Source organism: Otariodibacter sp., from assembly GCF_029256985.1.
Classification (GTDB): Bacteria; Pseudomonadota; Gammaproteobacteria; order Enterobacterales; family Pasteurellaceae; genus Otariodibacter.
This window is the reverse complement of the sequence record NZ_JARIDQ010000075.1, coordinates 1-52,609: the sequence shown is the minus strand read 5'-3', so window position 1 is coordinate 52,609 and position 52,609 is coordinate 1. Positions and strand designations below refer to the sequence as shown.

The following is a 52,609-nucleotide window of genomic DNA, read 5'->3' as shown; positions in this document are numbered from 1 at the left end:
CTGCAAATTATAGATGGGCTGATTTATTTCAGCCCTTTTCTTTAGACATTACTCTTAAATTAATCCTAATGATAAGCTGATTTTTCTATGAAATTGTACTTCAATTCATTAAAGGGCAGATCATTTTCCCTTTCAATGCTAAAATTAGCACCATTATTTTCTAAAAAGTATGATCGCAAAAATGAAGCAAATGGAAACTCTCAATCCAATTTCTCTCCCTCTTGATCGTTCAGTATTGATCGAAGCATCAGCTGGTACAGGTAAAACCTATACAATGGCTAATTTGTACTTGCGTTTAGTGTTGGGTATAGATTGTGAGCCTTTGCAAGTAGAGCAAATTTTAGTGGTGACTTTCACTGTTGCAGCGACAAAGGAATTGAGAGATCGTATTCGGACGAAATTATTCAAAGTGGCACGTTATTTTGAGCATTTGAGAAGAAAAGAAAAAGATCCTTCGTATATTCCGCCTCCTGATTTAGCCGAAATTGAACGCGAATTTGAAAATGATCTATTCGTACAAGAAGTTTATCAACGAGTCAAAGATAATTTAGAACACGCTTTGTTACGTTTAAAATTAGCTGAACGTGATATGGATTTGGCGAGTATTTTTACTATTGATAGCTTTTGCCAGAAAATGTTATTTCAGTTTGCATTTGATTCAGGTGTGCGATTTGATGTGAATTTGAAAGTAGATGAAAGTGAATTGTTGGCAAGATTAAGTGAAGAAACTTGGCGAGAGCTTTTTTATTCAGCTAGTAAAGAAGATGCTGCGTGGATCTTAACAAGCTTATCTAATCCAAGTAAGGCATTAAATGCAGTAAGATACCTTTTGTCAAAGGAATTACCGCCACTTACTCCTGAACAAGAGAAGTGGGTTGATATGGATTATCGACAACAAGTAGTGGAGCATCAGCAGTTTTTTGAAAAAGTAAAGACTTATTGGCGAGATAATTTTGAGGAAATAGTCAGACCTATTCAGGAAGTTTTTACTCAACAAAATGCAAATCCTAAAATAAAAATATTGAATGCAGGTAGATATACTGAAAGTAAAATTAACAACGATGCTCTACCTAAAATAAATAGTTGGGTTAATTCCGCTAATACTGACTTTCCTAAAGATGAGTTAGAGTATTTTCGCCAATCACATTTAGAGAAAAAAACAAATAAAGGGAAAGAAACGCCCCGTAGTGAGCATTTTGTAAAGATTGATAGCTTTTTTGATGAATACACTCAAAATATTTCTAATCTTAAAAATGATATTAAAAGTAAACTGACCTATCGTTATTTAATGCACCTTCGCCAAAAATTAGCCGATTATAAAGAGCATCATTCTGAAAGATCTTTTTCTGATATGCAGATGTCTTTTTACAATGCGCTTGTTGGTAAAAATGGGAAAGTATTGGCTGAGAAAATTCGTCAGCAATATAAATTTGCAATGATTGATGAATCGCAAGATACCGATCAAATTCAGTACGAAATTTTTAAACGAATTTTTATAGACGAGCAAGAAAACCAAGGGTTTATTATGATTGGTGATCCTAAGCAGTCGATCTATAAATTCCGTGGCGCCGATATTTTTTCCTATTTAGATGCCTCTCAAAAAGTGTCAGGGACTTTTACGCTATCACAAAATTGGCGTTCTTTACCTAATGTGGTCGAGTTTATTAATAAGCTTTTCTCTTTTCCTGATACAGCAGAAGCGAGTCCTTTTTTGTATGAAAATATTGGCTTTCATCCAACTGCATTTAAAAAAACAGAAACTAGAGTAGTAAAAAAATTATCTAAGCAGAATGAACAAAAAGATCAAAAGAAAGGAGAGCAGAAGAAGGAAGAGCTACAAACAAAAGTGGTACAAGAAAAATCAGGAAATAAATTATTTAGGCATAATGAACAAAAATATGAGGTTGTGTCACAACCAGAGATAAATATTTATTTACTTCGAGAGGCTTATGAGAGAGGACATTATCAATCGGATCTTGCTGCTCAACATTGTGCTGATCAAATTCAACGGCAATTATATAATATAGAGCAAGGTGATTTATTTGTTTTAGAAGAGAAAGAAGAATTTGATTTAGACGGTAAAGTGAAAATTATTTTGGTGCCAAGAAAACTTGCACCAAAAGATATCGCAATTTTGGTGCGATCTCACGATGAAGCAAGAAAAGTAAAACAGGCATTATCTGAGCGAGATATTCAGTCAGTGTTTTTATCGGAAAAGGAAAGCGTTTATCAAACCCAAGAGGCATTGGATATTGCTGCAATCTTAACTGCCTGTTTAAATCCTTACCAACAAAGAGCGATTTTGGCAGCTATTGGTTCAGAATTATGGGGGCTAACGGCAGATCAGATCTATAAAATTAAAAATAATGAAGAAGATTGGGAAAAGTATGTTGAGCTATTTAGTTACTCTCGTCGTATTTGGCAGATGCAGGGTATTTTGCCAATGCTACATTACCTATTTTTAAGCGAAGATATTATAAAAAGAATAAATCAATCGGATAATGCCGATCGTCGAGTGACTAATATTTTGCATTTAGCTGAATTGCTACAAGAGCAAATGGAAGTGACGGAAAATGAATCAGCATTATTACGTTGGTTCTATCAACAAATTGAGCAACCAACGGGAAGTGATGAGCAGATTTTACGTTTAGAAAGTGAAGAAAATCTGATTAAAATTATTACGATTCATAAGTCTAAAGGGTTGGAGTATCCCTTTGTTTGGTTACCGTTTATAGGTAAGAAAAGCAAAGGTTTTTCAGGCAATGGAATGGCTGTTTATCGCCGAGAAGATAATCAAATTGCGTGGGATTTATTGGGGAATGATGAAGAAATTAAAGCATTGCAAAATAAAGCTGAATACGCAGAAGATTTACGTCTGTTATATGTAGCTTTGACACGAGCGAAGTACCAACTGCATATGATTCTACCACAAAAATGGTCGGGAAATTGGAATGCAATGCACTATTTATTGACTAATGGATTGCCTGATAAGGGTACCGAAACAGAGGTTTGTTTAACGAAAAAAGGTATAGATTGCCATAAAGTTTTATTGGATTCAGAGCCAGATACAACCAAGTTTTCGCCTTTATCTGCTCAAGCGATTGAGATTCCAAAAGTTAAAATGTTTGAGCATAAAATTAAGCAAACTCATCAAGTAACTAGTTTTTCTGCATTACATTCACAGCATAGTTATTTATTGCAAAAAAATGAGACAATCTTACCGCTTGCAACGGGTGATAAGGCTGTGGATCATGATAAAACGGCTCAAGAAAACGTTGAAGTTGAGCAAGATGATGACGAGTTGATTGAATATACTCCTTATCGTTTCCCACATAGTACAAAAGTGGGGAATATATTGCACCGCTTTTTTGAGTTAAGTGATTTCACTCAACCGATTGATGAAGAGAAAGTACTTTCAGTGTGTGAGCAACTTGGTTTATCTGAAGAGTGGGTTGAGCCGACGATTTCGTGGTTTAATGCAATATTGGCGACACCTTTTGGTGAGCAACCATTTTCATTAAATCAGGTTGGCCCACCTAAGCGTTTAAATGAATGGCAATTCTATTTACGCTTGAGTAATGAAAAAGCATTATCTAAGCTAAATGGTCTATTGAAAAAATACAGTCCCCTCGCTAAAAATGCACCTGATTTGCAACTCTTCCAATTAGAAGGTTTTGTGCGTGGTTTCGTGGATTGCTTTATTGAAGTGGACGGTAAATTTTATATCATTGACTATAAATCAAACTATTTAGGCCGTTTGCCACAAGATTATCAATTAGAAAATATTGAAAAAAAGATGATTCAATATCGTTATGATTTACAATATATACTTTATACCTTGGCAGCTCATCGTTATTTAAAATCTCGGTTAGGGGATAACTATCACTATGCACAAAATTTTGGTGGGGTGGCTTATCTCTTTTTAAGAGGAATGGATGGTACACCGCAAAGTGGGGTGTTTTTTGAGAAACCAAGTGAGAATTTAATTGAAGAAATGGATGCGTTATTCGCATAAACTCACTCATTATTATTAAGAATAAGATTAAGATAACTATGATGAAAGATACTTTATTTTCTGCACCAATTGAAAAATTAGGTGATTTTACTTTTGATGAATCCGTAGCGGAAGTTTTTCCCGATATGATTCAACGTTCTGTACCGGGCTATTCCAATATTATTACCGCTATTGGTATGTTAGCAGGACGTTTTGTAACAGATAATTCTAACGTATATGATTTAGGTTGCTCTCGTGGGGCGGGAATTTTATCCATTCGTCGTAATATTGAGGGTAAAACTGCCCATATTATTGGGGTAGATAATTCTGAGCCAATGGTTGAGCGTTGTCGCCACCATTTAAGTGCTTATCATTCGGATATTCCCGTTGATGTATTGTGTGAAGATATCCGCAATATTGATATCCAAAATGCCTCAATGGTGGTGCTGAATTTTACCTTACAATTTTTACCACCCGAAGATCGATTAGCTTTATTAACTAAGATCTATCAAGGAATGAATCCTAATGGTGTATTGGTATTATCTGAAAAATTTACCTTTAGTGATAATCAGATGAACGAATTACTGATCGACTTGCACCATACTTTTAAACGAGCGAATGGGTATAGTGAATTGGAAGTGAGCCAAAAACGTAATGCATTAGAAAATGTGATGCGAACAGATACGATTCAAACTCACAAGGAACGTCTTAAACAAGCGGGATTTGAGAAAACGGAATTATGGTTTCAATGCTTTAATTTTGGATCAATGGTTGCAGTAAAATAGCGTAAGCGGTCACTTAAACAACATTTTTTGCAAATAATTCACAAGATCTGACCGCTTGTTTTCAGCGTATTTATTTATTTTGTGGTACTATTTGCGTAATTTTCACTATGAGATAAGAATAGATGGCAAGTAAATCAAAATATCAGGACAAACAGGTTGAAGCACTATTAAGTGATTTAATTATTACGCTAGAAAAGCATAAAGCCCCTGTTGATTTATCCCTAATGGCATTAGGCAATATGGTGACTAATATTTTAGTCACCAATATTAAAAATCCGCAACAACAAGAAGTATTAAGTGACGCTTTTTGTAGTGCATTAAAAAATTCGTTAAAGTCAGCAAAATAAAATGCTTAGTTTAATCCAACGCCTTTTACCTAAAAATTCATTGCAATACCGAGAGGAAACCTCTCGTCGTATTGTTTGGGGGCATTGGTTTGCACTATTTAATATTGTTATTGCATTATCGCTATCTTCTCGATATGCCTTTAATGCCGATTGGCCGAATACGCTACTTGGAAAACTTTATTTTTTCTTGAGTCTATTCGGTCATTTTAGTTTTGTTGTTTTTGCCTTTTATCTGTTATTACTATTCCCTCTAAGTTTTGTTATTGGTAATACAAGGACATTTAGAGGGCTTTCGGTCGTTGTAGCGACTATCGGTATGACAATGTTATTGGTTGATACCGAAGTCTTTAAGCAGTTCTATTTGCATCTTTCACCGCTTGTGTGGGATTTACTGGTTAATCCAGATGAAAGTGAGCTTTCTCGCCAATGGCAATTATTATTTGTGCCTATGCCGTTGATATTGTTAGCCGAAATGCTTTATTCACGATGGTGTTGGCAAAAGCTACGTAGTTTTAATCGTCAAAAATGGGGAAAATACGTTGCTACTTTCTTCTTACTTGCCTTTATGGGTACTCATTTATTTTATGCCTTTGCCGATATGTCGTTGTACCGTCCAGTAACTGCACAACGAGCGAATTACCCTCTTTCTTACCCAATGACAGCTCGTAGTTTCTTAGAAAAACATGGATTGATAGACAGAGAAAGTTTTGATCAGACTATTGAAGAAAATGGGCGATTAGATGGGTTCTTCCTTAATTATCCAAAAGCTCATCTACATTTTGATAATAAACCAGATAATATTAATCTATTATTTATCAATTTATCTGGTTTAACGGATAGTGTGATTACACCAGAATTGATGCCGAATCTATCGGAATTAAGTACTCATTCTAGACGTTTCACTCAGCATTATACTGCGGGTGATACTGAAATGGCAGGTGTGGCAAGTTTGTTTTATAGCTTGAGTGGTAAGTATGTAGATGCAATTCTTACTAAGAAATCTCCACCTGTTCTAATTTCTCGATTACAGAATTTAGATTATCAGTTTGGACTTTTTTCGCATAATAGTTTTGCTAATCCAATTTATCAGGCATTGTTTGAAAATTTTGCTTTACCACAAGCCAAAGATAGTGTTGATGCGTTGCGTCAGTGGAATTTATGGTTAGAAACGGAAAAAACATCGGCGCCTTTCTTTAGCTATTTAGATCTGGCTATTGGTGATATTCATAATGAAAAACATGTTAAATTTGTGGATTCTCAATTGCGATTTATTTGGGATCGTCTTACTGCTAAAGGACTCGATAAGAATACCTTTATTTTGCTCACATCAGATATTGGACAACAATCTACTACAGATAATAGTTTTGATGCTCAGAGTACAAAAGTACCGATGTTGATGTTCTGGCAAGGTGATAGTGGCATTTATAATGGTATGTCAAGTCACTTAGACATAGCACCAACTTTACTCTCTCATTTCTTTGGTATGACCTCACCTTTAACATTATATTCTCAAGGGATTGATTTGACTAAAGAAAATGAACGCAAATGGTTGCTTAGTGCGAGCTATAATTGGGATGTAGCAATTATGCCGAATGGTGAACAGTATCAAATCAATAAAAAAGGTGATTTTCGACATTATAATGAGAATGGTATTAAGGATGCAGATGTTCGCCCTCCTCTAGCATTATTCTTTCAATTAATTCATCAAAGTAACCAGTTTGTTGAAAAATAATGATCATTATATGTATTGGCAAAAAATATAATGGTACTTTACAATTTGTAACGTTTTATTATTCTAATATTTAAAGATAAATAGGAGAAAATATTAAAATGGAGAGGCACATCAATCCAATAACATTAAATGCTTGTAAGCTAATACCTTTTCATACTTTATCGAAAGGCATGATAATTTATGAACAAGGAGAAACAGCACAAGAATTTTATTTTATACATAAAGGATTGATTGGGTTATATCACACTTTAGATAATGGCAAAGAAAGTTTAGTTAGACTATACAAAGAAAATGAATATTTTGGTTATAGAACCTTATTTGGAGATAGTCAATATCACTGTAGTGCAAAAGTTCTTGTTGATGCAGAAATTACTCGGATAAAACCAACAAGTGTTAATCGTTTTTTTTTCGAAAATCCAAAAGTAAGTAAGAGATTATTACAGACATTGGCTAATGAGTTAAGGGAAGCAGAGCAGCGTTTAGCTAAAAGCTCTTATTTGAAAACTTCTGATAGAGTGATTCAAAGTATTGATTTTTTGACAAAAAATTATCCTTATTATAATTGGACCTATCGTGAAATTGGAGAATTCGCAGGGTGTGAAACAGAAACAGCAATCCGTATTACAAATGAGCTTAAACGCAAGAGTGCTTTACCTTTATCTTTCACATTGAGTAAGTCTAAGTAATCTTATTAAGTCTGAATATCTTTGCATTTCTGTAATAAATTTGATTTAATTCTTGTCTAAATTTTTTAATGGAATTTGATAATAATTTTCCTCATTTAATTAAGGATACCAAATGGGTATTTATGCGTATATTTGTTTTCTTTCTGCACTATCTATTTTGCTAGGTTTTATTACAAGTAAAATCAGTGATAAAGTACAATCTACCATTGCTATTACTGCATCAGCGATGGTTGGTTCTTTAGTATTATTATTTTTCGGTTGGTTGGGTTGGTTTAATATCAGCAGTATGGCAACAGAAGTGATGCAACAAGTTGATTTTACTAGCTTCTTATTAAATGGAATTTTGGGATTTTTACTTTTTGCAGGTTCGCTTGGGATTAAATTACCCGTATTAAAAGATCAAAAGTGGGAAATTACAATTTTCGCACTATTTTCTACAACGGCATCAACCTTTTTCGTCGGTGGCATCATTTATGCTATTGCAAATCTAATTGGATTACCCATCGACTTTATTTACTGTATTTTATTTGGTGCATTAATTTCCCCAACTGACCCTATTGCCGTTCTTGCGATTATCAAAAATTTAAGAGCACCCAAACGACTCTCAATGCAAGTAGAAGGTGAATCATTATTTAATGATGGGGTAGGTTTGGTTATTTTTACAACAATTTTTGCTGTTGCATTTGGTGGACAAGAGGCTACATTCTCTGGCATTCTAGGCTTATTCTTTCACGAAGCGATTGGCGGAATCTTATTAGGTTTTGTTCTAGGTTTTATTGCACACATTCTTATTTCATCAACAGATGATGGGAGTATGGAAATTCTACTAACTTTAACTATTCCTACTGCTGGCTTTATGTTAGCTAATAACGTATTACACGTTTCTGGTGCATTAGCGATGGTGGTATCGGGGATTATGATCGGTAACTGGACTCGTCATTCTGGATTCTCAGAACAAAGTCAACGTTATTTAGATCACTTTTGGGAAATGATTGATCACTTCCTAAATTTCTTACTATTCTTCCTAATTGGTTTTGCGTTACTGCTGGTTGATTTTAATATCTATGGTGTAGTATTAATGTTATTAGCTATTCCTGCTTGTTTATTCTCTCGTTACATAAGTTTATGGTTACCATTCAAAGCGTTACAAAAAGTGAGAACTTATAATCCTTATACCTTAAAAATTATGACTTGGGGTGGCTTACGTGGTGGACTTGCTTTAGCAATGGCATTATCAATACCAACCAAGACTGCATTTGTTAATAGTATTGATGTTAAGGATTTAATCCTGGTAATGACATACTCGGTAGTAATGTTTTCTATTTTAGCCCAAGGTACAACGATTGAGCCGTTGATTCGCAAAGCGAAAACTGTTGATCCGAATAAAGAAGCGTATTTACAACCGACAAATTCATCATCCCACTAAGCAAATATATTGATTTAGTATGGATTTAAATTTACAATGGAAATTCGTGTCGTAGCTGAGTTAGAGATCGGCTATTGATGAATATAAACTAACTACTTTTTAGGAGTACAAATGTCTCTAAGTTTAGAAGCAAAAGCAAAAATCGTTGCTGAGTTTGGTCGTGATGAAAAAGATACAGGTTCTTCAGAAGTGCAAATTGCGCTTTTAACTGCTCAAATCAACCACTTACAAGGTCACTTTGCAGAGCATAAAAAAGATCACCATAGCCGTCGTGGTTTATTACGTATGGTATCTCGCCGTCGTAAATTATTAGACTACTTAAAACGTACTGATCTTGCTAAATATTCAGAAATTATCGCACGCTTAGGTTTACGTCGCTAATTTCAAGAATAATGAGAACCAAGCTTATAGCTTGGTTCTTTTATACTCATATCTAAAATAGTTTTCTTAATCTAAAGAAAATTTACAAGACCTTCATCTCATTTTCAGGTATCATTATCCACCCTTTTTAACTATTTATTGGAGCAAGTTGTGTCTTCCCTTTGGTCTGATTGTTTAAGTCATTTACATTCAAAAATTTCACCTAATGATTACAGTACTTGGCTACGTCCACTTCAGGCTGATACAGCAACTGGGGAATTAATTCTTTATGCACAAAACCAATTTGTTGCAAATTGGGTTCAAGATAAATTCATGACTGAAATTGTAGGTCTAGCTCGTTTTTTGTCTAAAGATGAAAATCTAAAGGTCACGATTAAAGTTGGCACAAAACCTGTTCAAGCTCCGGTAAATACTCCAGCAAATGCTGAAAAAATAGTTGAAGCGGAAATCACGCATAATATTAGATCAGGATTGAATGAAAAGCTCAATTTTGACAACTTTGTTCAAGGTAAATCAAATCAGCTGGCTAAAGCGGTTGCTCAACAAGTTGCTGCAAATCCAGGGGAAAGTCACTGTAATCCTTTTTCATTATATGGTGGAACAGGTTTAGGTAAAACTCACTTATTACATGCAATTGGTAATGAAATTCTCAAGCAAAATCCAAATGCAAAAGTTGTTTATATTCATTCAGAAAGATTTGTTCAAGATATGGTGAAAGCGATTAAAGCGAATACCATTGAAAGTTTCAAGAAATTTTATCGTTCTCTTGATGTATTAATGATTGATGATATTCAATTCTTTGCCAATAAAGAAGTGACTCAAGAAGAGTTTTTCCATACTTTTAATTCATTATTTGAACGTAGCAAACAAATTATTGTGACCTCAGATGTTTTTCCTAAAAATATTGAAAACATTGAGGAACGTATTCGCTCACGATTAAGTTGGGGAGTTAACGCTGCAATTGAGCCACCAGAACTTGAAACACGTGTAGCAATTTTGATGAAAAAAGCAGAAGAGCGAGATGTATTCTTAGCAGAAGATGTTGCCTTTTTCTTAGCTCAAAAATTAAGAACAAACGTGAGAGAATTAGAAGGGGCATTAAACCGAGCGATCGCTTGGAGTAAATTTAAAGATCGCCCAATCACAATTGATGCGGTAAGAGAATCATTAAAAGATCTTATTGCTTCATACGATCATTTGATCACGATCGAAAATATTCAAAAAACAGTGGCTGAATATTACAATATAAAAATGTCTGATCTAAAATCTAAGAGCCGTACACGCTCTATTGCTCGTCCACGTCAAATTGCGATGACATTAGCAAAAGAATTAACTAATCACAGTTTACCTGAAATTGGACGTGAATTTGGTGGAAGAGATCATACAACAGTAATGCATGCTTGTAAGACAATCAATGAATTGCGTGATACGGATTCAAATATCCAAGAAGATTATATCAATTTAACCCGTAAATTATCGTCCTAAGGAATTGTTATGCAATTTACTATTACCCGTGAACAGTTGCTTAAGCCCTTACAACAGGTCTGTGCGGTATTGACTAGTCGCCCGACTTTACCTGTTATTAATAATATTTTACTTGAAATTAAAGACAATTATCTTTTTTTGACAGGAACCGATCTTGAAGTTGAGCTGACTACTCAAGCAGAATTATATGAAGCGGTCAGTTCTGAACAAAAATTTACTATTCCAGCTAAGAAATTTTTAGATATTTGTCGAACATTGCCTGAAGATAGTGTTATTTCTATTTTGTTTGAAGAAGATCGCGCTTTAATTCGTGCAGACAGAAGTAAATTTAGCTTAGCGACATTACCTGCTTCCGATTATCCAAATCTAATGGATTGGAATGCAGAAGTTGATTTTACAATCAATCAAGCAACGTTAGCTCGTTTAATTGAGGCAACGCAATTTTCGATGGCAAACCAAGATGCACGCTATTTCTTAAATGGAATGAAATTTGAGACTGAGGGTAATTTACTTCGAACAATTGCAACAGATGGCCATCGTTTAGCGGTTTGTACCATGCCGTTAAATCAAGAATTATTAGCTCACTCGGTCATTGTTCCACGTAAAGCGGTTTTAGAACTATCTCGTTTAATTAATTCGAGTGATGAACCTGTTCGTTTAGAAATTGGTTCAAATAACTTGCGTGTTTCAATGAATGGCGTTGTCTTTACCTCAAAACTTATTGATGGTCGTTTCCCTGATTATCGCCGAGTGTTCCCTCGTAATGCTGATCGTATTTTAGAGGCAGATGCAGAGCAATTAAAACGTGCATTGGTGCGTGCAGCCATTCTTTCTAATGAAAGATTCAAAGGCGTAAGACTAGCACTTAGTCATAATCTATTAAAACTCACCGCCAATAATCCTGAGCAAGAAGAAGCAGAAGAAATTATAGACGTATCCTATGATAACGTTGAGATGGAAATAGGATTCAATGTGAATTACTTGCTTGATGTGATTAACACACTTAAATGCCAACGTATTCGCATTAATCTTGTGGATGCGAGTTCAAGTTGCTTGATTGAAGATTGCGATAACAGCACGGCTGAATATGTGATTATGCCAATGCGTTTGTAATTTTTATAGATATAGAAGGTCGCAATATTTGTGACCTTTCTTTCCACGTGTACCGTGTTGTGCAAATCTTTTAGCTAATCTTACCGCTTGTGGTTTATTCAAATGTCCCTATCTCGTTTATTAATTAATAATTTTAGAAATATTGTTTCTGCTGATATTGAATTAAGTCATGGATTTAATTTCTTGGTCGGAGAAAATGGTAGCGGTAAAACCAGCGTTTTAGAAGCTATTTTCTACTTGGGACATGGACGTTCTTTTAAAAGCCACATTAGCAGTCGGATTATTCATCAAGAACACGATCATTTTGTGTTATTTGGTCAAATTGCAGAAGCTAAACACGAATGGTCAGTAGGTTTACAACGAAATCGTCAAAGTGAAACGCAACTAAAAATAAATGGTGAAGAAGGTAAAAAAATTTCTGATCTTGCTCACTTATTACCAATGCAAGTCATTACGCCAGAAGGGCTTACATTACTCAATGGTGGGCCTAGCTATCGTCGGGCTTTTTTAGATTGGGGACTGTTTCATCAACATACTGATTTTTATGGTCATTGGGTCAATTTAAAGCGTTTATTAAAACAACGCAATGCCGCTTTATCGCAAGTTAGGGATTACTCACAGTTACGCCATTGGGATATTGAACTGGCTAAACTTGCTCAAATAGTCAGTCAAATGCGAGCAGAGTATGCCGAAGCATTACGACCAGCGATTGAGAAAACCTGTCAGTTTTTTTTACCTGAATTAGAAATCACAGTTAGTTTTCATCAAGGATGGGATAAAGAGCGAGATTATGCGGAGATTTTATTGCAAGGATTTGAACGAGATCGTTCAGTGGGTTACACAATGGTAGGGCCTCAAAAAGCTGATTTTCGTTTTAGAGCAAATGGATTTCCGGTGGAAGATATTCTTTCTCGAGGTCAGCTTAAATTATTGATGTGTGCTTTACGCTTAGCTCAAGGGGAATATTTGATTCAACAAAAATCTCGTGAATGTCTATTCTTAGTTGATGATTTTGCTTCAGAACTCGATCCAACCAAACGTGCATTGCTGGCCCATAGATTACGAGAAACAGGCTCACAGGTCTTCGTAACTGCTATAACTCAAGAACAACTGCAACAAATGCAGTGGCTAGAAGAACAGGGTGATAAACGCTTTATGCTACAACAAGGTAATATTCAAGCTATTAGCTAAATAGAAGCGGTGACTTCTTTCTAATTTTTTGCATAAATTATTTGTGAAAATTTATAAGGAAGTGACCGCTTGTGTTGGAGTTATCTACAATAAGTTACTCTTTCTCGTACCAAATTCGATTAATATAGAGTGTTCTTTTTCCGGATGGAGTGTCAACTTGGATTTCATCATCTATTTCTTTACCGATTAATGCTCTAGCAACGGGGGAGTCGATAGAGATCCATTGCTTTGAGGGATCAAACTCATCGCATCCGACAATACGATATTGTTTAATTTCTTCTTGATCGTTTTCTAACTCCACCCAAGCACCAAAAAAGACTTTGCCTTCTTGGCTAGGGTGATAATCAACAATCTGCAATGCTTCTAAACGTTTTGTTAGAAAACGGACTCGGCGGTCAATCTCTCTTAAACGGCGTTTACCATAAATATATTCAGCATTTTCGCTCCGATCGCCTAAAGCTGCCGCATCCGATACAGCCTGCGTTACCTTCGGTCGTTCATCTTTCCAAAGATATTTAAGCTCTTGATCAAGGGCTTGCCAACCAGCCCTTGTAATGTAATTTGATTTTGCCATTAGCTAGCAAACTCCACAATACCTGATACCTTACCTTCTTCAGTGATGGCTATTAGTGAATGAATGTGTTTTTCTTTCATTAATTCTTCTGCTTGAGCTAGATAAGCGGTATCAACAATTGTTTTTGGTTGGTGAGTCATAATATCTTCAGCGGTTTTTTCTAAGCTTTGAGCGCCAAATTTTGCTAGGGTACGACGAATATCGCCATCAGTAATAATTCCTTTTAATTGTTCATCTTGCATTACAATAGCGACTCCCATTCTTCCCTCATTCATGATATTTAGGCAATCACTGAACGTACTGTCTAGCATTGCAATGGGTAATTTTTTTTGCATAACATCACGTACTCGACAGAGTAATTTACGTCCTAAACTACCACCTGGGTGGAAACGGGCAAAATCTTCTGCTTTGAAATCCCGAGCTTTAATTAATGCAATTGCCAATGCATCGCCTAATGCCATTGTAATAAGGCTTGAGGTTGTAGGGGCAAGGTTATTTGGGCAAGCTTCACGCTCAATACTGATATCTAATACAATATCTGAATGTTGTGCTAAAGTTGAATGAGGATTACCTGTCATCGCAATAATTTTGTTTCCAAAATTTTGTAGGCTAGGTATGAGTTTATTCACATCATCGGTTTCCCCACTGTAAGAAATAAGGATTACCACATCCATAGACTTCAGCATACCAAGATCACCATGAAAGGCTTCAGTTGGATGTAAGAAAAAGCTAGGTGTACCAGTTGAAGCAAATGTTGCAACCATTTTCTTACCGACTAGCCCTGATTTACCAATACCTGCTACTACAACTCGCCCCTCACAATTGAGGATCAGATCAACAGCTTGATTAAAGGATTCAGATAAGGATTGGTTTAGACGGGTAATCGCTTGTGAATATAATGATAGCGTATCATTCGCATAGGTTAGGTAGTTCATTCATCACTCCAGATATTAGGTATAGTCTTTAGTTATTATACGTTAATTTTAAATAAATATTATATATTTGAATTGGGGAGGATGATAAATAGAAGCCAAAAGAGAGTAATCATCACTTTTAGCTTTATCAATTGTAAATATAAATCTTAATAAATTTTAGCTTCTTTTAATGCTTTATCAAACTCTTGTTCTGTTTTCTTTAAAGCAAGATTGGTAGTAGTACGATAAAGTGGTTTACCTTTAAATTTGCTTAAATCGATATCAATATCAGCTGCAATAAAGACTAAATCAGCTTCTCTAATATCGGCTTTAGAAAGCAAGTTACTGGAGCCTATTTGTCCCCATGTTTCAATTTTTGCTTCCCATCCTTGTGCTTTAGCATATTTTGCAATTGCTTCTGCTGACATAAAGGTGAGGGTTACACCTGTTGGGCAAGCAGTTACTCCAACAATTTTTTTGACTCTATTTCTATCTATGTAGAAATGATCGGTGGTAGTAGCGGTTGTCAGCTTCTCTTGATGTTTAGTCTTTGTTTTAGTTTTTTGACCATTATGATAATAAATTTGAGCTTCATTTATTGCTTTATCAAACTCTTGTTCTGTTTTCTTTAAAGCAAGATTGGTTGATGTGCGGTAGAGTAATTTGCCTTCAAACTTACTTAAATCAATATCAATATCAGCTGCAACAAAGACTAAATCAGCATCCTCAATATCCGCTTTAGACAATAAATTGCCCGAGCCAATTTGTCCCCATGTTTCAATTTTTGCTTCCCATCCTTGTGTTTTAGCATATTTTGCAATTGCTTCGGCTGACATAAAGGTGAGTGTTACGCCAGTAGGGCAGGCTGTTACTCCAACAATCTTTCTGATTTTATCTTTAGATAATGAGGTATCTTGTGAAGTTTGTTGAGCATTGTTATTTGTTAAAATATGTGATGAACTGACCGCTTGCAATAAGGTTTCTTCTGGTTGATTAAATGCTTGGTCTATATTAACGATAGCACCTTTTTTCCCGATTACATTTTCAGGAATCTGTTGCTCAAATAACAAAACAAACTCTGCTTGTTCAGCTTCAACAATCGTATGTCCTTGTTGTGTTGCAGCAGTTGATAATACTTCATTCACAAGAAAAACTCTTGATTTGCCTAGTTGAGGTGGAAATATTAATGCAATTTTCATTGGTTAATTCCTTTTTAAATAAATATAATTTATTGAATTTAAAATACTTTTTTATTACATGACGATTATATTGTTACAATATAGTTAGCTTTATTTGCGGTATAAGATTATCAAGTAATGTTTTATCTGAAATACCTACGTTACTTTGAGTTACCGCCAGTGCTGAAATTGCACTTGCAATGCGAAAAGTTTCCTCTTTATTCCATCGGTGAGCAATTCCATATAGTAACCCTGCAACCATTGAATCGCCAGCCCCAACAGTACTCACAATATGTTTCAAATGAGGTGGAGTAGCTTGTAAAATTCTGTCCTTATTGATCCAAATAGCTCCATTTTCACCCATAGATACAACGACATTCTCTATTCCACTTTGATGTAATGTTTTAGCTGAATCAATAATATCACTCAGGTTTGTTAGTGGGCGATTTGTTAAAATCTCTAATTCTTTCTGATTTGGTTTAATCAGCCAAGGTTTTATTTTGATTCCTTCGGATAACGCAGCGTGACTACTGTCTAATATGATTTTTAGTCCTTGAGATTTCAAGTTAGATAGCCAACTAGAAAATTGAGATATTTCAATCCCTTTGGGTAAAGAACCACACACAGCAATAAGATCAAAATAGTTATGCCAAGATGTTGATTGAGCGATAAATTGCTCCCAATCTTGTGATTGAACTTCAAAGCCTTGAAAATTGAGTTCTGTGACGTTTGATTTACTTGCTGTAATTTTTACATTGATGCGTGTTTTGCCTGATACTCGATAAAATAAATCATCAATATTATTTTGTTCAAATAACTGGGCAAAATCACTTTGATTATCTTTACCTAAAAAACCAGTTGCGGTTATGGGAATCGCTAAATCTGCTAAAACTTTTGCAACATTAACACCTTTACCAGAAGGGTATAATCCAAGTGTTTCAATACGATTCAGTTCACCTAATTGAATATGTGATACTTGTCCAACTAAATCTAATGCAGGATTGAAAGTGACGCTTAATATTCGTAAAAGCTCTTTCATCTATTCTTCTCCTAAACCACTATCAATAGCCTTGCCAATTTCTTCTAGCACAACTTGAGCATCTTTTCCTATGGCAACAAATCTTAAATGTTGTCCTTTTTGAACACCAAGAGAAAGGATATTCATTAAACTTTCTGTACTGACGAGAGGACTTTTGGTATCAATATTCTGAGCTTTTACTTTTACATCATATCCTTTGATGAGATTTACTAAAATTGTACTATTGCGAATATGTAAACCATACTGATTATGAATCGTAAAAGTTTTTTCAACAGAGTGAGGATTTACAATTTTCTTTTTAGAACTGACCGCTTGTGAGACTAGTTTTTCTGTAAAAAACTTGACAAATTGAGACTTTTTTTCAAAAGTGAACAGTTGCTTATATACTTCTTTATTGAGTAATTTTTCCCATTGAGGTTTTAGACTTTGATCAATATGAGAAAAGGTAATAAGAATTTTGTTTTCTTTACCTTTAACAACCGCAATTCCATTCGCTTGATTACCTTCTTCACTATCAACGATAAATAAATTATCTGTGATCTTAAGTGGTTGGGCGGTAATAACTGATTGTATAAATTGTGTATCAACATAACCTTTTTCCGCAAGTTTCTCTGCATTCATTGCAGAAAGTGTAATAAGGCTAGTTGTATTTTCATTAAACGAGATGAGATCGGCATCAATGATAGGCAATACTTTTGAACCATTAAATAATGCGATAAATTCATCAATATCATTAACTTTAGCAAGTTTTTGAGTAATGCATTCATCATTTAAGATGGATGTTAATTGCTGTAGAATAGTAAGATGTTCATCAGATTTAGCCGCAATACCAATGACAACATAGGCAATATTTCCTGCTTCCCACTCAACACCTTCAGGAAACTGCATAATTTGTATGCCTGTTTTTTTGACTAAATGACGGGTTTCTAGCGTTCCGTGAGGAACGGCGATGCCATTACCTAAAAAAGTAGAAATCTGATTTTCTCTGTTAATCATTCCACTTTCATAGCCAAATTCAACATTTCCGTGTTGTACTAATTGATGTGCAATTAGATGAATAGCTTCCTGCTTATTTTTTGCATATTGATTTAATAGAATATTATCGGCTGATAAACTGAGCATTTTTTATATTCAAGGTGAAAATAAGTTAAATTCTACTGCTTTTTAATCAAGAAAATCTACATTATTCATTAAGAAAAAAATCCTTTTTTGTTTGCTATCAAAAAAGGATTTTTTATCATTTTATGAAATTACACAATCTCATTTTTAGTAAAGAAATAAGCAATTTCTCGTTTGGCGGAATCTTCCGAATCAGAGCCATGCACTGAATTTTCTCGGTAACTCAAAGCATAGAGATCGCGAATTGTGCCTTTTTCTCTTTTTTCAGGATCGGTTGCACCGATAAGATTACGATAATAGCTAATTGCATTTTCTCCCTCTAACACCGCAACGACAATCGGAGCTTTGAGCATAGATTCAACTAAAGGCTCAAAAAATGATTTGCCTTGATGCTCTGCATAGAATCCTTCTGCTTGAGGCTTTGTTAATTGAAGCATTTTTAATGCCTTAATCGCTAGGTTATTTTTCTCTAAATGAGCAAGAATTTCCCCGATTAAATGGCGATTAGTTGCATCGGGTTTGATAATACAAAGCGTTTGTTGCAACATAGTTTCTCCTATTTCACTTGCATACCAGCGGTAACGCCAGAATCCGCTGAAAGTAAGAATAAATCTGCACCGCCTGTGCCTGCTGATAAAATCATTCCTTCAGAAAGCCCAAAAGACATTTGACGTGGAGCTAAATTCGCGATCATAACCACAAAACGACCTTCTAATTCTTCTGGATTATTGTAAGCAGCTTTAATCCCAGAGAATACTTGACGAGTATGATCACCAAGATCCAATTCAAAACGTAATAGTTTGTTTGATTTTGGCACAGACTCACATTTAAGTACTTTTGCAACACGTAGATCTAATTTAGCAAAATCATCAATAGTAATTTCAGGGGCAATTGGTTCTACATTAGTTACTTTAGTTTCAGTCATCTTTTCCTCTTTTTTGTTTGCTTCAGCAAATAATATTTTGGTTTCTTCAATTACTGCATCAATTTGTTTTTTCTCTAAACGAGAGAATAACGCTTTGAATGGTGAAATTGTGTGGTTAAACAATGGAACATCAATGTTATCCCAACGTAATTCAGTTTGTAAGAACGCTTCCGCTTTTTCTGCTAGTTTAGGTAATACTGGTTTAAGGTAGCTCATTAGGATACGGAACATTTCTAATCCCATTGAACATACTGCTTGTAATTCAGCTTCTTTACCTTCTTCTTTAGCAATAACCCAAGGTGCTTTGTCATCAATATATTTATTCGCTTTATCTGTCAAATTCATGATTTCACGAATTGCTTTGTTAAATTCACGCGATTCATAATAACTAGCAATTTGTTCAGCTTGCGCAATAAATTCAGCAAAGAGTTCAGGATTTTCCAATTCACTTGCAAGTTTGCCTTCAAAACGTTTAGTAATAAAACCTGCATTACGAGATGCGAGATTAACGAGCTTGTTTACGATGTCGCTGTTCACACGTTGTACAAAGTCATCTAAGCTGAAATCCAGATCTTCGATACGATCATTTAGTTTTGCAGCATAGTAGTAACGTAAACATTCTGGATCGATATGTTTTAAATAGGTGCTTGCTTGGATGAATGTTCCACGTGATTTAGACATCTTTTGCCCATCAACGGTTACATACCCGTGAGCAAATACGTTTGTCGGTTTACGATAGCCACTGCCTTCTAGCATTGCAGGCCAGAAAAGGCTATGGAAGTAAACGATATCTTTTCCGATAAAGTGGTAAAGTTCTGCTTCTGAATCTTTTTTCCAAAAATCGTTAAAATCAATGCCTTTTCTAGAACAAAGATTTTGGAATGATGCCATATAGCCAATAGGTGCATCTAACCATACGTAAAAGAACTTATTTTCGGCATCAGGGATCTCAAACCCAAAGTAAGGCGCATCACGGCTGATATCCCATTGTTGTAAACCACTTTCAAACCACTCTTGCATTTTATTGGCAATTTCAGCTTGAAGTGAACCAGAACGTATCCATTCTCTTAACATATTTTCAAAGCTTGGTAAGTCAAAGAAAAAATGCTCAGATTCTTTAATAATTGGTGTTGCACCAGAAACTGCAGAACGTGGATTGATTAAATCCATTGGACTATAAGTTGAAGCACATACTTCACAGTTATCTCCATATTGATCTTCTGCTTTACAGTTAGGACAAGTACCTTTTACAAAACGATCTGGTAAAAACATATTTTTTTCAGGATCATAAAGTTGTGAAATAACTTTACTTTTGATGAATCCATTTGCTTTTAGTTTTTTATAGATTTCAGAAGTAATGGTTTTATTTTCAATACTGTGTGTTGAGTGATAATTATCAAAACTAATATTAAAACCGTTAAAATCTGCAATATGATCAGCTTTTGCATTCTCTATTAATTGCTCTGGTGTAATACCTAATTTATCTGCATTAAGCATAATCGGTGTACCGTGAGCATCATCTGCACACACAAAATAAATTTGATTACCTCGCATGCGTTGAAAACGAACCCAAATATCAGCTTGGATATGTTCTAACATATGGCCTAAATGAATCGCCCCATTAGCGTAAGGTAATGCACAAGTAACGAGTATTTTTCTTGAATGATTTGACATTTTATATACCGTAATAATAAATAATGAATTGAATTGTAGCGGAAATAGGAAAAGTTGTGTAGCTCCATAAATAACAAGCGGTAAGATAATACAAGAATTTTGTAATTCTTTGTCATTATCTTACCGCTTGATCGCTTATTTATAAATTAGCGGAATAACTCTCTATTATTGCCTGCTACATTAATTTTTTTAAATTGGCTAAGAGTGACTAGGATAAGAATAATCAAATAAATTGAAAATACAATAATGAGCCACTGTGGCATACTTAAACCAAATAATTGCCAATTGATTGCACTGCAATCTCCTGTTGGGCTAAAGATTGATGGAAACCATTGATCTAAAGGTAGCGTTTCAGGAAACTCAACAAATGGTGAACACTGATTCCAAGGAGCTGGATTAAGTTGATAATCGGTATGTTGTATAGCAAGCAACAATCCTTTTGTTGCACTAAATAAACCGATGGCTAATGCAATCCAACGTAGTGTTGCAAATCTAGGAGCTATAATAGCAATAAGTGATGAAATTAATACACCAAGCAATGCTACACGCTCGTAAATACACATTACACAGGGATCTAATCCCATTCCATGTTGAAAATAGAGTGCAGTTAACTCCAGAATTAAACTACTTACAAAAAGTAATGCCCAAGCTCCTCTTTTGATAGAAAGTTTTTTAAGATAGCTAAACATAAAATTCCTATTTAGTTAGTGAGTTATTAACCAACCCCAATTTAACAAAATTTGAGTGAGTGAAGGTAATAAAAATTCCATTGATAAAAAACCAAACACTGAGAGAACAATAGTATACGGCAGTGCCATGTATACCATTCTACCATAAGATAATTGAATTAATGGTGCAAATGATGATGTTAATAAAAATAAAAATGCAGCTTGTCCATTTGGTGTTGCTACAGATGGCAGATTTGTTCCTGTATTGATTGCGACAGCAATTAAATCAAATTGTTCTCGACTAATCACATTAGATGCTAGAGCTGTTTTGGCTTCATTAATGTAGACTGTTCCAACGAATACATTATCAGATATCATGGATAATAATCCATTAAATATGTAAAACCAAGCTAATTGCGCATCTTCCTCTGATGATAAAACAAATTGAATGATTGGTTCGAAAAGTTTTAGATCCACAATTATTGCAACAATTGAAAAGAAAACTACAAGTAATGCTGTAAAAGGGAGCGACTCTTGGAATGATTTTCCAAGTGCATGTTCATCAGTAATACCACAAAATGCAGTACAAATAATAATGATTGTCAAACCAATGATCCCAACATCAGCTAGATGTAATGCTAATCCAATAATTAACCATATACCAGCAATAGCTTGGATTATTAATTTTAAACGATCTTGGCGGGTCATTTTTTGCTCTTTTTGAATACTATATTTTGTTAGTACTACCCAAACTCTACGAGGTAATTTATCACCATATCCAAATAGTTTATATTTTTCTAATAAATAACAAGTTGTAATTCCGCAAACAAAAACAACAATGCTTACTGGAGCTACACGTAAGAAAAACTCTCCAAAACTCCATTGTGCTTGGGCCGCAATAATTAAATTCTGAGGTTCACCAACCATAGTCATTACACCACCTAATGCACTTCCTATACCAGAATGCATCAATAGGCTACGTAAAAAACCTCGGAATTGTTCTAAAATTTTCTTATTCTTAACGATCTTATCATCATTTGTAATATCGGTAGAATCTTCAAAACTATGACCAGATGCAACTTTATGATATACACCGTAAAAACCGACACCTACACTCATAATCACTGCAATGACTGTTAATGCATCTAAAAATGCTGAAAGAAAGGCAGCACTCAAACAGAAAGCTAAAGATAAAGTTCTTTTCGAATGAATGGAAATAATTAACTTAGTGAAAACATAAAGCAATAACTGCTTCATAAAATAAATGCCTGCAACCATAAACATTAGAAGAAGAACAACATCAAAATTAGCCATTATTTCTAGTTTTATGTGATGAGGAGACGTCATGCCTATTACAACAGCTTCTATCGCAAGTAATCCGCCTGGTTGTAGAGGATAGCATTTTAGTGCCATAGCCAACGTTAGAATAAATTCAGCAACAAGTACCCAACCTGCAATAAATGGACTAACAAAAAAGAAAATAATAGGGTTTATAACTAGAAAAGATATAATGGCAAATTTGTACCATTTTGGTGCTTGACCAAGGAAGTTTTTAAAAAATGCATCAATATATTTCATAAGATAGTCAATTCAATTAAAAAGTATCAGAATTGTAATATACTTTTGAGATGACTGTAATATATGATATTACTAATTAATTGATGAAAATTTGATTTTGAGCATTAAGTCACATTTTTTAGGAATTTATCCTAATATACTTACCTTTTATTGAGATTTTAACTATGAATAAATCGGATATATTAAAAGCACAAAGCCCTGCGGCTTTAGCTGAAGAATATATAGTTAAAAGTATTTGGAGTAACCGTTTTCCTGTTGGTTCAGAGTTACCAGCAGAACGAGATCTTGCAGATATTATTGGTGTAACTCGTACAACATTAAGAGAAGTCTTACAACGTTTAGCTCGTGATGGTTGGTTGAATATTCAGCATGGTAAAGCAACTAGAGTAAATGATATTTGGGAAACGGCAGGTCCTAATATAATTGGAACATTAATTAGCTTAGATTCATCTATTACACCAATTGTGATTAATAATGTTGTTTCTTTACGTACAAGAATGGCAGAGTATTATATTCCTGAAGCAATAAAATTAGATGCTGAAAAATCAGCATCAATATTTGATAATTTAGCTAATTTAGAAGACACAGCTGAATTTTTTGCTGAATTTGATTATAACCTGTACAGAAAATTTACTTTCGTAGCTGATAAACCTGTTTATGGACTAATTTTAAATAGCTTTAGAGATTTATATCATCAAGTAGCATCATTATTTTTTTCTGATCCTGTCGCAAGAAAATTAACCTTAGATTTTTACCAGGGACTCAAAATGGCTTGTGAAGCATCTGATTATCAGAAGGCAAGTGAATTTATGGTGAATAATCGACATAATAGTACTAAAATTTGGGCACAGATGTTGAGTAATTTCCCAAATAATTTTTTTGAATGATTTATTTTTTGATTATGTAAATAAGGTACTTTAGAAAAGTACCTTTTTATTTTTTAGATTAGATAAAAATCTTGCTCCATGAGCTTTTAACCTATAAAATTTCGAGTTAAGTGGTAAAAGGTGGTAAAAAGTAGTGTTTTGTGGAATTAAATGATAGATTTTATGTCTATCTATCGTTCAATTAATTAACCTTATTTAAGTGTTTAAGTGGATTCTTCATGTTTCGTGGTGCAAATACAATTAGTTTAGATAGCAAGGGGCGTTTGGCTATTCCAACACGTTATCGTACTGAATTAATTGAAAATCACCAAGGATTGCTAGTTTGTACAGTAGATTTTAGGCAACCATGTCTATTGCTTTATCCTTTATTAGAATGGGAAAAAGTTGAACAAAAACTCGTTGCATTATCTAATTTTGATCCGTTACAACGACGAGTGCAACGTGTAATGCAAGGATTTGCCACTGAATGTGAAATGGATTCTTCAGGGAGAATTTTACTCAGTCCTACACTACGTCAACATGCACATTTAGAAAAACATATAGTGCTTGTTGGACAACTCAATAAATTTGAAATTTGGCAATCTCAACAATGGCAAGATCAAATTGCTGAAGATTTAGCAGTTGGCAATTCATCTGAAATGCTAAATTGTGAAGCTTTAAAAAATCTTTCTTTATAGCCATGACTATAATAATTTAATAAATTAAAAATGGACATCATTATGAATGAAAATGCTCATCCTCACCATATTACTGTACTACTGCATGAGGCAGTAGATGGGCTAGCAATTAAACAGGATGGAATTTATATTGATGGTACTTTCGGTCGTGGCGGACATTCTAGACTTATTTTGAACAAATTAGGCGAACATGGACGATTAATTGCTATTGATCGAGATCCTAGAGCAATAGTAGAAGCTGAGAAAATTCAGGATCCACGCTTCCGAATTATTCATCGTGAGTTTTCAGCTATTCCAGATATCTGTCAAAAGTTAGGGTTATTAGGAAAAATTGACGGTATTCTGCTAGATTTGGGGGTATCTTCCCCACAATTAGATGAAGCAGAGCGTGGTTTTAGCTTTATGCGAGATGGCCCCTTAGATATGCGAATGGATACAACAAAAGGCATATCAGCAATGGAATGGCTTGCTGAAGTTTCTGTGGATGATCTTGCTTGGGTATTAAAAGAATTTGGTGAAGAACGTTTTGCTAAACGTATTGCACAAGCGATCGTTTCCTATAATAAATCTGCAGCTGAGAAAATATCGAGAACATTGCAACTTGCCTCAATAATTGAGGATGCAGTGCCTTTTAGGGATAAGTATAAACATCCTGCGACAAGGTCATTTCAAGCTATTCGTATCTTTATTAATCGTGAATTGGATGAGTTAGAGAAAACTTTACATTCAGCAATGGATGTTCTTGCACCTTCGGGACGATTATCTGTGATTAGTTTTCATTCATTAGAAGATCGAATTGTAAAACAATTTATTCGTAAAAATAGCAAAGGTATTTCTGTACCTAAAGGGTTACCAATTTTAGAAAAAGATTTAAACAAAGACATTCCACTAAAAGCAATAGGTAAAGCAATAATGCCTAGTGAAGATGAAATTAAGCACAATTCTCGTTCACGTAGTGCTGTATTGAGATTAGCGGAGAGAAGATAATGAAAGAAGAGCGATATCCATTAAGACAAGTTATATTAGATGATTTAATAAGCCATAATAAAGTTGCATTAATTTTATTAATTTTAGTTGTTATTAGTGCAGTGGCAACCGTATGGGTAACACATCAAACAAGGTTATTAACTGCTGAACAAAGTGACTTAGCTTATAAAAATCAGAAATTAGATAATCAATATATACATCTACAATTAGAAGAAGATTCTAGCAGTGAGCGTTCTATTATTGATGCTTTTGCTATAAAGTTTGGATTACAGACGGTGGATAAGTCACAAGAAGTAATTTTAGTGAGATAATTTATGAAGAAGGCAGTGAAATTTAAATCTAAAAAGGCCGCAGAAAAAGTGACTATAGATAAAAAATCCAAAAATAGTCCAAGTTTCATGCCTTATCGTTTTTGGGTGTTATATCTATTTGTTGCAGGCTTAGCATTTGCATTGCTAGGACAAAGTGCTTATTTGCAAATTACTGATGCAGATCGTCTTATCAAAGAAGCAAATAATCGTTCATTACGTATCACTGAACTTCCATTTACACGAGGTGAAATTTTAGATCGTAATGGTAAAGTACTATCTATTAGCGTTCCTATGTACTCGATCACTATTGATCCAAAAGAATATTTTGATGCTGAATTTAGACGAGATAAAACACGTTGGCGTACTTTGGCAATGGAAACAGGATACTCTGCCAGTAAAATTCAGTCATCAGTAAATAATTTTATTGACCAAAAAATTGATAAAACTAAAAAACGTTACAATGCTCGCATTATTCTCAATACAGATAGTAATGAATATTGGTCTTTACTAGCAAAAGCGACAGGAATTGACTATAACATTTTGATTGAAAATGTGCGTAATAATAAATTATCTAAATTTGTTGCATTAGAAAATGAAGCGTCAATTCTTTCTAAAGAAAAAATACAAGCACTTACAAATAGTTTAGAACTTAAATATGCAGATTTAATGAATAAATTATATAACCATTCTGAAAGTCGCTTCCAGTATATTTCTCGTCATCAACCAGAAGCTCTTGCTGATTATGCAAGAGCATTAAAAATTCAAGGAATGGTTTTAAAAACTGAATCTCGTCGATTCTATCCATTAGCAGAAGAAATCTCTCAGCTAGTTGGTTTTACAGATGTGGAAAATAAAAAAGGCATTGAAGGATTAGAGAGAAATTTTGATTCACTACTTATTGGTAAGAATGGTAAACGGATTATACGAAAAGATTCAAGAGGTAACATCATTGAAAATATTCGTAATGAAAAGCAGTATGATCCACAAAATGTTGTATTAAGTATTGATGCTGAATTACAGTCAATGGTTTATAGAGAAATCAAAAAAGCAGTGATCAAAAATAAAGCAGAATCAGGGACTGCTGTGTTAGTTGATGTTCAAACTGGGGAAGTGTTAGCAATGGCGAATGCACCTTCTTATAATCCTAATAATAGAGTTGATTTCAAACCTGAATTAGCAAGAAATCGAGCAATTACTGATACGTTTGAACCGGGATCGACGGTAAAACCGTTTGTTATTTTAACCGCTTTACATAATAAAGTGACTTATCCTGATGAAGTTATTGATACTCATCCTTTTAGAGTCAATGGACATTTGATTAAAGATGTATCAGCCCGTAATGAATTAACTTTAACTGGTATTTTGCAAAAGTCGAGTAATGTGGGAGTAAGTCGACTAGCATTGCGTATGCCATCAACAGCACTAATGGATACCTATAAGAAAGTAGGATTTGGTAAAGATACGGGACTAGGGCTTGGAGAAGAACGAGGTACTAATGGCGATCGTCAACGTTGGTCTGATATCGAGCGAGCAACAGTAGCATATGGGTATGGTTTAAGTGTTACTCCATTACAATTAGCCAGAGCTTATGCAACATTAGGAAGTTTTGGTATCTATCGTCCATTATCTATTACAAAAGTTGATCCACCGGTAATTGGTGAACGAGTTTTACCTGAAAAAATTACTCGCGATGTAGTACATATGATGGAAAGTGTAGCGCAAAAAGGTGAAGGTGGACAGCTTGCTGCAGTTGATGGCTTTAGAGTTGCTGTAAAAACAGGGACTGCTCGTAAATTAGAAAAAGGTGAGTATGTTGATAAATATATTGCTTATACAGCAGGTCTTGCACCGGCAAGTGATCCTCGATTTGCATTAGTTGTATTAATCAATGAACCAACAGCAGGTAAATATTATGGTGGTTCTATTTCAGCGCCTCTTTTCTCAAGTATTATGGGTTATACCCTAAAAGTAAGAAATATTAAACCAGATAATATCTCTGATGAAATGAAAAGTGCTGTAAGACAGTTAGTACCAAATGACATAAATTAACCATTGAATGAGGCAATAATGAAACGTTTACTTCCTTTCTTTCCAGAACTTGATATTTGGACAGAATTAACAGAGTTAAACCAAATGGTTTTAGATAGTCGCCAAGTGGAAAAAGGCGATATTTTTATTGCTTTAAAAGGGCATAAAATTGATGGTCGTAATTTTATACCACAAGCAATTGAGCAAGGTGCAATTCTCATTTTAAGCGAAGCAGAAAGTGATCAGGTTGAGATTGAATTGGATAGTCAATTTGGAAAATTTAATGCAGATCGAACTGCTTGTAAAATTATCAGTGTACCTAATTTACCAAAGATATTATCGGAATTAGCGAATGCTTTTTATGATGAACCTTCAAAAAAATTAACCCTTGTAGGGGTGACTGGCACTAATGGTAAAACAACAACGGCTCAATTATTAGCGCAATGGCATAATTTAATTGGTGGCAAATCTGCGGTGATGGGGACCATTGGCAATGGGTTATATGGTCAAACCCAAGAAGCTCCGAATACCACAGGTTCAGCGGTTGAAGTTCAACAAAATCTAGCAAAATTTGTTGAATTTGGTGCTGATTTCTGTGCAATGGAAGTGTCTTCACACGGATTAGTACAACACCGCGTTGAGTCGCTCGATTTTGATGTCGCAATCTTTACTAATCTTAGCCGAGATCATTTGGATTATCACAAGACGATGGAAGAGTATGCACAAGCAAAATATCGTTTATTTAGTGAATTAAAAACTACACACCAAGTGATTAATATTGATGATGAAACAGGGCTATCTTGGATAGCAAATTTACCTAATGCAGTTGCGGTAAGTAGTGATCCAAACAAACAAATTAGACAAGAAAAATGGGTGCAGGCAAAAAATATTGATTACACCTTACAAGGTGTGACTATTGAATTTGAGTCATCTTGGGGTAATGGTTCAGTAGAAAGTCATTTAATTGGTGCTTTTAATGTGAGTAACTTACTTCTAGCTTTGGCTAGTTTACTTGTATTAGGTCATGATTTAGAGAAATTAATTGAAACAGCACCACAATTAAGTGGTGTAACTGGGCGAATGGAATCAGTTACTGCTTCACAATCAAGTGAAGGCGAAGAATCACAAGCAGAAAAGCCAATGGTAATTGTAGATTATGCTCATACTCCAGATGCACTTGAAAAAGCATTAGAGGCAGCACGTTTACATTGCGAAGGCAAACTCTGGTGTATTTTTGGTTGCGGAGGTGATAGAGATAGCGGTAAGCGTCCATTAATGGCAAGGATTGCTGAGCAAAATGCCGATAAAGTGATTGTTACAGATGACAATCCAAGAACCGAAGATCCTGATGTCATTTTTGACGATATTATGAAAGGTTTTAAGAAGCCAAAAGTTGTTGAAACGATGCATATTCGTCAATATGCCATTGAAACAGCAATAAGCCAAGCTGATACAAAAGATATCATCTTAATTGCTGGAAAAGGGCATGAGGATTATCAAATTATTGGCACAAAAAAATACCATTTTTCTGATCAAGAATGGGCTAAGAAGTTTTTAGGATAAATTATGATTAAGCTAACAACGCAGAAAATTGCCCAAATTTTAGAGTCTGTATTGATTGGTAATGGGCAAGTTAGTGTTGAAACAGTCAGTACTGATACACGGCAAGCGGTCAGTTCTGGTTTATTTTTTGCGTTAAAAGGTGAAAAATTTGATGCTCACAATTATGCTGAACAAGCAGTTCAGCAAGGTTGTGTTGCTGTTGTGGTGGAACATCAAATCAAAGATTTAGATGACTCTATTCCACAAATTATTGTGGCGGATACACGACTTGCATTAGGCCAATTAGCAAAATGGTTGAAAGCGGAGTTAAATCCTAAGACTGTAGCAATGACTGGTTCTTCGGGGAAAACAACCGTCAAGGAAATGACTGCAAAAATTTTGCAGAAACTGACCGCTTGTGATGATGAGGTTTTATATACCTTTGGGAATTTGAATAATGATCTTGGAGTACCGATAACATTATTGCGTTTAACTCCAAAGCATAAATTTGCAGTTATTGAGTTAGGGGCCAATCATATTGGTGAGATAGCTTATACCACAGAAATAACCCAACCAGATGCCTGTTTAGTTAATAATGTTGCTCCAGCTCATTTAGAAGGATTTGGCTCATTGCAAGGTGTTGTTCAAGCTAAAGGTGAAATCTATCATGGATTAAAATCAGGCGGTAAAGCTATCGTTAATTTAGCCCATTATTATCCAGAATGGCAGAAAGAGATTGGTCAACACGAAATTCAGTCTTTTTGCTACACGGGGCAAGACAAAGATTCATACGCAGATTATTGGGCTGAAAATGTCGAGTTACAGCTTAATGGTTCACGATTCACCTTACATTCACCACAAGGCGAAATTGAGATTAATCTACCTTACTTAGGTGAGCATAATGTGAGTAATGCTTTAGCGGCAACCTCATTAGCAATGGCAGTAGGCGCAGATTTACAAACAGTCAAAGCTGGATTAGAGCAATGTTCACAAGTAAAAGGACGTTTATATCCTGTTCAAATTAATCCTGATTTATTGCTAATTGACGATAGTTATAATGCCAACGTAGATTCAATGAAATCAGCTGTTTCAGTACTTAAAGCTTATCCTGCTTATCGCATTTTTGTGGTAGGGGATATGGCTGAATTAGGTGATGAAAGCTTCACTCGTCATCAAGAAGTTGCTGAATTTGTAAAAAAAGCAGAATTGGATTTAGTCGTATCTTTTGGTAATGAGAGTAAGGTAATTAGCGGTGATCCTACTCTTCATTTTACGGATAAAGCGAAAATGTCAGCATTTTTGCTTGCTATTATTTTGCAAAAGTTAGAACAAAAACAACCGCTTGTATTATTGGCAAAAGGCTCTCGTAGCCAAAAAATGGAAGAAGTTATTACTTCCTTGTGTCACTTTTTTAATGTTTCTTTTTAAGGATTAACAAATGTTAGTTTGGTTAGCAGAGTACTTGGTGCAGTTTAATACTGCGTTTAACGTAGTATCTTATATTACCTTCCGTTCCATTATGGCGTTATTGACCGCATTAGGGATTGGGTTGTGGATTGGTCCAATGGTGATCCGTCGCTTACAAATTCTAAAATTTGGACAAGAAGTGCGTAATGACGGACCTGAGAGTCACTACAAAAAACGTGGCACACCAACAATGGGTGGAATTATGATCCTTTTTTCCATTGGGATAAGTACATTGTTATGGGCTAACCTTCGAAATCCTTATGTGTGGTTTGTTTTGTTTGTATTAACAGGCTATGGTGTAATTGGTTTTGTCGATGATTACCGCAAAATTGTACGTAAAAATACAGATGGATTAATTGCTCGTTGGAAATATTTTTGGTTATCTGTGATTGCGTTAATTTCAGCTTTTGGATTGTATGCACTCGGACACGATACATCGGCAACTCAATTAGTTGTCCCTTTCTTTAAAGATGTTATGCCACAACTTGGCTTATTTTACATTGTGCTGACTTATTTTGTGATTGTTGGAACCAGTAATGCGGTAAATTTAACGGATGGTTTAGATGGTTTAGCAATCGTACCTATTATTATGGTTGCAGGGGCTTTTGCTTTAATTGCTTGGGCAACAGGTAATATTAATTTTGCTGAATATTTACATATTCCTTATGTGAAATATAGTGGTGAATTGGTAATTTTATGTACTGCTATCATTGGTGCAGGACTTGGCTTCCTTTGGTTCAACACTTATCCAGCACAAGTCTTTATGGGCGATGTAGGGTCATTATCATTAGGTGGAGCATTGGGGATCATTGCTGTTCTAGTTCGTCAAGAATTGTTACTTGTTGTGATGGGCGGTGTTTTTGTGGTTGAAGCACTTTCTGTTATTTTACAAGTGGGATCTTATAAATTACGCCAAAAGCGTATTTTCCGTATGGCTCCAATCCATCACCATTTTGAATTAAAAGGGTGGCCAGAACCACGTGTAATTGTACGCTTTTGGATTATTACGCTTATGCTCGTGCTTATTGGTTTAGTTACCTTAAAATTACGTTAGTACAAGCGGTCAGATATAACAGATATTTTACGAATAAGAGAATAAAAAATGCAAAATCGTTATCAAGGAAAAACCATTACAATTATTGGATTAGGAACAACTGGCTTGTCTTGTGTGGATTTTTTTGCTGATAAAAATGCTAATGTGAGAGTGATTGATACACGAATAAATCCTGCGGGAAAAGATCAATTACCTCAAGATGTGCCATTACATACAGGCGGGTTAAATCTAGATTGGTTATTGTCATCAGATTTAATTGTAATTAGTCCCGGTCTTGCATTAGCGACACCTGAAATTCAACAAGCTATTAATGCAGGTGTTGAAGTGGTGGGTGATATAGAATTATTTTGCCGTGAGGCAACCGCTCCAATTATTGCGATTACAGGTTCTAACGGAAAAAGTACTGTTACCTCTTTAACCACAGAAATGGCAAAACAAGCTGGTATTAAAGTCGGTATGGGCGGAAATATTGGCGTGCCAGCACTGAGTTTATTAAAACAAGATTATCAACTTTATGTGTTAGAGCTATCTAGTTTCCAACTTGAAACTACTTATTCACTGAAAGCAAAATCAGCTACAGTATTGAATGTAACTGAAGATCATATGGATCGTTATAACCATAGTTTAGAAGCTTATCGTCAAGCCAAACTCAGAATTTATAACAATGCAGAACATATTATTATGAATGGTGAAGATCCAAAGACTTATCCTGATCAAGCGGTCACTTCGATGGTAAGTTTTGCAGAAAATGATGCGGAATATCATTTATCTCAAGGCATATTATTCAGCGGTAAAGAACCAATTATTACAGAAAAAGAAATACAATTAACAGGTAGACATAATGTGATGAATGCATTGGCATCAATAGCTTTAGCTGAAAAGGCTGGTGTTGCAAAAGTAGGTATTGTTAAAGCATTAAAATCTTATACAGGTTTAGATCACCGTTTTCAACTCGTACTAACTCATGATGGTGTGCGTTGGATCAATGATTCAAAAGCGACCAATGTAGGTAGCACAGTCGCTGCTTTAATGGGATTAAAAGTTGAAGGAACATTATATTTATTGTTGGGTGGTGATGGTAAAGGAGCAGATTTTTCAGAATTACAACCGCTAATCAACCAATCTAATATTATTTGCTATTGTTTTGGACGAGATGGTAAACAATTAGTGAAATTAACAGATCAAAGTGTATTAGTTGATACTATGCAAGAAGCAATTGAGCAAATTCGTCCTCAATTAAAAGTAGGAGACATGGTGTTACTTTCACCTGCGTGTGCAAGTTTAGATCAGTTCCCTAATTTTGAGGTAAGAGGCAAAGTATTTGCTCAATTAGCACAAGGAGTAGAGTCGTAATGCTTGATAAAGTAAAGCAAGAATGGGTAAAGTGGTTTAGATTAACACCTAAAAATGCATTGTATGATCGCACACTAATATGGTTGTTTTTTGGGTTACTGATGATTGGTTTTGTGATGGTGACTTCTGCCTCCATTCCAGTTAGTACTCGTTACTACGATGATCCATTTTATTTTGCATTGCGAGATGCATTTTACGTTACCATTTCGATTGGAGCTTTTGCTTTCTTTATACAAATTCCAAGTATGCAATGGGAAAAATGGAATGTTGCTTTTTTCGTTGGTTCATTAATTCTTTTACTTATTGTATTAATTATTGGTAAAGATGTTAACGGAGCAAGACGTTGGATCCCAATGGGACCCATCAATTTTCAGCCTGCAGAGTTAGCAAAACTTTCTGTTATTTGTTATTTTGCAAGTTTTTATGTTCGAAAATTTGATGAAATGCGAACTCATAATTTGAGTTTTATTCGTCCCATGGCTATTTTGGCATTATTTAGTGGTTTGTTATTATTACAACCCGATTTAGGAAGTACTGCTGTTATATTTGTTCTTACTTTTGCAATGCTATTTATAATGGGTGCCAAGAAATTGCAATTTCTCTTTTTAGGTATAACTGGTTTTGTCCTTTTTGGATTTTTGATTTTAACCTCTGAATATCGGTTAAAACGTGTAACTTCATTTATGGATCCCTTTGCTGATGCTTATGGAGATGGATTTCAATTATCGAATTCACAAATGGCATTTGGTCAAGGTGAGCTTCTGGGACGAGGACTAGGAAATTCAGTACAAAAACTCGAATACTTACCTGAAGCACATACTGATTTTGTAATGGCTGTTGTTGGTGAAGAGTTTGGCTTATTAGGAATTTTAGTTATTGTTTCTTTATTAGTTATTTTGACATTTAGAGCATTAAAAATTAGTAAGGAAGCATTGATCTTAGAGCAACGATTTAAAGGATTCTTCGCTTTTGGTATCGGAATTTGGATTTTTATTCAAGGTTTTGTGAACTTAGGAGTAGCCTCAGGCTTACTCCCAACTAAAGGTTTAACTTTCCCGTTAATCAGTTATGGTGGTTCAAGTTTAATTATTATGGCAATTGCAGTGGCAATATTAGTGCGAATTGATCACGAAAATAGACTAGAAAAAATTGGTCATGCCCATCTCAATGATGATGACTAAAAATAAAATAGAAGATAGGAATGAATATGACAAAAAAACTTTTAGTAATGGCTGGCGGTACTGGTGGACACGTATTTCCAGCGATTGCAGTAGCGAGAGAATTGCAACAGCAAGGATGGGAAATTCTTTGGCTAGGAACAAAAGATAGAATGGAAGCAGATTTGGTTCCAAAGCATGGTATTCCTATCGAATTTATTCAGATTTCAGGCATAAAAGGAAAGGGTGTTAAAGCATTATTAACTGCACCTTTTGCAATTTTTAGAGCTGTATTACAAGCAAGAAAAATTATTAAAAATTATAAGCCTGATGCAGTATTGGGCATGGGTGGGTATGTTTCTGGCCCTGGTGGAATTGCAGCAAAACTTTGTGGTATACCTATTATTTTGCATGAGCAAAATGCAGTAGCAGGACTAACTAATCGTTGGCTCTCTCATTTTGCAAAAAGAACTTTACAGGCGTTTCCAACTGCTTTTCCTCAAGCTGAAGTAGTAGGAAATCCAGTGAGACAAGATTTATTCACAATAACTCCCCCTGAGCAACGTTTTCAAAATAAGAGCTATCCGATTAATATATTAGTTATGGGGGGGAGTCAAGGTGCTTTAGTTATTAATAAAACGGTACCTGAAGTGGCTAAAATTTTAGGTAATAAGGTTTTTATAAGCCACCAAGTTGGAAAAGGCAAATTAAATGGTGTAGCTGAAATATATCAATCCACAGGAAATGGTATTGCTAGTGAATTTATTGATGATATGAAAGCTGCGTATGAATGGGCTGATTTAGTTATTTGTCGATCAGGCGCTTTAACTGTCAGTGAAATTGCAGCGGCTGGTTTGCCTGCTATATTTATTCCTTTTCAACATAAAGATAGACAGCAATTTTTAAATGCAAATTATTTAGCTCAATCCCATGCGGCAATTATTATTGAACAAATTGATTTTACGCCAGAGAATTTACAACGTGTATTAGCACCATTGATTGATGACAGAAATCGCTTAACTGAAATGGCAATTCTAGCAAGGCTGAAATCAGCACCTTTAGCGGCTAAAAGAGTTGCTAACGTTATTATTGAAGAAAGTTTATAGCTGTTGCAGTTATTGATAAATGGCCAGCTAATAAGTTTTTTTTGTAAATCTGAACCAACATAAAGATATTGAAAGGAATAGTTAAACTCATGAATATCATGAATAATTACCAAGAAAAAATTAAAAAATTAGTACCAGAAATGCGTCGTGTTAATCACATACACTTTGTTGGAATTGGTGGTGCTGGAATGAGTGGGATTGCAGAGGTATTACTTAACGAAGGGTATCATATTAGTGGTTCAGATCTTGCCGATGGCCCAGTCACACAACATTTAGCTCAAGCTGGTGCAGAGATTTTTTTAGGGCATAATGGTGAGCATATTGCGGGAGCAAGTGTAGTTGTTATTTCCAGTGCAATTAAAGAAGATAATCCTGAAGTTATTGCAGCTAAGGATTTGCGCATTCCTGTGATTCAACGAGCTCAGATGTTAGCAGAAATTATGCGTTTTCGTCATGGTATCGCCATTGCAGGTACTCATGGGAAAACAACTACAACAGCGATGATCTCAATGATTTATACTGAAGCAAAATTAGATCCTACTTTTGTGAACGGTGGATTAGTTAAATCAGCCGGTAGAAATGCACATTTAGGAGCAAGCCGCTATTTGATTGCTGAAGCAGATGAAAGTGATGCGTCATTTTTACATTTACAACCAATGGTGTCTGTTGTAACCAATATTGAGCCAGATCATATGGAAACATATGGTGGTGATTTTGAAAAGATGAAAGATACTTATATCCGATTCTTACGTAATCTACCTTTTTATGGTTTAGCAGTAATGTGTGCAGATGATGAAGTTGTGATGGAAATTGCTAGTAAAATTGGTCGCCAGGTAATCAGTTATGGATTTAGTGAACATGCTGATTATCGCATTGAAGATTATCATCAAACAGGTTTTCAAGGACATTACACTGTAATTGGTCCAACAGGAGAGCGTATTGATGTATTACTTAATATACCGGGCGAACATAATGCTCTAAATGCAACAGCAGCATTAGCTGTCGCAAAAGAAGAAGGAATTTCTAATGAAGCTATTTTAGCAGCTCTAGCAGATTTCCAAGGAGCGGGACGTCGATTTGACCAATTAGGTTCATTTATTCGCCCTAATGGAAAAGTCATGCTTATTGATGATTATGGTCATCATCCTACGGAAGTTGATGTAACTATCAAAGCAGCTAGACAGGGGTGGGAAAATAAGCGTATTGTTATGATATTTCAGCCTCATCGTTATTCTCGTACTCGAGATTTGTTTGATGATTTTGTACAAGTTTTATCTCAAGTTGATGCTTTAATTATGTTAGATGTTTATCCAGCGGGAGAAGCACCAATAGTTGGGGCTGATAGTAAAACATTATGTCGTTCTATTCGTAATTTAGGTAAAGTTGATCCTATTTTAGTATCAGATACCTCTCAATTGGGCGAAGTACTTGATCGATTAATTCAAGACGGTGATTTGATTTTGGCACAAGGTGCAGGTAATGTGAGTAAATTGTCTAGAGATTTAGCTGAAAGTTGGAAAGATTAATGATAAAAATATTGTGAGTGAGATATTGCTCTGTGTATTATGAGGATTATATATAATGAATTTAAAGAATGAAAAAATAGCTGTATTGTTTGGTGGAGAATCTGCTGAGCGTGAAGTTTCACTTAATTCAGGTAAAGCAGTACTAGAAGCATTGCAACAGCTAGGATATGATGTTGAAGGGATTGATACAAAATCTTATCCAATTGAAAAATTAAAGGAAAAAGGTATTCAACGTGTGTTTAACATATTGCATGGCGGTATCGGAGAAAATGGTGTATTACAAGGTGCGTTAGAGCAATTAGGTATTCCGTATACAGGTTGTGGAGTTATGGCATCTGCTATTACCTTGGATAAATTTAGAACTAAATTACTGTGGAATGCAGTAGGTTTACCAACGGCTGAAATGGTGGTTATTAGACGTGGACAAGCGGTGAATTCGAAAGAAATTATTGCAAAATTAGGGCTACCTTTATTTGTCAAGCCAGCGAGCGAAGGCTCGAGTGTTGGGGTAAGTAAGGTAAAAGAGGAATCTCAATTAGCTCTAGCAATTGAAGAAGCGCTTAAATATGACTCAATTGTACTTGTTGAAGAAAATTTAGCAGGAGCAGAATATTCAGTACCAGTACTTGATGGTGAAGTGTTGCCAGCAGTACAAATTATTCCAGATGGTGAATTTTATGACTATCATGCAAAATATATTTCCAATAACACAAAATATATTTGCCCAGTATTATCTAATGAACGTCAACAAGAGGTCGCAAAGTTAGTTAAGGCTGCTTATGAGGTGGTGGGCTGTAGAGGTTGGAGCCGAATTGATGTGATGGAAGATGCACAAGGCCAATTTAGATTGGTTGAAGTAAATACTTCGCCAGGTATGACAAGTCATAGTATTTTCCCTAAATCAGCAGCTGTAGTTGGATATAGTTTTGAAAGATTGGTTGAGAAAATATTGGAGTTGAGTATCTAATGGTGAAAGCGTTTCGCAAGAAACCAACCTCGGTGATTCGAACTAACTTGAGTCAGCCTGAGTATTCTAAGAGTTGGTTTAATTTTATTAAACCTATTATTGTAGTATTATGCTTATTGGTAGCTTATGGGGTTTATAGTCAATGGAGTGATTTGTTGTCTTCACTTGATAATTCACCGATAAAATCATATGCATTGACTCATAAAACAAAGTTTACAACGAATGCTGATATTAGATCCGTTTTATCTGAAGAACCAGAGTTAAAAGGGTATTTTGGACAAGATATTCAGGAGTTAAAAGATCGCTTCTTGACTCTGTCTTGGGTGAAGGATGTATCTGTTCGAAAAATTTATCCAGATCGGTTGAGTATCACGTTATTGGAGTATACTCCGGTTGCTCGCTGGAATGATGAACATTTAGTTTCTCAGCAAGGAGTTGTATTTGATTTACCAAAAGATAGATTTGATTCATCGCAACTTCCTGCATTATATGGACCTGATGTTTCTTCAAAAAAAGTGTTAGAAGCTTGGTATAAAATACAAAAAGATTTAGAATCACGTCAATTGATACTTAAATCTATATCTATGGATGTTAGAGGATCTTGGAGTATTGTGTTAGATAATCAAGTTGAATTACGACTAGGAAGAGGGGATTGGTTACCTAAGATAGATCGATTTGTAACTATTTTCCCAGAAATTGAGATTCCAGATGGAAAACGTTTATCTTATGTCGATTTACGTTATGAACATGGTGCTTCAGTAGGATTTAGCCAAAAATAAATGATAATTTTTGAGAATAAATAATAATATGACAAAAGTAGCAGAATCTAAAATTGTTGTAGGGCTAGAAATTGGTACACATAAAATCGTTGCCGTTGTTGGTGAAGTTCTACCTGATGGTGTGATTAATGTGATTGGATCTGGTGTAAGTCCTTCTAAAGGTGTGCAAGGTGGTGGTGTAGTTGATTTGGACGCCGTTGTGGGGTCAATACAAAGAGCCATTGAAGAAGCAGAGTCTATTTCAGAATGTAAAATTATTGGTGTAACTTTGGCTTTATCCGGTGCTCATATTGCAGGATTGAATGAGAGTGGGTCTGCTTCATTATCAGGAGCAGTAAGACCTGATGATCTGGATAGTGCTATTCATTTGGCTCGTTCAATTAAATTACCTGATGGTGTTGAAACGTTACATATTATTCCTCAGGAGTATAAAGTAGATAGATTACCAACAACTAAAAATCCGTTAGGATTATCAGGTATGCGTTTGCATGCTCAAGTTCATTTGATTGTTTGCCATAATGATTGGTTACGAAATTTAAAGAATGCAGTAGAGAGAAGTAAATTAAAAATTGATCAAATTGTATTTTCTGGTTTGGCTTCTAGTTATTCTGTTTTAACAGAAGATGAAAAAGAACTTGGCGTATGCTTAATTGATATCGGTGGTGGTACCATGGATGTACTTGTTTATACTGATGGAGCATTACGATTTAGTAAAGTTATTCCATTTGGTGGCAATAATGTAACAGATTATATTGCTCATATGTTGACTACATCACGTAATGAAGCGGAAAATATCAAAGTTCAATATGGAAGTGCCGTAACTCCACCATCTCATTTTTCTGAAAAGAAAATAGAAGTTGCAGGGTTAGGTGGTAGAGCGCCAAGAACTTTTACTAAAGCTCAGTTGTCTAATATCACATCCCAGTGTTATACAGATTTATTAGGTGTTGTAGCGAATGAGTTGACTCAACTGAGGAATGAATTGTATCAAAAAGGCATAAAACAGGAATTAATTGCAGGAATTGTGTTGACAGGTGGTGGTTCTCAAATCGAAGATATTGTAGAATGTGCCAAATCTGTATTTGGATCACAAGTAAGAATAGGTTATCCGTTAAATATCACAGGGTTAACAGATTATGTGAATAAGCCGCAGTACGCAACAGTATTAGGGTTACTACAATACAGCCACTATAACTCTCCTAGCGAGGATAGAGAACAGCCGATTCCAGGAAGTGGTATTGTAAGCAAAATGTTCGATAAAACGTTCGAAGTATTCGGTTGGATAAAGAAGAATTTTTAATAGATATTAACAAGAAGTTAATGTTTTAGGGAGAATAAACATGTTTGAACCAGTTGTCTTTGATACCACACAAGATGCTGTGATTAAAGTTATCGGCGTTGGTGGCGGTGGTGGCAACGCACTTAATCATATGGTTGGAAGCCAGCCAGAAAGTGATAGCGTTGGGAGTGTTGAGTTTTTTTCAGTAAATACAGATGCTCAAGTTTTACGTAGTAGTGCTGTGAGAAATACTATTCAAATCGGTGCTACAGTAACTAAAGGTTTGGGAGCAGGTGCAGATCCTAATGTAGGGCATCAGGCCGCAGAAGAAGACAGAGATGCTTTAACAAATATGATTGCTGGTGCAGATATGGTTTTTATTGCAGTAGGTATGGGAGGGGGTACCGGAACAGGTGCTGCTCCTGTTATTGCCGAAATTGCTAAGCAAGAGGGTGCATTAACTGTTGGAATTGTAACCAAACCTTTCTCTTTTGAAGGGAGAAAACGTGCTAATTATGCAGATCAAGGTATTAAAGAACTTGCTAAACATGTTGATTCTCTTATTATCATTCAAAATGATAAGTTATTAAAAGTTCTACCTAAAAATGTAAAATTTAATGAGGCTTTTGGCGTAGCAAATGATGTGTTACGTAATGCTGTTTTAGGTATCACAGATATGATTACCTCTGAAGGATTAGTTAATGTTGACTTTGCTGATGTTAAGAAGGTAATGTCAGAAATGGGCCGTGCAATGATGGGAACCGGTATTGCAGAAGGTGAAAATCGAGCTGAAAATGCAGCAAAAGAGGCTGTAGCAAGCCCATTACTTGAAGATGTTGATCTATCAGGAGCAAAAGGTATTTTAGTTAATATTTCTTCAGGATTTGATATTGAGCTTGCGGAAGTAACTACGATTATGGAATATGTAACGAGTTTCTCTGATCCAGATGCTGCAATTATATTTGGATCTGCTTTTTACCCAGAGATGGAAGGCAAAATTAGAGTAACTTTAGTTGCAACAGGTATTGGTCAACCAGAAGAGATTGTTCCACCTAGAATGACAGGATATCCAAATCAGGGAGCAACTGCTCCACAGCAGATAACTGGCGGACAACCAAATATACATGGGCAATCAATGTCTCATCAAGGGGGATCTCCTTCATTTGTAAATAATATGGGAAGTGGATATCCTCAGCAAAACCAGTTTGGTCATCAATCGCAACAACAATCATCACATAAGCCTCAGCAAGTGGATAGTAATCAAGTATTCTCACCAAGTTCAATACCTGGTTTTATGAGAAATGGGCGGCGATAATTTGAGGCCGATAAAGGATTAAATATGATTAAACAAAGAACACTTAAACAAGTGGTAAAAGTAACAGGAATTGGTTTACATAGTGGTAAGAAGGTAACTTTAACATTACGTCCAGCTCCGGCAAATACAGGTATTTTATATGGTCGTACAGATTTAGAGCCAGCAGTCTATTTTTCTGCTAGTGCTGATATGATCGGCGATACCACTCTGTGTACATGTATGATAAATGATGATGGCGTGAGGATCTCTACTGTTGAGCATTTAAGTGCAGCTATGTCAGCTTTAGGGCTTGATAATGTAATTGTAGAAGTTAATGCACCGGAAGTTCCTATAATGGATGGTAGTTCTAGTCCTTTTATTTATTTATTACTAGATGCTGGTATTGAAGAGCAAGATGCACCTAAAAAGTTTGTTCGAATCAAAGAACCTGTAAGAGTTGAAGATGGTGATAAATGGGCTGAGTTTAAACCTTATAGTAATGGACTTAGATTAGAGTTTACAGTTGATTTCCAACATCCTTTAATTACTAAAGATGTAAAGAATTATAAGATGGAATTATCCGCTCAAAACTTTATCCAACAACTTAGTCGAGCTAGAACCTTTACATTCATGAAAGATGTTGAGTATCTTCAATCAATGGGGCTTGCATTAGGTGGTAGTTTAGACAATGCGATTGTATTGGATGATTACCGTATCTTAAATGAAGATGGTTTACGTTTTAAGGATGAGTTAGTCAGACATAAAATGCTAGATGCCATAGGCGATTTATTTATGTGTGGATATAATATCTTGGGCGATTTTAGCGCATATAAATCTGGTCATGGATTAAATAATAAATTACTTCGAAAAGTACTTGCCACACAAAATGCGTGGGAATTTGTCACCATTGATGATAGTGCTGAAGTTCCTTATAAATATGAAATTAAAGGAAGAGTACTTATATAGATCTTTATAGATTCTTCTAATAAAAAATAATTAAAAAGTAATACTAACTATGTAGCTCAGAAGACTGGGCTACATTCTGCGGTTTTCTTACTTATATTCAGTTATATTTGAGCAGTTTAGAAAGGCTTAAGTATATATTTTCATCTGTTGTCCTTTGATTAAAATAGAAAAATTAGGTGTAATGGACAAAATTCAGGCTAAAAACTAGCGGTTAGTCTCTAATGGACAAAATTCAGGTTATTTTGCAGAGTATGTAAGCAAAAAGTTCTTAATAAACTTGATCTTACGCTGTTTACTTAGCCCATTATGACTACTTAATTGCCTTTTTAACTCACTAAATAGCCCTTCTAGAGAATTGGTGGTATTTGGGATGTTTAAGCCGTCCAATTCTCTATAAGTGAATAGCCAGTCACTGTTTGTTCTTAAACTTCTATATGCACTTCTAAGACGCTTATGAGTGTACCAAGTTTTGCCCGTTTCTAGATTGAGGCTACGTTCATTTAAGTAATCTTTATAAGCTAAATACCAACAGTCTAAATCTTGAATAAACGTTGTTTTATCATAAGATTTTATGTTTAAAGCTAACTGTCTCAGAGTAATACTTGCGATATTTTGAGGGCGACGAGTTAAGTATCGAGTAATTATTTGTAACTGATGAAATTGACACATTTGTATAGGAATATCTTTGAACAATACGTTAAGACCTCGTCTTCCATCACAAGTAATACTTTTTATATCAATACCTTGTGATTTTATATATTCTATTCCTAGCTGATATAATGCATTGGTTTCATAATGAATAATGTTGTGATGTAATACTACTTTCCTTGCTACATCGATAAATACCATTAAACCAAAGCTTCTACCGAAGTAAGTCGTATCCATAATGATATTTGCATGAGCAGGTAACTTATTGAGTGACTTAAGTTCAATCGTATCTAACCGTCTTTGTATGGTCTTTAGGCTACATCCATACTTATCAGCAAGTTGTTTATAAGTCTGTTTACCTTGCGTGTATTCTTGCCACAAAGTTTGATTATTGAGACGTTTACCACCTAAAAACTGCCGATTACAGGTCAGGCATTTATACTGCTGTTTTCCTGATTTATAACCATTCTTTTTAATGTATTTTTTACCACAAAAAGGGCAGTTTTTTGATTCATCACTTTCAATCCACGCAAATACAGATAGTATATAGCTTTAAGAGGTGTTACAGCCTGAATTTTGTCCATTACACCAAAAATTACTAATCTAATACAGCAGTTTATGCTATCTCCTACCTATAATCTTTACCAATAATCTAGTGTAAACCCACTTCTATTTTTATTACATTAAACTAATTATATACTTCTACTATTACTATTAATAACGTTATAATATTTTTGTAAAAAACAATTGCTTGTTGTATAGTGAAGAAAACAGGCATTAAAATTGTTAGGAGTAATTATGCTTAATATTGTTTTCTTAGATAGAACAGGCTTACCTGCAACTCATCAGATCCCCCGCCCTAGTGTTCTACATAACTGGATTGAGTATGATCGTACTTCTGCTAAAGAAACCTATGATCGAGTAAAAGATGCAGATATTGTTATAACAAGTAAAGTATTATTTGATCGAGAATTAATGGTTAAATTGCCTAAATTAAAATTAATTGCTATTACTGCAACAGGTACAAATAATGTTGATTTAGTTGCAGCCAAAGAATTGGGTATTGTAGTAAAAAATGTTGCTGGTTATTCAAGTGTCACTGTCCCTGAGCATGTACTCGGTATGATATTTGCATTAAAACATAGCTTGATAGGCTATCATCGAGATCAAGTGACTTCTGATCGTTGGGCTACATGTGGACAATTTTGCTATACAGATTATCCAATTACTGATATTCGAGGTTCAACGCTTGGTATTTTTGGAAAAGGCAATTTAGGTACGGAAGTAGGTCGCTTGGCAGAGCTTTTAGGCATGCGTGTGTTATATGCAGAGCATAGGGGTGCAAGTTCAGTCCGTGACGGGTATACTCCATTTGAAGAAGTATTAAAGCAAGCAGATATTGTTACCTTACATTGTCCATTAACAGAAACTACGCAGAATTTAATTAATGAGCAAACACTTGCTCTAATGAAGCCCACCGCTTATTTAATTAATACAGGGCGTGGCCCTTTGGTTGATGAAACTGCACTAGTATCAGCATTAGAAAATAAAAAGATTGCAGGAGCTGCTTTAGATGTGTTAGTTAAAGAGCCTCCTGAACTAGGCAATCCATTAATGGAAGCAGCAAAACACTTACCAAACTTGCTTATTACACCACATATTGCGTGGGCAAGTGATTCTGCAGTAACGATTTTAGTCAAAAAAGTAGCACAGAATATTGAAGAATTTATTGCAACTGGAAAATAGGAGATAGCAATATGAAAACCAAAACTACATTGGTTGTAGCTTTAGCTGCATTGTTTGGCGCATCTGTTTCAATGGCCAATGCAGCAGATAAATTAGAAGTTAAAGTACAAAAATTGGACCTAAAAGGTAATACTGATATTGGCGTGGTGACGGTAACTGAATCACCTTATGGTTTAGTTTTTACCCCTAACTTAACAGGGCTAACTGAAGGTGTACATGGTTTCCATATTCACCAAAATGCTAGTTGTGAACCAAAAGAGAAAGATGGCAAAATGGTATTAGGATTAGGTGCAGGTGGACATTGGGATCCAAATGGTACCAATAAACATGGTTTTCCATGGCAAGATGATTCACATCTAGGCGAATTACCAGTGCTTATTGTTGATCATGCTGGTAATGCAAATTACCCTGTACTTGCCCCTCGTTTGAAAAAACTAGATGATATTAAAGGACATGCGTTAATGATCCATGCTGGTGGAGATAATCATTCCGATCATCCAGCCCCTTTAGGTGGTGGTGGTGCAAGAATAGCTTGCGGTGTTATTAACTAAGATAGTTAATTAAAGTTATTAGTTAAAACAGCTAAATTAAGCTGAAACAAGCGGTCAGATTGTGGTAATCTTTTACAACTTTCTTACCGCTTGCTTATTTTCAATATATTATGAGTTTACAGATCCCTTTATTTATTGCATTTCGTTATTGGCGCTCTAAAAGTGGCGATCGATTTGGTCGCCTAGTTACTAATTTAGCCAGTTTAGGCATTGTGCTAGGGGTAATGGCACTAATTATTGTTTTATCGGTTATGAATGGGTTAGAAGGAACACAAAAACGTAATCTTCTATCTACATTGCCTCATGCAATTATCTCTCCTTTAGAAAAAGATGGAAATCAACCGACTGTTTTTCCTAAATTTGTACAAAAAGTAGTAGCAATTAATCAAACTAATGTTGTAATTCAAAGCCAGCAGGGGATTAATGCGGGAGAATTAATTGGTGTTGAAAGTTCACAAGATGATCCTTTGTTAGTAAGAATAGGTAATCTAAATGAGATATTGCCTGAAGGAGAATTTAACGTTGTGGTAAGTAGCTTATTAGCAGAACAACTTAATTTAAAAATTGGTGATAAGATCCGTTTAATGATTACCGAAAACAGTCAGTATACCCCTTTTGGTAGAGTCCCTGTTCAGCGTTTATTTACAATTTCAGACTTCTATTTTGGTAATAGTGATGCTAGTCATACTTTATTTGCTAATTTACGCGATGTTGGACGTTTACTACATCTTGATAGTACACATGTACAAGGTAGCCGAGTATTTTTAACCGATCCTTTTTTGGTATCTGAACTTGTTAATTATTTTCCAGAAGATAAATGGAAAATAAGTGATTGGCGAGAGCAAAAAGGCGAATTTTTCCAGGCGGTAAAAATGGAAAAAAATATGATGGGATTGTTAGTTAGCTTAATTATTATTGTTGCTATCTCAAATATTGTTACTTCTCTTAGTTTAATGGTGGTTGATAAACAAGGAGAAATCGCAATTTTGCAAACTCAAGGTTTAACTAAACGTCAAATTACACAAATTTTTATTTTACAGGGATTATTAGTCGGCATAATTGGTGCGATAGCAGGCGGAATATTGGGGGTGTTAATGGTGACTAATTTGAGTCAAGTATTACAAATGATTTTACCAACTAGCGTGGTGTTACCTACTGAGATTATCCCTCAACAAATTGCTATTATTATATTAATTTCTATAGGGTTATCGCTAATTTGTACTCTTTATCCCGCTTATCGAGCAGCAAAAATTGAGCCAGCGGAAGCATTACGTTATGAGTAGAAGATCTCCAATTCCTAAAATGCCATGGGCTGCTGATCATCAATGGCAAGTTAAATTGTCAGCAGTATTTGTTATTTGTCTTAGTATGGCATTAATGGGTATTGGCGAAGGGCTACTTGTACTTGCAAATTTAGGATCTAGCCCTTGGACTGTATTTTCACAAGGTATCGCATTACAAACAGGTCTTTCTATTGGCACAATAATTGGAATAGTCAGTGTTATTGTCCTATTGCTGTGGATTCCATTAGGATTACGCCCGGGAGTTGGTACTATTTTAAATATTATCATTATTGCGATATTTGTTGATTTGGCAGTAGATAATATTCCTATTCCAGATACTTTAACGATAAGAATTGTCTTTATGATTATCGGGATTGTTGTGTTTGGGATTAGTACAACTTTTTACCTTTCTTGCCAACTAGGAGCAGGACCAAGGGATGGATTGATGGTGGGACTCTGTCTGAAATACAATTGGAAAGTCGGTACCGTACGAACTTTAATTGAAGTGATTGTGTGTGTTTTTGGTTTCTTTCTTGGTGGAACAGTGGGAATTAGTACAATCATTTTTGCTTTGGGCGTAGGTTGGATTATTGAAGCCACAGTAATATTATTTAGGCATATAAAATAGAAGATAAAAGAACAGAGATTTAAAGGAAATTTGAATATGAGTAATGTCAAAGAAATTTATTTAGCAGGTGGCTGTTTCTGGGGAACAGAAGCTTTTATGCAACGTATCAATGGCGTGATTGATGCAGAATCAGGTTATGCTAATGGAAATAGCTTAAATCCAACTTATCAAGATGTATGCAACAATAGTGGTCATGCAGAAGTAGTTAAAGTAACTTACGATGAAGAAAAAATAGGATTAGCTAAATTACTTGATTTTTATTTTAAGGTGATTGATCCCGTAAGTATCAATCAGCAAGGGAATGATAAAGGTGTGCAATATCGTACAGGGATTTATTATATCGATCCACAAGATCAACCAATTATTAAGCAAGCCTTAGATGAATTACAAAAAGGCCACAACAAGCCTATAGCGGTAGAAAATAAAATGCTAGAGCATTACTTCCCCGCAGAAGAATATCATCAAGACTATCTGGATAAAAATCCAAATGGCTATTGCCATATTGATATTCAATTGATGAATGAAATCTTAAATAATCAGTAATAAAAATGGCATGAATTTTATTTCATGCCATTTTTTCAATCAAACAATACCTTTTATAATCGTGTTATTTCACCCATTTATCTTCATCTGCTTTACGTTCAAATTCAGCTTCGAAAGTTGTTTCATTTTGTTGATAGTAGCTTTGAGAACTACGCTTCCCAAAATACCTAAATTTGAATTTATTCGATAACAGTTTAAGTATAAATCCTTGAAATAGGATTCGTGTAAAAGGTATTAATAACAAGACAGCTAAAATATCACTTAAAAAGCCCGGAATTAAAAGCAATACCCCCGCAATTGCAAAAAATACCGATGAAATGACCGCTTGTGTTGGTATCTTACCTTGAGCAATTTCTTTTCGAATATTCAAAATAGTGACCAACCCGCGAATTCTAATTAACCATAATCCTGTTGCTGAAATGGCGATCATAAGTAAGATAAGTGGTAATACTCCAATTGATGCTCCAACCGCAACAATTAACGAAATTTCAATATAAACGTATAAAAAAAGACCAAATAAAAAAATAAATAATGGCATAACTTACAATTCTCCTTTTCTTGTATTATTAAATTGTAGCATCTGAATAAATTTCAAGCTTTTACAATAAATTTTTATCAAATAGTTTAAAAGTATAGCAAACTATGCTATGAGTAACATTTCTACCAAATAATAATTAGAAAATCAGAAGTAAGGGACATAACATCAATGAATGGTTCATATTTATTAACTGAAAGTTTAAAAGCTCACGGTGTGACTACCGTATTTGGTTATCCAGGTGGAGCAATCATGCCAGTGTATGATGCAATTTATGATTCAGGATTGGATCATCTATTGTGCCGTAATGAGCAAGGGGCAGCGATTGCAGCAATTGGTTATGCACGTTCAACAGGTAAAACTGGCGTTTGTATCGCAACATCAGGACCGGGTGCAACCAATTTAATTACAGGACTGGCAGATGCCTTATTGGATTCTATTCCTATTGTGGCAATTACAGGACAAGTTTCCAGTGACTTTATTGGTACAGATGCTTTCCAAGAAATCGATGTGTTGGGTTTATCGCTCGGTTGTACAAAACATAGCTTTATTGTGCAAAATATTGACGAATTACCTGAAGTGTTAGCGAAAGCATTCCAAATTGCACAAAGTGGCCGTCCAGGTCCTGTATTGGTTGATGTTCCAAAAGATGTTCAATTTGCCTCAACATCAGCCTCGCCAATTGTTTATGAAAAAATTGCAAATCCTAAGCAAGATCCTACCGCTTTAGCGCAAGCAAAAGCATTACTAAAACAAGCAAAACGCCCTGTACTTTATGTTGGTGGTGGTGTAGGTATGGCAAATGCGGTACAAGCGGTGAGATCCTTCTTAGAAATTACCAAAATACCATCCGTATCTACCTTAAAAGGCTTGGGTACTATCTCACCGGAGAATCCACTTTATATGGGAATGCTTGGTATGCACGGCACAAAAGCGGCTAACTATGCAGTACAAGAAAGTGATTTATTGATTGCCTTTGGTGCGAGATTTGATGATCGTGTCACAGGGAAATTAGATAGCTTTGCACCTAATGCTAAAGTGATCCATGCGGATATTGATATTGCAGAGATTAACAAATTACGTAGAGCAGATGTTGCTTTGCGAGGTGATTTGATCGAAGCCTTTAATTACTTAAGTGAACCACTTGATATTGAGCCTTGGCGTGAAGATATTAAAAAACTAAAAAAAGACTTTGATTTCCGCTATATTGAAAATAGTAAAGATACAGAAATTGACCCTTGGGCATTACTTAATACGCTTTCTCAACGTAAACCTAATAATGCAGTTGTAACAACTGATGTGGGGCAACATCAAATGTGGTCTGCTCAACATATGCAACATTATGCGCCAGAAAATTATTTAACATCAGCTGGGTTAGGCACAATGGGATTTGGTTTACCTGCTGCAGTCGGGGTCGCTAAAGCTCGCCCTCAAGATCCTGTCATTCTTATTACGGGTGATGGCTCGTTAATGATGAATATTCAAGAATTTGGATCAATTAAACGAGGCAACTTACCAATCAAAATTGTATTACTTGATAATCAACGTTTAGGTATGGTTCGTCAATGGCAGACACTGTTTTTTAAAGGTCGCCATAGTCAAACTATTCTTGATGACAATCCTGACTTTATTACACTTGCTTCTGCTTTTGGTATCAAAGGTGAACGTATTGAAAAAGCCAATCAAGTATCTGACGCGCTTGATCGATTATTAAATGCAGAAGGTGCTTACTTGCTACATGTTTGTATTCCTAATGAAGAAAATGTGTGGCCTCTTGTTCCACCTAATGCCTGTAATACAGATATGATCGATGAAGATATTGGAGTGTAATTATGAAAACATATCAATTAGTTATTCAAGCAAATAGAAGACCAGAAACTTTAGAAAGGCTACTTCGAGTAATTCGTCATAGAGGTTTTGAAGTTACTGAATTACAAAGCAAAACAACGGAAAATATTATTGATCTTGATATCAAAGTAACAAGCACAAGAGATATTGCACTTTTAACTCATCAATTAGTAAAACTACCTGATGTGATGAAAGTACAAGAAAATTTATAGCCATTTAATCATTAAATGATACAAATAAAATAATTATAAAAGTTGGAGAGATTATGCCAAAATTACGTTCAGCGACCAGTACACAAGGTCGGAATATGGCAGGAGCACGGGCTTTGTGGCGTGCGACAGGAATGAAAGATAATGATTTCGGTAAACCGATCATTGCGGTGGTCAATTCATTTACACAATTTGTACCAGGACATGTTCATTTAAAAGATATGGGGCAACTGGTTGCCGCTGAAATTGAAAAAGCAGGCGGAGTTGCGAAAGAATTTAATACGATAGCCGTGGATGATGGCATTGCGATGGGGCATGGGGGAATGCTCTATTCATTACCTTCTCGTGATCTAATAGCGGACTCTGTTGAATATATGGTGAACGCCCATTGTGCAGATGCAATGGTGTGTATTTCTAACTGTGACAAAATCACACCCGGAATGTTAATGGCAGCATTACGCCTTAATATTCCGACTATTTTCGTGTCTGGCGGACCAATGGAAGCGGGTAAAACAAAGTTATCCGATCAAATTATTAAATTAGATTTGGTTGATGCGATGATTCAAAGTGCTAATCCGGATGTTTCTGATGAGGATAGTGCTCAAATTGAACGTTCAGCTTGTCCTACTTGTGGATCTTGTTCGGGGATGTTTACTGCAAATTCAATGAATTGCTTAACCGAAGCACTTGGGTTAAGTTTACCGGGCAATGGCTCTTGTTTAGCAACTCACGCAGATCGTAAACAATTATTCTTACAAGCGGGAAGACAGATCGTAGATATTTGTCGCCGTTACTATGAACAAGATGATGAATCAGTCTTACCTCGTTCAATTGCGACTAAAGATGCCTTTAATAATGCAATGAGCCTAGATATTGCAATGGGCGGATCGACTAATACCGTTTTACACTTATTAGCAGCAGCTCAAGAAGCAGAAGTCGATTTTACTATGGAAGATATTGATCGCCTTTCTCGTCATGTTCCGTGTTTAAGCAAAGTTGCACCGAACACGCAAAAATACCATATGGAAGATGTACATCGAGCAGGCGGAATTATGGCGATTTTAGGCGAATTAGATCGTGCTAATTTATTGAATAATCAAGCCCGTACTATTTTAGGTATGAGTCTTGCAGAGCAAATTGCTAAATACGACATTACCCTAACGAAAGATGAAGAAATTCATAAATTCTTTAGAGCAGGACCAGCAGGTATTCGCACCACACAAGCCTTTTCACAGGATTGTCGTTGGGATTCTGTTGATGATGATCGTCAAAATGGTTGTATTCGAAGCAAAGAATTTGCTTATAGCCAAGATGGTGGTTTAGCGATGCTTTCCGGTAATCTTGCTCTTGATGGTTGTATCGTAAAAACCGCAGGGGTAGATGAAAGTATTCTTAAATTTACAGGAAAAGCGATTGTTTTTGAAAGCCAAGAAGAAGCCGTATCAGGCATCTTAGGTGGAAAAGTAAAAGCAGGACACGTAGTTGTTATCCGTTACGAAGGACCTAAAGGTGGACCGGGTATGCAAGAAATGTTATACCCAACCAGTTATTTAAAATCTATGGGCTTAGGTAAAGCTTGTGCATTACTGACTGATGGACGTTTTTCTGGCGGTACTTCAGGGCTTTCTATTGGGCATTGCTCACCAGAAGCAGCGGCAGGTGGTTTAATTGGCTTGGTAAAAGATGGCGATACCATTGCCATTGATATCCCGAATCGTTCTATTCAACTTGTGGTTGATGAACAAGAGTTAGCAGAGCGGAGAAGAATCCAAGATCAGAAGGGGTGGAAGCCTGCAAACCGTCAGCGTGAAGTCTCTTTTGCACTCAAAGTCTATGGTTATTTTGCAACATCAGCGGACAAAGGTGCAGTACGAGATAAAACAAAAATCTTGTAAAAATTTAGCAAGCGGTCAGTTTTGCAAAAAACTTTACGCATCTCACCGCTTGCACCTAAACGCTTGGTTAAGTAGAATGCCAAGCGTTTTTTAAATTTATAATCAATGAGGTAAAACATCATGTTTGGAAAAGGTGGCATCGGCGGTTTAATGAAACAAGCCCAGCAAATGCAAGAGCGTATGCAAAAAATGCAAGAAGAGATCGCACAACTTGAAGTAACAGGCGAATCGGGTGCAGGCTTAGTTAAAATCACAATTAATGGTGCGCATAATTGCCGTCGTATTGAAATTGACCCATCTTTAATGGAAGACGACAAAGAAATGCTAGAAGATTTAATCGCTGCAGCATTTAATGATGCAGTTCGTCGTGCAGAAGAATTACAAAAAGAAAAAATGGCAACGGTAACAGCAGGAATGCAATTACCACCGGGAATGAAAATGCCATTTTAATTCTCAATATGAGTAAAAAGCCAAAGGATAAATTCTTTGGCTTTATTTTTAAGAAAAATACAACCCAATCACAAAAATCAGCGC

The 52,609-nt window shown here is 35.4% G+C and carries 46 protein-coding genes and 2 pseudogenes; 36 read left to right on the top strand and 12 right to left on the bottom strand.

Annotated elements, in window-relative coordinates:
- Window positions 1-190 precede the first annotated feature (190 nt).
- From Q1J40_RS07865 to recF, 10 genes are all read left to right on the top strand, one after another.
- Window positions 191-4,015 carry a UvrD-helicase domain-containing protein gene (locus Q1J40_RS07865; protein ID WP_502306664.1) on the top strand — a complete coding sequence of 1,275 codons (3,825 nt, stop codon included), beginning with the start codon at window positions 191-193 and terminating at the stop codon, window positions 4,013-4,015.
- 38 nt (window positions 4,016-4,053) lie between these two features.
- Window positions 4,054-4,779 carry a carboxy-S-adenosyl-L-methionine synthase CmoA gene (gene cmoA / locus Q1J40_RS07860; protein WP_301099557.1) on the top strand — a complete coding sequence of 242 codons (726 nt, stop codon included), beginning with the start codon at window positions 4,054-4,056 and terminating at the stop codon, window positions 4,777-4,779.
- A 122-nt stretch (window positions 4,780-4,901) separates the two neighbouring features.
- The gene (locus Q1J40_RS07855; RefSeq protein ID WP_301099556.1) at window positions 4,902-5,126 is read left to right on the top strand and encodes a YejL family protein; all 225 of its coding nucleotides are present in this window, start codon (window positions 4,902-4,904) and stop codon (window positions 5,124-5,126) included.
- Between the two features lies 1 nt (window position 5,127).
- On the top strand, window positions 5,128-6,858 hold the full coding sequence (locus Q1J40_RS07850; protein ID WP_301099555.1) for a DUF3413 domain-containing protein: 1,731 nt from the start codon (window positions 5,128-5,130) through the stop codon (window positions 6,856-6,858).
- A 98-nt stretch (window positions 6,859-6,956) separates the two neighbouring features.
- Window positions 6,957-7,544, top strand: coding sequence for a Crp/Fnr family transcriptional regulator (locus tag Q1J40_RS07845; RefSeq protein ID WP_301099554.1), 588 nt, complete (start codon window positions 6,957-6,959; stop codon window positions 7,542-7,544).
- A gap of 112 nt (window positions 7,545-7,656) precedes the next feature.
- The gene (locus tag Q1J40_RS07840) at window positions 7,657-8,970 is read left to right on the top strand and encodes a cation:proton antiporter (RefSeq protein ID WP_301099553.1); all 1,314 of its coding nucleotides are present in this window, start codon (window positions 7,657-7,659) and stop codon (window positions 8,968-8,970) included.
- A 111-nt stretch (window positions 8,971-9,081) separates the two neighbouring features.
- On the top strand, window positions 9,082-9,351 hold the full coding sequence (gene rpsO / locus Q1J40_RS07835) for a 30S ribosomal protein S15 (protein ID WP_301099552.1): 270 nt from the start codon (window positions 9,082-9,084) through the stop codon (window positions 9,349-9,351).
- Between the two features lie 138 nt (window positions 9,352-9,489).
- Window positions 9,490-10,836 carry a chromosomal replication initiator protein DnaA gene (gene dnaA, locus Q1J40_RS07830; RefSeq protein WP_301099551.1) on the top strand — a complete coding sequence of 449 codons (1,347 nt, stop codon included), beginning with the start codon at window positions 9,490-9,492 and terminating at the stop codon, window positions 10,834-10,836.
- Window positions 10,837-10,845: 9 nt separating this feature from the next.
- Window positions 10,846-11,949, top strand: coding sequence for a DNA polymerase III subunit beta (gene dnaN / locus Q1J40_RS07825; RefSeq protein ID WP_301099550.1), 1,104 nt, complete (start codon window positions 10,846-10,848; stop codon window positions 11,947-11,949).
- 102 nt (window positions 11,950-12,051) lie between these two features.
- Window positions 12,052-13,140, top strand: a complete 1,089-nt coding sequence (gene recF / locus Q1J40_RS07820) for a DNA replication/repair protein RecF (protein WP_301099549.1) — start codon at window positions 12,052-12,054, stop codon at window positions 13,138-13,140.
- Between the two features lie 94 nt (window positions 13,141-13,234).
- On the opposite strand, the gene greB is transcribed toward recF, so the two are convergent.
- The 10 genes and pseudogenes from greB to nhaB form a co-directional block, all read right to left on the bottom strand.
- Entirely contained in the window at window positions 13,235-13,714 is a 480-nt protein-coding gene (greB, locus tag Q1J40_RS07815) for a transcription elongation factor GreB (protein WP_301099548.1), read from the bottom strand.
- On the bottom strand, window positions 13,714-14,649 hold the full coding sequence (locus Q1J40_RS07810; RefSeq protein ID WP_301099547.1) for a KpsF/GutQ family sugar-phosphate isomerase: 936 nt from the start codon (window positions 14,647-14,649) through the stop codon (window positions 13,714-13,716). The genes greB and Q1J40_RS07810 overlap by 1 nt, the downstream gene beginning before the upstream one ends.
- A 149-nt stretch (window positions 14,650-14,798) precedes the next feature.
- Window positions 14,799-15,110: pseudogene (locus tag Q1J40_RS07805) on the bottom strand (fructose PTS transporter subunit IIB); the annotation flags it as partial.
- Window positions 15,111-15,218: 108 nt separating this feature from the next.
- Window positions 15,219-15,827, bottom strand: a pseudogene (locus Q1J40_RS07800) (fructose PTS transporter subunit IIB); the annotation flags it as partial.
- Window positions 15,828-15,900: 73 nt separating this feature from the next.
- The gene (fruK, locus tag Q1J40_RS07795; protein WP_301099546.1) at window positions 15,901-16,845 is read right to left on the bottom strand and encodes a 1-phosphofructokinase; all 945 of its coding nucleotides are present in this window, start codon (window positions 16,843-16,845) and stop codon (window positions 15,901-15,903) included.
- Window positions 16,846-17,967, bottom strand: coding sequence for a fused PTS fructose transporter subunit IIA/HPr protein (gene fruB / locus Q1J40_RS07790; RefSeq protein ID WP_301099545.1), 1,122 nt, complete (start codon window positions 17,965-17,967; stop codon window positions 16,846-16,848). It lies immediately after the preceding gene.
- 128 nt (window positions 17,968-18,095) lie between these two features.
- Complete coding sequence (gene ndk, locus Q1J40_RS07785) at window positions 18,096-18,512, bottom strand: nucleoside-diphosphate kinase (protein WP_301099544.1); 417 nt, start codon at window positions 18,510-18,512, stop codon at window positions 18,096-18,098.
- Between the two features lie 8 nt (window positions 18,513-18,520).
- Window positions 18,521-20,563, bottom strand: a complete 2,043-nt coding sequence (gene metG / locus Q1J40_RS07780; RefSeq protein WP_301099543.1) for a methionine--tRNA ligase — start codon at window positions 20,561-20,563, stop codon at window positions 18,521-18,523.
- A 146-nt stretch (window positions 20,564-20,709) separates the two neighbouring features.
- Window positions 20,710-21,252, bottom strand: a complete 543-nt coding sequence (dsbB, locus tag Q1J40_RS07775; RefSeq protein ID WP_301099542.1) for a disulfide bond formation protein DsbB — start codon at window positions 21,250-21,252, stop codon at window positions 20,710-20,712.
- 15 nt (window positions 21,253-21,267) lie between these two features.
- Window positions 21,268-22,809: a sodium/proton antiporter NhaB gene (gene nhaB / locus Q1J40_RS07770; RefSeq protein WP_301099541.1), complete on the bottom strand. Its 1,542-nt coding sequence runs from the start codon at window positions 22,807-22,809 to the stop codon at window positions 21,268-21,270.
- Between the two features lie 164 nt (window positions 22,810-22,973).
- Between nhaB and fadR the strand changes: the two genes are divergently transcribed.
- The 17 genes from fadR (at window position 22,974) to lpxC (ending at window position 42,189) form a co-directional block, all read left to right on the top strand.
- A complete protein-coding gene (gene fadR / locus Q1J40_RS07765) occupies window positions 22,974-23,696 on the top strand; it encodes a fatty acid metabolism transcriptional regulator FadR (RefSeq protein ID WP_301099540.1) in 723 nt (240 codons plus the stop codon).
- 218 nt (window positions 23,697-23,914) lie between these two features.
- Window positions 23,915-24,373 (top strand): division/cell wall cluster transcriptional repressor MraZ, encoded by a 459-nt coding sequence (mraZ, locus tag Q1J40_RS07760; RefSeq protein WP_301099539.1) that lies wholly within the window; start codon window positions 23,915-23,917, stop codon window positions 24,371-24,373.
- Window positions 24,374-24,415: 42 nt separating this feature from the next.
- On the top strand, window positions 24,416-25,360 hold the full coding sequence (gene rsmH, locus Q1J40_RS07755) for a 16S rRNA (cytosine(1402)-N(4))-methyltransferase RsmH (RefSeq protein ID WP_301099538.1): 945 nt from the start codon (window positions 24,416-24,418) through the stop codon (window positions 25,358-25,360).
- The gene (gene ftsL / locus Q1J40_RS07750; protein ID WP_301099560.1) at window positions 25,357-25,671 is read left to right on the top strand and encodes a cell division protein FtsL; all 315 of its coding nucleotides are present in this window, start codon (window positions 25,357-25,359) and stop codon (window positions 25,669-25,671) included. The genes rsmH and ftsL overlap by 4 nt, the downstream gene beginning before the upstream one ends.
- 3 nt (window positions 25,672-25,674) lie before the next feature.
- Window positions 25,675-27,720 (top strand): penicillin-binding transpeptidase domain-containing protein, encoded by a 2,046-nt coding sequence (locus Q1J40_RS07745; RefSeq protein WP_301099537.1) that lies wholly within the window; start codon window positions 25,675-25,677, stop codon window positions 27,718-27,720.
- Between the two features lie 18 nt (window positions 27,721-27,738).
- A complete protein-coding gene (murE, locus tag Q1J40_RS07740; protein ID WP_301099535.1) occupies window positions 27,739-29,262 on the top strand; it encodes a UDP-N-acetylmuramoyl-L-alanyl-D-glutamate--2,6-diaminopimelate ligase in 1,524 nt (507 codons plus the stop codon).
- Between the two features lie 3 nt (window positions 29,263-29,265).
- Complete coding sequence (gene murF, locus Q1J40_RS07735) at window positions 29,266-30,669, top strand: UDP-N-acetylmuramoyl-tripeptide--D-alanyl-D-alanine ligase (RefSeq protein WP_301099534.1); 1,404 nt, start codon at window positions 29,266-29,268, stop codon at window positions 30,667-30,669.
- A gap of 10 nt (window positions 30,670-30,679) precedes the next feature.
- Window positions 30,680-31,762, top strand: coding sequence for a phospho-N-acetylmuramoyl-pentapeptide-transferase (gene mraY / locus Q1J40_RS07730; protein ID WP_301099533.1), 1,083 nt, complete (start codon window positions 30,680-30,682; stop codon window positions 31,760-31,762).
- 48 nt (window positions 31,763-31,810) lie between these two features.
- The gene (murD, locus tag Q1J40_RS07725) at window positions 31,811-33,115 is read left to right on the top strand and encodes a UDP-N-acetylmuramoyl-L-alanine--D-glutamate ligase (RefSeq protein ID WP_301099532.1); all 1,305 of its coding nucleotides are present in this window, start codon (window positions 31,811-31,813) and stop codon (window positions 33,113-33,115) included.
- Window positions 33,115-34,296: a putative lipid II flippase FtsW gene (gene ftsW / locus Q1J40_RS07720; RefSeq protein WP_301099530.1), complete on the top strand. Its 1,182-nt coding sequence runs from the start codon at window positions 33,115-33,117 to the stop codon at window positions 34,294-34,296. The genes murD and ftsW overlap by 1 nt, the downstream gene beginning before the upstream one ends.
- 26 nt (window positions 34,297-34,322) lie before the next feature.
- On the top strand, window positions 34,323-35,378 hold the full coding sequence (gene murG / locus Q1J40_RS07715; protein WP_301099529.1) for an undecaprenyldiphospho-muramoylpentapeptide beta-N-acetylglucosaminyltransferase: 1,056 nt from the start codon (window positions 34,323-34,325) through the stop codon (window positions 35,376-35,378).
- Window positions 35,379-35,476: 98 nt separating this feature from the next.
- Entirely contained in the window at window positions 35,477-36,904 is a 1,428-nt protein-coding gene (gene murC / locus Q1J40_RS07710) for a UDP-N-acetylmuramate--L-alanine ligase (protein ID WP_301099559.1), read from the top strand.
- Between the two features lie 55 nt (window positions 36,905-36,959).
- The gene (locus Q1J40_RS07705; protein ID WP_301099528.1) at window positions 36,960-37,871 is read left to right on the top strand and encodes a D-alanine--D-alanine ligase; all 912 of its coding nucleotides are present in this window, start codon (window positions 36,960-36,962) and stop codon (window positions 37,869-37,871) included.
- Window positions 37,871-38,650: a cell division protein FtsQ/DivIB gene (locus tag Q1J40_RS07700; RefSeq protein ID WP_301099527.1), complete on the top strand. Its 780-nt coding sequence runs from the start codon at window positions 37,871-37,873 to the stop codon at window positions 38,648-38,650. Before Q1J40_RS07705 ends, Q1J40_RS07700 begins: the two co-directional genes overlap by 1 nt.
- A gap of 28 nt (window positions 38,651-38,678) precedes the next feature.
- A complete protein-coding gene (ftsA, locus tag Q1J40_RS07695; protein WP_301099526.1) occupies window positions 38,679-39,950 on the top strand; it encodes a cell division protein FtsA in 1,272 nt (423 codons plus the stop codon).
- A 40-nt stretch (window positions 39,951-39,990) separates the two neighbouring features.
- Window positions 39,991-41,244, top strand: coding sequence for a cell division protein FtsZ (ftsZ, locus tag Q1J40_RS07690; protein WP_301099525.1), 1,254 nt, complete (start codon window positions 39,991-39,993; stop codon window positions 41,242-41,244).
- A 24-nt stretch (window positions 41,245-41,268) separates the two neighbouring features.
- Complete coding sequence (lpxC, locus tag Q1J40_RS07685) at window positions 41,269-42,189, top strand: UDP-3-O-acyl-N-acetylglucosamine deacetylase (protein WP_301099524.1); 921 nt, start codon at window positions 41,269-41,271, stop codon at window positions 42,187-42,189.
- A gap of 237 nt (window positions 42,190-42,426) precedes the next feature.
- Here the strand turns inward: lpxC and Q1J40_RS07680 are convergent, their stop codons facing one another.
- Window positions 42,427-43,362: an IS256 family transposase, variant Zn-binding type gene (locus tag Q1J40_RS07680; RefSeq protein ID WP_502306663.1), complete on the bottom strand. Its 936-nt coding sequence runs from the start codon at window positions 43,360-43,362 to the stop codon at window positions 42,427-42,429.
- Between the two features lie 273 nt (window positions 43,363-43,635).
- Between Q1J40_RS07680 and Q1J40_RS07675 the strand changes: the two genes are divergently transcribed.
- The 5 genes from Q1J40_RS07675 to msrA all read left to right on the top strand — a co-directional run bounded on the left by Q1J40_RS07675 (window position 43,636) and on the right by msrA (window position 47,588).
- Complete coding sequence (locus Q1J40_RS07675; RefSeq protein WP_301099522.1) at window positions 43,636-44,583, top strand: 2-hydroxyacid dehydrogenase; 948 nt, start codon at window positions 43,636-43,638, stop codon at window positions 44,581-44,583.
- An 11-nt stretch (window positions 44,584-44,594) separates the two neighbouring features.
- Entirely contained in the window at window positions 44,595-45,134 is a 540-nt protein-coding gene (gene sodC, locus Q1J40_RS07670) for a superoxide dismutase [Cu-Zn] SodC (protein ID WP_301099521.1), read from the top strand.
- Between the two features lie 110 nt (window positions 45,135-45,244).
- Entirely contained in the window at window positions 45,245-46,417 is a 1,173-nt protein-coding gene (locus Q1J40_RS07665) for a lipoprotein-releasing ABC transporter permease subunit (protein ID WP_301099520.1), read from the top strand.
- A complete protein-coding gene (gene yczE / locus Q1J40_RS07660) occupies window positions 46,410-47,045 on the top strand; it encodes a membrane protein YczE (protein WP_301099519.1) in 636 nt (211 codons plus the stop codon). The genes Q1J40_RS07665 and yczE overlap by 8 nt, the downstream gene beginning before the upstream one ends.
- A 36-nt stretch (window positions 47,046-47,081) precedes the next feature.
- The gene (msrA, locus tag Q1J40_RS07655) at window positions 47,082-47,588 is read left to right on the top strand and encodes a peptide-methionine (S)-S-oxide reductase MsrA (RefSeq protein ID WP_301099518.1); all 507 of its coding nucleotides are present in this window, start codon (window positions 47,082-47,084) and stop codon (window positions 47,586-47,588) included.
- Between the two features lie 64 nt (window positions 47,589-47,652).
- Here msrA and Q1J40_RS07650 read toward each other — a convergent pair whose 3' ends face one another.
- The gene (locus tag Q1J40_RS07650) at window positions 47,653-48,126 is read right to left on the bottom strand and encodes an FxsA family protein (protein WP_301099517.1); all 474 of its coding nucleotides are present in this window, start codon (window positions 48,124-48,126) and stop codon (window positions 47,653-47,655) included.
- A gap of 168 nt (window positions 48,127-48,294) precedes the next feature.
- Here Q1J40_RS07650 and ilvG point away from each other — a divergent pair, with 168 nt between their 5' ends.
- From ilvG to Q1J40_RS07630, 4 genes are all read left to right on the top strand, one after another.
- Complete coding sequence (gene ilvG, locus Q1J40_RS07645) at window positions 48,295-49,953, top strand: acetolactate synthase 2 catalytic subunit (protein ID WP_301099516.1); 1,659 nt, start codon at window positions 48,295-48,297, stop codon at window positions 49,951-49,953.
- Between the two features lie 2 nt (window positions 49,954-49,955).
- Complete coding sequence (ilvM, locus tag Q1J40_RS07640; RefSeq protein WP_301099515.1) at window positions 49,956-50,183, top strand: acetolactate synthase 2 small subunit; 228 nt, start codon at window positions 49,956-49,958, stop codon at window positions 50,181-50,183.
- A 53-nt stretch (window positions 50,184-50,236) separates the two neighbouring features.
- Window positions 50,237-52,075 (top strand): dihydroxy-acid dehydratase, encoded by a 1,839-nt coding sequence (ilvD, locus tag Q1J40_RS07635; RefSeq protein ID WP_301099514.1) that lies wholly within the window; start codon window positions 50,237-50,239, stop codon window positions 52,073-52,075.
- Window positions 52,076-52,195: 120 nt separating this feature from the next.
- Window positions 52,196-52,525, top strand: coding sequence for a YbaB/EbfC family nucleoid-associated protein (locus Q1J40_RS07630; RefSeq protein WP_121122500.1), 330 nt, complete (start codon window positions 52,196-52,198; stop codon window positions 52,523-52,525).
- Window positions 52,526-52,609: the final 84 nt, after the last annotated feature.

What these genes read in the sequence shown, in the direction of transcription:
- murF (WP_301099534.1), top strand. Translation starts at nt 29,266, where the DNA reads ATGATTAAGCTAACAACGCAGAAAATTGCCCAAATTTTAGAGTCTGTA.
- Q1J40_RS07845 (WP_301099554.1), top strand. Translation starts at nt 6,957, where the DNA reads ATGGAGAGGCACATCAATCCAATAACATTAAATGCTTGTAAGCTAATA.
- ftsZ (WP_301099525.1), top strand. Translation starts at nt 39,991, where the DNA reads ATGTTTGAACCAGTTGTCTTTGATACCACACAAGATGCTGTGATTAAA.
- Q1J40_RS07675 (WP_301099522.1), top strand. Translation starts at nt 43,636, where the DNA reads ATGCTTAATATTGTTTTCTTAGATAGAACAGGCTTACCTGCAACTCAT.
- Q1J40_RS07840 (WP_301099553.1), top strand. Translation starts at nt 7,657, where the DNA reads ATGGGTATTTATGCGTATATTTGTTTTCTTTCTGCACTATCTATTTTG.
- murD (WP_301099532.1), top strand. Translation starts at nt 31,811, where the DNA reads ATGCAAAATCGTTATCAAGGAAAAACCATTACAATTATTGGATTAGGA.
- fadR (WP_301099540.1), top strand. Translation starts at nt 22,974, where the DNA reads ATGAATAAATCGGATATATTAAAAGCACAAAGCCCTGCGGCTTTAGCT.
- ftsW (WP_301099530.1), top strand. Translation starts at nt 33,115, where the DNA reads ATGCTTGATAAAGTAAAGCAAGAATGGGTAAAGTGGTTTAGATTAACA.
- yczE (WP_301099519.1), top strand. Translation starts at nt 46,410, where the DNA reads ATGAGTAGAAGATCTCCAATTCCTAAAATGCCATGGGCTGCTGATCAT.
- metG (WP_301099543.1), bottom strand. Translation starts at nt 20,563, where the DNA reads ATGTCAAATCATTCAAGAAAAATACTCGTTACTTGTGCATTACCTTAC.
- ilvM (WP_301099515.1), top strand. Translation starts at nt 49,956, where the DNA reads ATGAAAACATATCAATTAGTTATTCAAGCAAATAGAAGACCAGAAACT.
- rpsO (WP_301099552.1), top strand. Translation starts at nt 9,082, where the DNA reads ATGTCTCTAAGTTTAGAAGCAAAAGCAAAAATCGTTGCTGAGTTTGGT.
- Q1J40_RS07855 (WP_301099556.1), top strand. Translation starts at nt 4,902, where the DNA reads ATGGCAAGTAAATCAAAATATCAGGACAAACAGGTTGAAGCACTATTA.
- fruB (WP_301099545.1), bottom strand. Translation starts at nt 17,967, where the DNA reads ATGCTCAGTTTATCAGCCGATAATATTCTATTAAATCAATATGCAAAA.
- ilvG (WP_301099516.1), top strand. Translation starts at nt 48,295, where the DNA reads ATGAATGGTTCATATTTATTAACTGAAAGTTTAAAAGCTCACGGTGTG.
- ilvD (WP_301099514.1), top strand. Translation starts at nt 50,237, where the DNA reads ATGCCAAAATTACGTTCAGCGACCAGTACACAAGGTCGGAATATGGCA.
- recF (WP_301099549.1), top strand. Translation starts at nt 12,052, where the DNA reads ATGTCCCTATCTCGTTTATTAATTAATAATTTTAGAAATATTGTTTCT.
- Q1J40_RS07705 (WP_301099528.1), top strand. Translation starts at nt 36,960, where the DNA reads ATGAATTTAAAGAATGAAAAAATAGCTGTATTGTTTGGTGGAGAATCT.
- dnaN (WP_301099550.1), top strand. Translation starts at nt 10,846, where the DNA reads ATGCAATTTACTATTACCCGTGAACAGTTGCTTAAGCCCTTACAACAG.
- murE (WP_301099535.1), top strand. Translation starts at nt 27,739, where the DNA reads ATGAAACGTTTACTTCCTTTCTTTCCAGAACTTGATATTTGGACAGAA.
- murG (WP_301099529.1), top strand. Translation starts at nt 34,323, where the DNA reads ATGACAAAAAAACTTTTAGTAATGGCTGGCGGTACTGGTGGACACGTA.
- ftsA (WP_301099526.1), top strand. Translation starts at nt 38,679, where the DNA reads ATGACAAAAGTAGCAGAATCTAAAATTGTTGTAGGGCTAGAAATTGGT.
- nhaB (WP_301099541.1), bottom strand. Translation starts at nt 22,809, where the DNA reads ATGAAATATATTGATGCATTTTTTAAAAACTTCCTTGGTCAAGCACCA.
- murC (WP_301099559.1), top strand. Translation starts at nt 35,477, where the DNA reads ATGAATAATTACCAAGAAAAAATTAAAAAATTAGTACCAGAAATGCGT.
- sodC (WP_301099521.1), top strand. Translation starts at nt 44,595, where the DNA reads ATGAAAACCAAAACTACATTGGTTGTAGCTTTAGCTGCATTGTTTGGC.
- Q1J40_RS07650 (WP_301099517.1), bottom strand. Translation starts at nt 48,126, where the DNA reads ATGCCATTATTTATTTTTTTATTTGGTCTTTTTTTATACGTTTATATT.
- cmoA (WP_301099557.1), top strand. Translation starts at nt 4,054, where the DNA reads ATGATGAAAGATACTTTATTTTCTGCACCAATTGAAAAATTAGGTGAT.
- Q1J40_RS07700 (WP_301099527.1), top strand. Translation starts at nt 37,871, where the DNA reads ATGGTGAAAGCGTTTCGCAAGAAACCAACCTCGGTGATTCGAACTAAC.
- Q1J40_RS07810 (WP_301099547.1), bottom strand. Translation starts at nt 14,649, where the DNA reads ATGAACTACCTAACCTATGCGAATGATACGCTATCATTATATTCACAA.
- fruK (WP_301099546.1), bottom strand. Translation starts at nt 16,845, where the DNA reads ATGAAAGAGCTTTTACGAATATTAAGCGTCACTTTCAATCCTGCATTA.
- rsmH (WP_301099538.1), top strand. Translation starts at nt 24,416, where the DNA reads ATGAATGAAAATGCTCATCCTCACCATATTACTGTACTACTGCATGAG.
- msrA (WP_301099518.1), top strand. Translation starts at nt 47,082, where the DNA reads ATGAGTAATGTCAAAGAAATTTATTTAGCAGGTGGCTGTTTCTGGGGA.
- ndk (WP_301099544.1), bottom strand. Translation starts at nt 18,512, where the DNA reads ATGTTGCAACAAACGCTTTGTATTATCAAACCCGATGCAACTAATCGC.
- Q1J40_RS07665 (WP_301099520.1), top strand. Translation starts at nt 45,245, where the DNA reads ATGAGTTTACAGATCCCTTTATTTATTGCATTTCGTTATTGGCGCTCT.
- lpxC (WP_301099524.1), top strand. Translation starts at nt 41,269, where the DNA reads ATGATTAAACAAAGAACACTTAAACAAGTGGTAAAAGTAACAGGAATT.
- mraZ (WP_301099539.1), top strand. Translation starts at nt 23,915, where the DNA reads ATGTTTCGTGGTGCAAATACAATTAGTTTAGATAGCAAGGGGCGTTTG.
- dsbB (WP_301099542.1), bottom strand. Translation starts at nt 21,252, where the DNA reads ATGTTTAGCTATCTTAAAAAACTTTCTATCAAAAGAGGAGCTTGGGCA.
- greB (WP_301099548.1), bottom strand. Translation starts at nt 13,714, where the DNA reads ATGGCAAAATCAAATTACATTACAAGGGCTGGTTGGCAAGCCCTTGAT.
- Q1J40_RS07745 (WP_301099537.1), top strand. Translation starts at nt 25,675, where the DNA reads ATGAAGAAGGCAGTGAAATTTAAATCTAAAAAGGCCGCAGAAAAAGTG.
- mraY (WP_301099533.1), top strand. Translation starts at nt 30,680, where the DNA reads ATGTTAGTTTGGTTAGCAGAGTACTTGGTGCAGTTTAATACTGCGTTT.
- Q1J40_RS07630 (WP_121122500.1), top strand. Translation starts at nt 52,196, where the DNA reads ATGTTTGGAAAAGGTGGCATCGGCGGTTTAATGAAACAAGCCCAGCAA.
- Q1J40_RS07865 (WP_502306664.1), top strand. Translation starts at nt 191, where the DNA reads ATGGAAACTCTCAATCCAATTTCTCTCCCTCTTGATCGTTCAGTATTG.
- Q1J40_RS07850 (WP_301099555.1), top strand. Translation starts at nt 5,128, where the DNA reads ATGCTTAGTTTAATCCAACGCCTTTTACCTAAAAATTCATTGCAATAC.